53 protein-coding genes and 3 pseudogenes (1 of these 56 cut by a window edge) are annotated in these 56,878 nt (G+C 69.0%); 32 read left to right on the top strand and 24 right to left on the bottom strand.

Going from position 1 to position 56,878, the window contains the following annotated elements; translation table 11 throughout:
* From ACWGH1_RS07860 to ACWGH1_RS07850, 3 genes are all read left to right on the top strand, one after another.
* Positions 1-432, top strand: the final stretch of a protein-coding gene (locus ACWGH1_RS07860; RefSeq protein WP_453354645.1) for a 2-hydroxy-3-oxopropionate reductase. The gene continues 468 nt to the left of window position 1, outside the view; the window shows 432 of its 900 coding nt (coding positions 469-900); its start codon lies beyond the left edge, outside the window; it ends in the stop codon at positions 430-432.
* Positions 433-667: 235 nt separating this feature from the next.
* Positions 668-2,125, top strand: coding sequence for a catalase (locus ACWGH1_RS07855; protein WP_453354646.1), 1,458 nt, complete (start codon positions 668-670; stop codon positions 2,123-2,125).
* Between the two features lie 600 nt (positions 2,126-2,725).
* Complete coding sequence (locus ACWGH1_RS07850) at positions 2,726-3,079, top strand: VOC family protein (protein ID WP_453408521.1); 354 nt, start codon at positions 2,726-2,728, stop codon at positions 3,077-3,079.
* A gap of 257 nt (positions 3,080-3,336) precedes the next feature.
* On the opposite strand, the gene gcl is transcribed toward ACWGH1_RS07850, so the two are convergent.
* Entirely contained in the window at positions 3,337-5,124 is a 1,788-nt protein-coding gene (gcl, locus tag ACWGH1_RS07845; protein ID WP_453357361.1) for a glyoxylate carboligase, read from the bottom strand.
* Between the two features lie 258 nt (positions 5,125-5,382).
* Between gcl and ACWGH1_RS07840 the strand changes: the two genes are divergently transcribed.
* On the top strand, positions 5,383-6,216 hold the full coding sequence (locus ACWGH1_RS07840; protein WP_453408520.1) for a hypothetical protein: 834 nt from the start codon (positions 5,383-5,385) through the stop codon (positions 6,214-6,216).
* A 43-nt stretch (positions 6,217-6,259) separates the two neighbouring features.
* Complete coding sequence (locus ACWGH1_RS07835) at positions 6,260-6,748, top strand: glutathione peroxidase (RefSeq protein ID WP_453354765.1); 489 nt, start codon at positions 6,260-6,262, stop codon at positions 6,746-6,748.
* Between the two features lie 52 nt (positions 6,749-6,800).
* Here ACWGH1_RS07835 and ACWGH1_RS07830 read toward each other — a convergent pair whose 3' ends face one another.
* Positions 6,801-8,480 carry an AMP-binding protein gene (locus ACWGH1_RS07830; protein WP_453354764.1) on the bottom strand — a complete coding sequence of 560 codons (1,680 nt, stop codon included), beginning with the start codon at positions 8,478-8,480 and terminating at the stop codon, positions 6,801-6,803.
* Positions 8,481-8,523: 43 nt separating this feature from the next.
* The gene (locus tag ACWGH1_RS07825; RefSeq protein ID WP_453354763.1) at positions 8,524-9,636 is read right to left on the bottom strand and encodes a winged helix DNA-binding domain-containing protein; all 1,113 of its coding nucleotides are present in this window, start codon (positions 9,634-9,636) and stop codon (positions 8,524-8,526) included.
* A gap of 140 nt (positions 9,637-9,776) precedes the next feature.
* On the opposite strand from ACWGH1_RS07825, the gene ACWGH1_RS07820 reads away from it, so the two are divergent.
* From ACWGH1_RS07820 to ACWGH1_RS07810, 3 genes are all read left to right on the top strand, one after another.
* The gene (locus ACWGH1_RS07820) at positions 9,777-10,874 is read left to right on the top strand and encodes a magnesium and cobalt transport protein CorA (protein ID WP_453354762.1); all 1,098 of its coding nucleotides are present in this window, start codon (positions 9,777-9,779) and stop codon (positions 10,872-10,874) included.
* Positions 10,875-11,203: 329 nt separating this feature from the next.
* Entirely contained in the window at positions 11,204-11,734 is a 531-nt protein-coding gene (locus ACWGH1_RS07815) for an SMI1/KNR4 family protein (protein WP_453354761.1), read from the top strand.
* Between the two features lie 166 nt (positions 11,735-11,900).
* On the top strand, positions 11,901-12,485 hold the full coding sequence (locus ACWGH1_RS07810) for a hypothetical protein (RefSeq protein WP_453354760.1): 585 nt from the start codon (positions 11,901-11,903) through the stop codon (positions 12,483-12,485).
* Here ACWGH1_RS07810 and ACWGH1_RS07805 read toward each other — a convergent pair.
* The 3 genes from ACWGH1_RS07805 to ACWGH1_RS07795 form a co-directional block, all read right to left on the bottom strand.
* Positions 12,470-13,729, bottom strand: coding sequence for a tyrosine-type recombinase/integrase (locus ACWGH1_RS07805; protein WP_453408519.1), 1,260 nt, complete (start codon positions 13,727-13,729; stop codon positions 12,470-12,472). The two genes, ACWGH1_RS07810 and ACWGH1_RS07805, sit on opposite strands and share 16 nt — an antisense overlap.
* A 57-nt stretch (positions 13,730-13,786) precedes the next feature.
* Positions 13,787-14,065, bottom strand: a complete 279-nt coding sequence (locus ACWGH1_RS07800) for a helix-turn-helix transcriptional regulator (RefSeq protein WP_453353025.1) — start codon at positions 14,063-14,065, stop codon at positions 13,787-13,789.
* Between the two features lie 234 nt (positions 14,066-14,299).
* Positions 14,300-14,551, bottom strand: a complete 252-nt coding sequence (locus ACWGH1_RS07795; RefSeq protein WP_453353023.1) for a helix-turn-helix domain-containing protein — start codon at positions 14,549-14,551, stop codon at positions 14,300-14,302.
* A 568-nt stretch (positions 14,552-15,119) separates the two neighbouring features.
* Here ACWGH1_RS07795 and ACWGH1_RS07790 point away from each other — a divergent pair.
* The 5 genes and pseudogenes from ACWGH1_RS07790 to ACWGH1_RS07770 all read left to right on the top strand — a co-directional run bounded on the left by ACWGH1_RS07790 (position 15,120) and on the right by ACWGH1_RS07770 (position 20,165).
* Complete coding sequence (locus ACWGH1_RS07790) at positions 15,120-16,043, top strand: hypothetical protein (RefSeq protein WP_453353022.1); 924 nt, start codon at positions 15,120-15,122, stop codon at positions 16,041-16,043.
* Positions 16,040-16,738 (top strand): ATP-binding protein, encoded by a 699-nt coding sequence (locus ACWGH1_RS07785; RefSeq protein ID WP_453353021.1) that lies wholly within the window; start codon positions 16,040-16,042, stop codon positions 16,736-16,738. The genes ACWGH1_RS07790 and ACWGH1_RS07785 overlap by 4 nt, the downstream gene beginning before the upstream one ends.
* A gap of 839 nt (positions 16,739-17,577) precedes the next feature.
* Entirely contained in the window at positions 17,578-17,973 is a 396-nt protein-coding gene (locus ACWGH1_RS07780; RefSeq protein WP_453353020.1) for a plasmid mobilization protein, read from the top strand.
* Positions 17,970-19,669, top strand: a pseudogene (locus ACWGH1_RS07775) (relaxase/mobilization nuclease domain-containing protein). Before ACWGH1_RS07780 ends, ACWGH1_RS07775 begins: the two are co-directional and overlap by 4 nt.
* 274 nt (positions 19,670-19,943) lie before the next feature.
* Positions 19,944-20,165, top strand: coding sequence for a hypothetical protein (locus ACWGH1_RS07770; RefSeq protein ID WP_453353019.1), 222 nt, complete (start codon positions 19,944-19,946; stop codon positions 20,163-20,165).
* A gap of 109 nt (positions 20,166-20,274) precedes the next feature.
* On the opposite strand, the gene ACWGH1_RS07765 is transcribed toward ACWGH1_RS07770, so the two are convergent.
* Both ACWGH1_RS07765 and ACWGH1_RS07760 read right to left on the bottom strand, forming a co-directional pair.
* Entirely contained in the window at positions 20,275-20,829 is a 555-nt protein-coding gene (locus ACWGH1_RS07765; protein WP_453353018.1) for a flavoprotein, read from the bottom strand.
* Entirely contained in the window at positions 20,826-22,103 is a 1,278-nt protein-coding gene (locus tag ACWGH1_RS07760; protein WP_453408518.1) for a helix-turn-helix domain-containing protein, read from the bottom strand. The genes ACWGH1_RS07765 and ACWGH1_RS07760 overlap by 4 nt, the downstream gene beginning before the upstream one ends.
* Positions 22,104-22,279: 176 nt before the next feature.
* On the opposite strand from ACWGH1_RS07760, the gene ACWGH1_RS07755 reads away from it, so the two are divergent.
* From ACWGH1_RS07755 to ACWGH1_RS07705, 11 genes and pseudogenes are all read left to right on the top strand, one after another.
* Positions 22,280-22,720: an ATP-binding protein gene (locus ACWGH1_RS07755; RefSeq protein WP_453353016.1), complete on the top strand. Its 441-nt coding sequence runs from the start codon at positions 22,280-22,282 to the stop codon at positions 22,718-22,720.
* Positions 22,721-22,724: 4 nt separating this feature from the next.
* Positions 22,725-24,043 (top strand): annotated as a pseudogene (locus tag ACWGH1_RS07750) (UDP-N-acetylglucosamine 1-carboxyvinyltransferase).
* Positions 24,040-25,260 (top strand): bifunctional metallophosphatase/5'-nucleotidase, encoded by a 1,221-nt coding sequence (locus ACWGH1_RS07745; RefSeq protein ID WP_453353015.1) that lies wholly within the window; start codon positions 24,040-24,042, stop codon positions 25,258-25,260. The pseudogene ACWGH1_RS07750 and the gene ACWGH1_RS07745 overlap by 4 nt, the downstream one beginning before the upstream one ends.
* Positions 25,257-25,793 carry a dCTP deaminase gene (gene dcd / locus ACWGH1_RS07740; protein WP_453353014.1) on the top strand — a complete coding sequence of 179 codons (537 nt, stop codon included), beginning with the start codon at positions 25,257-25,259 and terminating at the stop codon, positions 25,791-25,793. The genes ACWGH1_RS07745 and dcd overlap by 4 nt, the downstream gene beginning before the upstream one ends.
* The gene (locus ACWGH1_RS07735) at positions 25,790-26,326 is read left to right on the top strand and encodes a dCTP deaminase (protein WP_453353013.1); all 537 of its coding nucleotides are present in this window, start codon (positions 25,790-25,792) and stop codon (positions 26,324-26,326) included. The genes dcd and ACWGH1_RS07735 overlap by 4 nt, the downstream gene beginning before the upstream one ends.
* Positions 26,323-27,420, top strand: a complete 1,098-nt coding sequence (locus ACWGH1_RS07730) for a glycosyltransferase family 4 protein (protein ID WP_453408517.1) — start codon at positions 26,323-26,325, stop codon at positions 27,418-27,420. Before ACWGH1_RS07735 ends, ACWGH1_RS07730 begins: the two co-directional genes overlap by 4 nt.
* Before the next feature lie 87 nt (positions 27,421-27,507).
* Complete coding sequence (locus ACWGH1_RS07725) at positions 27,508-28,566, top strand: serine hydrolase domain-containing protein (RefSeq protein WP_453351871.1); 1,059 nt, start codon at positions 27,508-27,510, stop codon at positions 28,564-28,566.
* A gap of 157 nt (positions 28,567-28,723) precedes the next feature.
* Positions 28,724-29,386, top strand: coding sequence for a Crp/Fnr family transcriptional regulator (locus ACWGH1_RS07720; protein ID WP_453351872.1), 663 nt, complete (start codon positions 28,724-28,726; stop codon positions 29,384-29,386).
* Between the two features lie 72 nt (positions 29,387-29,458).
* Positions 29,459-29,677: a hypothetical protein gene (locus ACWGH1_RS07715; protein WP_453351873.1), complete on the top strand. Its 219-nt coding sequence runs from the start codon at positions 29,459-29,461 to the stop codon at positions 29,675-29,677.
* Positions 29,678-29,715: 38 nt separating this feature from the next.
* The gene (locus tag ACWGH1_RS07710; protein ID WP_285548649.1) at positions 29,716-30,039 is read left to right on the top strand and encodes a hypothetical protein; all 324 of its coding nucleotides are present in this window, start codon (positions 29,716-29,718) and stop codon (positions 30,037-30,039) included.
* Between the two features lie 46 nt (positions 30,040-30,085).
* Positions 30,086-30,220 carry a hypothetical protein gene (locus ACWGH1_RS07705; protein WP_453351874.1) on the top strand — a complete coding sequence of 45 codons (135 nt, stop codon included), beginning with the start codon at positions 30,086-30,088 and terminating at the stop codon, positions 30,218-30,220.
* A gap of 114 nt (positions 30,221-30,334) precedes the next feature.
* Here the strand turns inward: ACWGH1_RS07705 and ACWGH1_RS07700 are convergent, their stop codons facing one another.
* The 13 genes from ACWGH1_RS07700 to ACWGH1_RS07640 all read right to left on the bottom strand — a co-directional run bounded on the left by ACWGH1_RS07700 (position 30,335) and on the right by ACWGH1_RS07640 (position 44,319).
* The gene (locus ACWGH1_RS07700; protein ID WP_453351875.1) at positions 30,335-31,471 is read right to left on the bottom strand and encodes a hypothetical protein; all 1,137 of its coding nucleotides are present in this window, start codon (positions 31,469-31,471) and stop codon (positions 30,335-30,337) included.
* Positions 31,468-31,776 carry a helix-turn-helix domain-containing protein gene (locus ACWGH1_RS07695; RefSeq protein ID WP_453351876.1) on the bottom strand — a complete coding sequence of 103 codons (309 nt, stop codon included), beginning with the start codon at positions 31,774-31,776 and terminating at the stop codon, positions 31,468-31,470. The genes ACWGH1_RS07700 and ACWGH1_RS07695 overlap by 4 nt, the downstream gene beginning before the upstream one ends.
* Positions 31,773-32,525, bottom strand: a complete 753-nt coding sequence (locus ACWGH1_RS07690) for a hypothetical protein (protein WP_453351877.1) — start codon at positions 32,523-32,525, stop codon at positions 31,773-31,775. Before ACWGH1_RS07690 ends, ACWGH1_RS07695 begins: the two co-directional genes overlap by 4 nt.
* Positions 32,522-32,806, bottom strand: coding sequence for a hypothetical protein (locus ACWGH1_RS07685; RefSeq protein ID WP_453408516.1), 285 nt, complete (start codon positions 32,804-32,806; stop codon positions 32,522-32,524). The genes ACWGH1_RS07690 and ACWGH1_RS07685 overlap by 4 nt, the downstream gene beginning before the upstream one ends.
* Entirely contained in the window at positions 32,803-33,336 is a 534-nt protein-coding gene (locus tag ACWGH1_RS07680) for a hypothetical protein (RefSeq protein WP_453351879.1), read from the bottom strand. The genes ACWGH1_RS07685 and ACWGH1_RS07680 overlap by 4 nt, the downstream gene beginning before the upstream one ends.
* Complete coding sequence (locus ACWGH1_RS07675) at positions 33,312-33,593, bottom strand: hypothetical protein (RefSeq protein ID WP_453351880.1); 282 nt, start codon at positions 33,591-33,593, stop codon at positions 33,312-33,314. The genes ACWGH1_RS07680 and ACWGH1_RS07675 overlap by 25 nt, the downstream gene beginning before the upstream one ends.
* 109 nt (positions 33,594-33,702) lie before the next feature.
* Positions 33,703-34,404, bottom strand: a complete 702-nt coding sequence (locus tag ACWGH1_RS07670; RefSeq protein ID WP_453351881.1) for a Crp/Fnr family transcriptional regulator — start codon at positions 34,402-34,404, stop codon at positions 33,703-33,705.
* 128 nt (positions 34,405-34,532) lie between these two features.
* Positions 34,533-38,975, bottom strand: coding sequence for a hypothetical protein (locus tag ACWGH1_RS07665; RefSeq protein WP_453351882.1), 4,443 nt, complete (start codon positions 38,973-38,975; stop codon positions 34,533-34,535).
* 145 nt (positions 38,976-39,120) lie between these two features.
* Positions 39,121-39,660 (bottom strand): Pycsar system effector family protein, encoded by a 540-nt coding sequence (locus ACWGH1_RS07660; RefSeq protein WP_453351894.1) that lies wholly within the window; start codon positions 39,658-39,660, stop codon positions 39,121-39,123.
* The gene (locus ACWGH1_RS07655; protein ID WP_453351883.1) at positions 39,660-40,583 is read right to left on the bottom strand and encodes a hypothetical protein; all 924 of its coding nucleotides are present in this window, start codon (positions 40,581-40,583) and stop codon (positions 39,660-39,662) included. The genes ACWGH1_RS07660 and ACWGH1_RS07655 overlap by 1 nt, the downstream gene beginning before the upstream one ends.
* The gene (locus ACWGH1_RS07650) at positions 40,580-42,652 is read right to left on the bottom strand and encodes a hypothetical protein (RefSeq protein WP_453408515.1); all 2,073 of its coding nucleotides are present in this window, start codon (positions 42,650-42,652) and stop codon (positions 40,580-40,582) included. Before ACWGH1_RS07650 ends, ACWGH1_RS07655 begins: the two co-directional genes overlap by 4 nt.
* Positions 42,649-43,548 (bottom strand): hypothetical protein, encoded by a 900-nt coding sequence (locus ACWGH1_RS07645; RefSeq protein ID WP_453351885.1) that lies wholly within the window; start codon positions 43,546-43,548, stop codon positions 42,649-42,651. Before ACWGH1_RS07645 ends, ACWGH1_RS07650 begins: the two co-directional genes overlap by 4 nt.
* A 129-nt stretch (positions 43,549-43,677) precedes the next feature.
* A complete protein-coding gene (locus ACWGH1_RS07640) occupies positions 43,678-44,319 on the bottom strand; it encodes a Crp/Fnr family transcriptional regulator (protein WP_453351886.1) in 642 nt (213 codons plus the stop codon).
* Positions 44,320-44,638: 319 nt separating this feature from the next.
* On the opposite strand from ACWGH1_RS07640, the gene ACWGH1_RS07635 reads away from it, so the two are divergent.
* Both ACWGH1_RS07635 and ACWGH1_RS07630 read left to right on the top strand, forming a co-directional pair.
* Positions 44,639-44,800 carry a hypothetical protein gene (locus tag ACWGH1_RS07635; RefSeq protein WP_453351887.1) on the top strand — a complete coding sequence of 54 codons (162 nt, stop codon included), beginning with the start codon at positions 44,639-44,641 and terminating at the stop codon, positions 44,798-44,800.
* 837 nt (positions 44,801-45,637) lie between these two features.
* Positions 45,638-46,144, top strand: a complete 507-nt coding sequence (locus ACWGH1_RS07630; protein ID WP_453351888.1) for a hypothetical protein — start codon at positions 45,638-45,640, stop codon at positions 46,142-46,144.
* A gap of 358 nt (positions 46,145-46,502) precedes the next feature.
* On the opposite strand, the gene ACWGH1_RS07625 is transcribed toward ACWGH1_RS07630, so the two are convergent.
* The gene (locus ACWGH1_RS07625) at positions 46,503-49,766 is read right to left on the bottom strand and encodes a hypothetical protein (RefSeq protein ID WP_453351889.1); all 3,264 of its coding nucleotides are present in this window, start codon (positions 49,764-49,766) and stop codon (positions 46,503-46,505) included.
* The gene (locus tag ACWGH1_RS07620) at positions 49,763-50,155 is read right to left on the bottom strand and encodes a hypothetical protein (RefSeq protein WP_453351890.1); all 393 of its coding nucleotides are present in this window, start codon (positions 50,153-50,155) and stop codon (positions 49,763-49,765) included. Before ACWGH1_RS07620 ends, ACWGH1_RS07625 begins: the two co-directional genes overlap by 4 nt.
* A gap of 321 nt (positions 50,156-50,476) precedes the next feature.
* Between ACWGH1_RS07620 and ACWGH1_RS07615 the strand changes: the two are divergent.
* Together ACWGH1_RS07615 and ACWGH1_RS07610 are read left to right on the top strand one after the other, a co-directional pair.
* Positions 50,477-50,662, top strand: a pseudogene (locus ACWGH1_RS07615) (CorA family divalent cation transporter); the annotation flags it as partial.
* A 478-nt stretch (positions 50,663-51,140) separates the two neighbouring features.
* Positions 51,141-51,557: a hypothetical protein gene (locus ACWGH1_RS07610; RefSeq protein ID WP_453351891.1), complete on the top strand. Its 417-nt coding sequence runs from the start codon at positions 51,141-51,143 to the stop codon at positions 51,555-51,557.
* A gap of 39 nt (positions 51,558-51,596) precedes the next feature.
* Here the strand turns inward: ACWGH1_RS07610 and ACWGH1_RS07605 are convergent, their stop codons facing one another.
* Positions 51,597-52,229, bottom strand: a complete 633-nt coding sequence (locus tag ACWGH1_RS07605) for a TetR/AcrR family transcriptional regulator (protein ID WP_453351892.1) — start codon at positions 52,227-52,229, stop codon at positions 51,597-51,599.
* 157 nt (positions 52,230-52,386) lie between these two features.
* On the opposite strand from ACWGH1_RS07605, the gene ACWGH1_RS07600 reads away from it, so the two are divergent.
* The 4 genes from ACWGH1_RS07600 (at position 52,387) to ACWGH1_RS07585 (ending at position 56,864) form a co-directional block, all read left to right on the top strand.
* The gene (locus tag ACWGH1_RS07600; RefSeq protein ID WP_453351893.1) at positions 52,387-53,901 is read left to right on the top strand and encodes an APC family permease; all 1,515 of its coding nucleotides are present in this window, start codon (positions 52,387-52,389) and stop codon (positions 53,899-53,901) included.
* A gap of 82 nt (positions 53,902-53,983) precedes the next feature.
* On the top strand, positions 53,984-55,105 hold the full coding sequence (locus ACWGH1_RS07595; RefSeq protein ID WP_453408514.1) for an agmatine deiminase family protein: 1,122 nt from the start codon (positions 53,984-53,986) through the stop codon (positions 55,103-55,105).
* Positions 55,106-55,216: 111 nt separating this feature from the next.
* Positions 55,217-55,801 (top strand): TetR/AcrR family transcriptional regulator, encoded by a 585-nt coding sequence (locus ACWGH1_RS07590; protein WP_453357105.1) that lies wholly within the window; start codon positions 55,217-55,219, stop codon positions 55,799-55,801.
* An 82-nt stretch (positions 55,802-55,883) separates the two neighbouring features.
* Positions 55,884-56,864 carry a zinc-binding dehydrogenase gene (locus ACWGH1_RS07585; RefSeq protein WP_453357104.1) on the top strand — a complete coding sequence of 327 codons (981 nt, stop codon included), beginning with the start codon at positions 55,884-55,886 and terminating at the stop codon, positions 56,862-56,864.
* The last annotated feature ends 14 nt before the right edge of the window (positions 56,865-56,878 follow it).

The following is a 56,878-nucleotide window of genomic DNA, read 5'->3' as shown; positions in this document are numbered from 1 at the left end:
CTGGAGACGCTCGGCAAGACCATCGTCCTGTGCGGTCCGCACGGCTCCGGCCAGACGGTGAAGGCCGCCAACCAGCTCATCGTCGCGGTGAACATCCAGGCGTGCGCCGAGGCCGTCGTCTTCCTGGAGAAGTCGGGCGTGAACCTCCAGGCGGCCCTGGACGTCCTCAACGGCGGTCTGGCCGGCTCCACGGTCCTGACCCGCAAGAAGGACAACTTCCTGAACCGCGACTTCAAGCCCGGCTTCCGGATCGACCTGCACCACAAGGACATGGGCATCGTCACCGACGCCGCCCGCAACGTCGGTGCGGCCCTCCCGGTCGGCGCGGTCGTCGCCCAGCTGGTCGCCTCGCTGCGCGCCCAGGGTGACGGCGGCCTGGACCACTCGGCCCTGCTCCGCGCGGTCGAGCGCCTCTCCGGCTCGCAGGTCTGACGAGCCCGCGGCCCGCCCGCCGGGCCGCGCTCTTCCCCGTCCGCGGGGATCCGAGTTTCCGGATGGTGCCGGTGCTGACACCTGTCCTGTCGCGCCCAAGCGCCGGCACCGTCCGGATCACCTCCCCACTCTTTCTTTCAACAAACTGTTGACGTCGTGTTCACGCCGAAATTAGGCTGTTCCGCATGACGGAAGACGCCTTCCGTCTCAGCAGTTACCCGTACGGAAGGTCACCATGTCGAAGCGCACGCTGACGACCGAGTCCGGCGCCCCGGTCGCCGACAACCAGAACTCCGCCACCGCCGGCGTCGGTGGCCCGCTCCTGATCCAGGACCAGCAGCTCCTTGAGAAGCTCGCCCGCTTCAACCGTGAGCGCATCCCGGAGCGCGTGGTGCACGCCCGCGGCTCGGCCGCGTACGGCCACTTCGAGGTGACCGACGACGTCACCGCGTACACCAGCGCCGCCTTCCTGAACACGGTCGGCAAGAAGACCGAGACCTTCCTGCGGTTCTCCACCGTCGCGGACTCCCTCGGCGGCGCGGACGCGGTCCGCGACCCGCGCGGCTTCGCGCTGAAGTTCTACACCGAAGAGGGCAACTACGACCTCGTCGGCAACAACACCCCGGTGTTCTTCATCAAGGACCCGATCAAGTTCCCCGACTTCATCCACTCCCAGAAGCGCGACCCCTTCACGGGCAAGCAGGAGCCGGACAACGTCTGGGACTTCTGGGCGCACGCCCCCGAGGCGACGCACCAGATCACCTGGCTGATGGGTGACCGCGGCATCCCGGCGTCGTACCGCCACATGAACGGCTACGGCTCCCACACCTACCAGTGGACGAACGAGAACGGCCAGGCCTTCTTCGTCAAGTACCACTTCAAGACGAACCAGGGCATCCGCTGCCTGTCGTCCGAGCAGGCCGCCGAGCTCGTCGGCAAGGACGCCAACTCGCACCAGACGGACCTGCTCCAGGCCATCGAGCGCGGTGTGAACCCGAGCTGGACCCTCTACGTCCAGATCATGCCGGCCGCCGAGGCCGCGGACTACCGCTTCAACCCGTTCGACCTCACCAAGGTGTGGCCGCACGCCGACTACCCGCTGCAGCGCGTGGGCCGGCTGGTCCTCGACCGCAACCCGGACAACGTCTTCGCCGAGGTCGAGCAGTCCGCCTTCTCCCCGAACAACTTCGTCCCGGGCATCACCGCCTCGCCGGACAAGATGCTCCAGGGCCGCCTGTTCGCGTACGCCGACGCCCAGCGCTACCGCCTCGGTGTGAACCACACCGTGCTGCCGGTCAACGCCCCGAAGGCGACGAAGGCCGACAACTACGGCCGCGACGGCGTCATGGCGCTGCGCAACGGCTCGCGCCACGACAAGAACTACGAGCCCAACTCGTACCAGGGTCCGGCCGAGACCGGTCTGGCGCTCGGCGCCCCGAAGGCCGTCTCCGGCTACACGGGCACCCACGAGGCCCCGGCCCACACGAAGGACGACAACTTCTTCCAGGCCGGCGAGCTCTACCGACTGATGTCGGAGGCCGAGAAGCAGCGTCTGGTGGCGAACATCGCGGGCGGCCTGTCGCAGGTCACCCTCGAGGACGTCATCGAGAAGAACCTGGCTCACTTCCACGCCGCGGACGCCGACTACGGCAAGCGCGTCGAGGAGGCCGTCCGCGCCCTGCGCGACGCCTGAGCCACCCGGCTGTACCGGGGGCCTGACGGGAGGTCAGGCCCCGGGTGCTGAGCCCGGACCGCGGACCCGGATGAGGGGTGGTACGCGGTACGGGCGGACAGCGCCGGCCTTGCGGCCGGCGCCGCGTGAGGACCGTGGCGAGCGTGCGAGCCAGTGCGGTGGTAATGGGTTCCGAGGCCCGTCTCTTGACCTGAGGGAGACGACGCCGGAGTTCTCGTCGCCCGCCCGCCACGGTCCCAGCCACTTGTGTACAGGGGCCACGCACAGAGTCCCCTGTACACAAGTCCCAGCCCCGCCCGGCGGCGCGAACGTCCTGTCGCGCCAGCCTCGCACCGTCGGGCGGTCAAACCCAAAGCGCCGAGTCACGGACGGTCCCGTGACCCGGCGCTTTGTCGTGCGCGGGCGGCGATCCCCCGCCAGGTCCACCGGTGCGTGCGCGAGCTCCGAAGCAGTGGCCTCGTCCGCGCACCCCGTCGGGCACGCCGTACAAGCCGCCGTGACCTCGGCGGCCTCTTTGGAGCCGGGCCAGCTCGACTCCGGGTGCCGAACGCCGGGCTGCGGGCCTGTTTTTCGGAGTCCCGGCAGCTCTAGGATCGGCAGATGACCTTGGAATGGGAACAGGTAATCGTTCACTCCGCAGATCCGGCGGCCTTGGGGCAGTGGTGGGCCGAGGCTCTTGGCTGGGTGGTGGTCCACTCCTCCGATGACGAGTTCGAGATCCGCCCGGCGCCGGAGCGTCTGCCGGGGCTGGAGTTCGTCCGGCTCGAGGAGGCCAAGAAGGCCAAGAGCCGACTGCACCTCGACTTCAGGCCCGATGACCAGGCCGCCGAGGTGGCCCGTCTGGTGGCTCATGGCGCACAGCGCGTCGACATCGGCCAGGGTGACCAGTCGTGGGTCGTACTGGCAGACCCCGAGGGCAACGAGTTCTGCGTCCTCGGGCAGCGCCGCCAGTAGCGCTCACGCGCCGGACGGACCCATCAGCAGGCTCGGGCCCCCGGTCCCTCGTACGCGCCCGGGAACCGGCCCTGCGGCGTCCGCCTGACGTGATCCGGGCCCGGTCGCGGAGGCCCCGGCGCCATCCCCGTCCGGCGCGCCCTCCGCGGCCGCGTGCACGGCACGGCGGAGCGGCCGGCCCGGGTGCGAACGACGAACGGCCCCCGGAAACCTGGCGGTTTCCGGGGGCCGTTCGTTCGTGCGGTGACGCCGGTGGATCAGGCCGAGATCGGACGGATCGCGGTCGGGGCGTGGCCCGGCTCGGTCGCCAGCTCCTCGAACTCGGTGACGTCGCTCATGTCGACCGTCTTGCTCATCGAGATGTTGGTGACGCGCTCCAGGATCGCCTCGACGACGACCGGGACGCTGTACTCGGCGGCCAGCTTCTTGGCCTCCTCGAAGGCCGCGCCCAGCTCGTTCGGGTCGGTGACGCGGATCGCCTTGCAGCCGAGGCCCTCGACGACCTTGACGTGGTCGACGCCGTAGACGCCGAGCTCGGGCGCGTTGATGTTCTCGAACTCCAGGTTGACCTCGAAGTTGATGCCGAGACCGCCCTGCGCCTGGCGGATCAGGCCCAGGTAGGCGTTGTTCACCAGGACGTGGACGTACGGGATCTTGTGCTGCGCGCCGACTGCCAGCTCTTCCAGCATGAACTGGAAGTCGTAGTCGCCGGAGAGCGCGACGACAGGGTTCTCCGGGTCGGCGGAGGCGACACCCAGCGCGGCCGGGATGGTCCAGCCGAGCGGGCCGGCCTGGCCGCAGTTGATCCAGTGGCGCGGCTTGAAGACGTGCAGCATCTGCGCACCGGCGATCTGGGACAGACCGATGGTGGTGACGTAGCGGGTCTCGGGGCCGAACGCCTTGTTCATCTCCTCGTAGACGCGCTGCGGCTTCATGGGGATGTTGTCGAAGTGCGTACGGCGCTGCAGCGTGCCCTTGCGCTCCAGGTGCGAGGCGACCCAGGCGCTGTAGTCCGGGAGCTTGCCCTCGGCCTTGAGCTCCTTGGCGATCTCGATGAAGAGCTCCAGCGCGGCCTTGGCGTCGGAGGCGATGCCGTAGTCCGGGGCGAAGATCTTGCCGATCTGGGTGGGCTCGATGTCGACGTGGACGAACTTGCGGTCGCCCAGGTAGGCGTCCAGGTTGTAGCCGGTGTGGCGGTTGGCCCAGCGGTTGCCGATCCCGAGGACGAAGTCCGACTCCAGGAAGGTCGCGTTGCCGTAGCGGTGCGAGGTCTGGACGCCGACCATGCCGGCGCTCAGCTCGTGGTCGTCGGGGATGACGCCCCAGCCCATCAGGGTGGAGATGACCGGGATGTTGGTCAGCTCGGCGAACTCGACGAGCAGGTCGGAGGCGTCGGCGTTGATGATGCCGCCACCGGCGACGATCAGCGGTCGCTCGGAGTCCAGCAGGAAGCGGACGGCCTTCTCCGCCTGGGCGCGGGTGGCGCGGGGCTTGTAGACCGGCAGCGGCTCGTAGGTCTCGGGGTCGAACTCGATCTCGGTCAGCTGGACGTCGATCGGGAGGTCGATGAGGACCGGGCCGGGACGGCCGGAGCGCATCAGGTGGAAGGCCTCCTGGAACACGCCCGGGACCTGCGCGGCCTCCAGGACGGTGGTGGCCTTCTTGGTGACCGGCTTGGCGATCGAGGCGATGTCGACGGCCTGGAAGTCTTCCTTGTGGAGCTTGGAGACCGGGGCCTGGCCGGTGATGCACAGGATCGGGATGGAGTCCGCGATCGCCGAGTACAGACCGGTGATCATGTCGGTGCCGGCGGGGCCGGAGGTACCGATGCAGACGCCGATGTTCCCCGGCGCGGTGCGGGTGTAGCCCTCCGCCATGTGCGAGGCGCCCTCGACGTGGCGGGCGAGGGTGTGCTTGATGCCACCGACGTTCTTGAGCTCGCGGTAGAACGGGTTGATCGCAGCGCCGGGGACGCCGAACGCGTGCGCGACACCCTCGCGCTTGAGGATCTCCACTGCAGCGGCGGCGGCTGTCATACGAGGCATCGAGGTCTCCTGCGGTGTGGCGGTCAGGCAGTTTCCGTCATACGGAAGTTTTGTTCTGCTATACGGAACAAGCTAAGCGGCGAGCTCTGCGCACGTCAAGGCGCTTCGGCACCCCGGAAACCACCAAAAGCCGCTTGTCGGTCGGTCGGTCGCACAAATCGGCGCCCACGTGGCGGGAAATCGAGCCCGCTCCCGTCGGGCCGGTCGCACGTGGTGGAGCATGGGGGCACGCACAGCGACGGAGGGGGTCCAGGTCTCATGGCGGAAGCGGTACCGGTGCGCTGCCCGGCGTGCCAGCGCGAGAACGGGTACACCGCGCCGGTCTACCCGTGCGCCTGCGGCAGCCCGATCACCCCGCCGCTGGACCTCGCGGCGCCCCCACTGCCGCTGACCCACCGCACCTGGAGGGACAGCTGGGTGACCGTACGGTGCGGGGCCTGCGGCAGGGAGAGCGAGTGGCCGCACCCGGAGGTGGGGTGCGGCTCGTGCGGAACGGTGGTGCTGGTTGCGGTGCACGCGCCGGATCCGCCGCCGGCGGACGCCGCTGCGCGGGGCGCGGCGGGCGCGGGGTACGACGTACGGCCTGACGGCGGCCGGGCGCACGGTTTCGGCCCGGCCGCCCACCGCCGGCCGGGGCCCGGGCACGACCGGGGGCCGGGCCAGGAGCCGGATCCGGACCACCCGCTGCCGGGGACGCCGGTGTCGCGGCCGCCGTTCCGGCCCGTGACCATCCGCACGGCCCGGGACGCGGTGGCGACGGCCGCGCTCTACCTGCGCTGGCTCGGCTTCCAGGACGTACGGCAGCCCGACGGGCCGCCGATCCCGTCGGCGGCGGTGGACCTGCGGGCTCCCGGCGTGGTCGCCCAGGTGGACCCGAGTACGGCGCCGGCCGGCCTGCGGGCGGTGGAGTGCGTGTGGCTGAACGGGCTGACGGCCTCCGCGACGAGCGTCTACTTCTCCCTCGCCGGGTACACCTCGGACGCCCGCTCGCGCGCCGACGACCTGGGAATACCGCTGTTCGTCATGGACCTCACGGGCATGCCGCAGCCGGTCAACGACCCGGCCGACGCACTCGTCGGTACGGGGCCCTAGTCTCGGGGGGTATTGCTTATCCGCGTCTGCCGAGGAGAACCCGATGGGCCTGTACGACATCCCGCTGACCACGCTGTCCGACGAGCCCACCAGCCTGGCCGCCTACAAGGGCAAGGCGATCCTGCTGGTGAACACCGCCTCCCAGTGCGGCCTCACCCCCCAGTACTCGGGACTGGCCCGGCTGCAGTTCAAGTACGAGGAGAAGGGCTTCACGGTCATCGGCGTGCCGTGCAACCAGTTCGGCGGCCAGGAGCCGGGCTCCGCGGACGACATCCAGACGTTCTGCGCGGCGGGCTTCGGGGTGACCTTCCCGATGCTGGAGAAGTCCGAGGTCAACGGCGAGCACCGGCACCCGCTGTACCAGGAGCTGGTGAAGACCCCGGACGCGGACGGGGAGGCGGGGGACATCCAGTGGAACTTCGAGAAGTTCCTGATCTCCCCCGCCGGTGAGGTCGTGGCGCGCTTCCGCCCGCGCACCGAGCCCGAGGCGCCCGAGGTGATCGCGGCGATCGAGGCACAGCTGTCCGCCTGATCGGAGCCGGGCCGAACTGATCCGGCCCGATCCGATCCGGCCTGATCCGGCCTCAGCGGAGGTCGGCCTCGTCGTACTCCGTGGTCGAGCCCGCCTCGGTGAGCTCCCGGAGCTCCACCCGGCGGATCTTGCCGGACACGGTCTTCGGAAGCTCGCCGAACTCGATGCGGCGGATCCGCTTGTACGGGGACAGCACGGCCCGGGAGTGCTCGAACAGCACCCGGGCCGTCTCCTCTCCGGGCTCCCAGCCGGCGGCGAGGGTCACGTACGCCTTGGGGACGGCGAGCCGCAGCGCGTCCGGGGCCGGGACGACGGCCGCCTCGGCGACGGCCTCGTGCTCCAGCAGGGCGCTCTCCAGCTCGAACGGGCTGATCTTGTAGTCGGAGGCCTTGAAGACGTCGTCGGACCGGCCCACGTAGGTGAGGTAGCCCTCGGCGTCGCGCGAGGCGATGTCCCCGGTGCGGTAGAGGCCGTCCGCCATCGCCTCGGCCGTCCGCTCCGGATCGTCGCGGTAGCCCGTCATCACCCCGGCGGGGCGGGTGCGCAGGTCCACGCAGAGCTCGCCCTCGTCGGGCGACTCCTTGCCGGTGACGGGGTCCAGGAGCACGATCTCGTAGCCGGGCGCCGGGCGGCCCATCGAGCCGGGCTTGACCGGGGCGCCCGGGAAGTTGCCGATCTGCAGGGTGGTCTCGGTCTGCCCGAACCCGTCGCGCACGGTCACGCCCCAGGCTTCGCGGACCTTCTCGATGACCTCGGGGTTGAGCGGCTCACCGGCCGCGACGGCCTCGCGCGGCGGGTTGCGGAGCAGGCCGAGGTCGGACTGGATCAGCATCCGCCAGACGGTCGGCGGGGCGCAGAAGGTGGTGACGCCGCCCCGGTCCATCTCCGCCATCAGCCGCTCGGCGTCGAAGCGGGTGTAGTTGTGCACGAACACGGTCGCGCCCGCGTTCCAGGGCGTGAAGAGGTTGGACCAGGCGTGCTTGGCCCAGCCGGGCGAGGCGATGTTGAGGTGGACGTCGCCGGGGCGCAGCCCCACCCAGTACATGGTGGACAGGTGTCCGATCGGGTACGAGGCGTGCGTGTGCTCGACCAGCTTGGGGCGGGCGGTGGTGCCGGAGGTGAAGTAGAGCATCAGGGGATCGTCGGCCAGGGTCTCGCCGTCAGGGGTGAACCCGCTGTCCGCCTGGTACATGTCCTCCAGGCGGCGCCACCCGGTGGGCACCTGGAGACCGGCGGCGATACGGGTGTAGGCGCCGGGCACCTCGTCGAACTTGCCGGTGTCCTCGGTGCGCGTGATGACGTGGCGCACCTGCCCGCGCTCGACCCGGTCGCGCAGGTCGGCCGCGCCGAGCAGCGGGGTGGCGGGGATGACGACCGCGCGCAGCTTCATCGCCGCGAGCATCACTTCCCACAGCTCGCGCTGGTTGCCGAGCATGACCAGGATCCGGTCGCCGGCGGCGACGCCCTGGGCGCGCAGCCAGTTCGCGGCCGAGTCCGAGCGCACGGCCAGCTCTCCGAAGGAGACCCCCCGGCTCGTACCGTCCTCCTCCACGATCCGCAGGGCGTCGGCACCGTTGCCGGCGGCGATGTGGTCGAACCAGTCCAGGGCCCAGTTGAAGCGTTCGGGGCGGGGCCAGGTGAAGCCGGCCCGGGCGGCTTCGTAGTCCCCGCGGCGTTCGAGCAGGAAGTCGCGGGCGGCCAGGAACTGTGCGGTGGCGCTGTTCTCCGTCATGTGAGGAATCGTGCCGCGTGGGGCTGTGGATCACTAGACGGCGTCAGCCGCGGATTGACCCGAAGCGGACGCGGACGCGGTCCTGGCCGGCGGGGCCGGTCCCCATCTCGGTGAGGAGCAGTTCCCCTTCGGCGACGATCTCGTCCTCGGCCGCCTTCGGCACCGCGGTCAGCAGCTCGACGGTGAGCACCCCCGCCTCCGCCGTCCAGAGCCCGGCGAGGAAGCCGTCCACGAGGAGGGTGCGGAAGGCCTGGTTGCCCGCCCAGCTGCGGCCCTTGAGCTGCGGGGGGACGACGCGGGTGCGGTCGGCGTGCGAGAGCAGGAGGTTGTCGAACTCGGGGAGGAAGCGGGGCGGGGCCGGGGTGTCGGGACCGGGCCGGGGCGCGTCGGGGAGGTCGAACAGCTCGACGCCGTTCTCGTCCCGGAAGGCGAGCAGGCGCGGGCGCAGCCGCTCGAAGGCCTCCCGGAGCCGGGTCAGGCCGGCCCAGGTCTGCATGTCCTTCACCGAGGCGGGTCCGAAGGCGCCGAGGTAGCGCAGCACGACGTCGTCCAGGCGCTGGGGCTCCCCCGCCGGGCGCCCGAGCCAGTGCTCGGCGGTGGTGAGCCGGACCTGGCCGCTTCGGCCCCACACGCCCCGGGGCGTGACCTGCACGAGCGGGAGCCGGCAGCGGGCGGCCACGGACAGCGCCTGCGGGTCGGCTCCCGGCCAGTGGGCGAGGAGCTCTTCCCGGATCTCCCCCATGGTGCGCGGCTCGGCCTCCACGAAGGCGCGCGCGGTCCGCGCCAGCCGGTCCAGGTCGACTCCGGTGAGGCCGGAGCGGAAGTTCCCGATCTCCCGGTCTCGGGCCCCTTGGACGAGCGGCCTGAGGGTGAGCGCGTCGTGTGCGGTGTGGGTGTGCAGGGTGGAGCGCATCGTGACCATGCGCACCACTTCCCGGGACTCCATCAACTGCGCCAGCTCGGCGGGGCGGAAGCCGGCGAGGCGGGCGTGCAGCTGGAAGTAGGGCGGCTGGACGTTCTGCGCCTGGAGCCCGACGAGGTGCGCGACGGCTTCGGCCGCGGACATCGGGGCGCGGTGCAGCAGCAGCTGGCGGGCGAGCGTGGCACGGTTGAGCGCGCGGGTGCCGAGTACCGGATGCGTGGTCGTGGAGGCCATGGCCGCACGCTAACGCGCCTTGCGGACACGTTCGGTCCGCAAGACGAACGGCCCTCCCTTTGCCCATATATCCTGCCCCTTGCCCCTAAACATCCGTTCGACGGGTCCCTGACCCACCGAGCCACCGGGAGCTGACTGCGATGCCGGAGCGCCCAGACCGCCGCCCCTCGCCGCGCACGGGCCGCCCGCGGCCCTCGCCGCCGACTCCGTCGGACCACCGCAGCGTGATCGACTCCGCGGTCTACCGCGACGGCCGCCGCGTGGCCTCCCCCGCCACCCTCGCCGACACCTTCCGGCAGCTGCGCGAACAGCCCGAGGGGATGGCCTGGATCGGCCTGCACCGCCCGACGGAGTCCGAACTCCACTCCCTGGCGTCCGAGTTCAACCTCCACCCGCTGTCCATCGAAGACGCCCTGGAGGCCCACCAGCGCCCCAAGCTGGAGCGCTACGGCGACACGCTGTTCGTCGTCCTGCGCGCGGCGCGCTACCTGGACGCGCCGGAGGAGGTTGACTTCGGCGAACTCCACATCTTCGTCGGCCCGGACTTCCTGATCACGGTCCGCCACGGCGCGGCCCCCGACCTCTCGGCGGTGCGCCGCCGCATGGAGGCGGCCCCGGAACTCCTCTCCCTGGGCCCGGAGGCCGCCCTGTACGCCATCCTCGACGCGGTGGTCGACGGCTACGCCCCGGTAGTGGAGGGCGTCCAGAACGACATGGACGAGATCGAGACCGAGGTCTTCCGCGGCGACCCCGAGGTCTCGCGCCGCATCTACGAACTCTCCCGCGAAATGGTCGAGTTCCAGCGCGCGACCCGCCCCCTGGTCGGCATGCTGCACGGCCTGATGGCCGGCTTCGCCAAGTACGGCACGGACGAGGAACTCCAGCGCTACCTCCGCGACGTCGCCGACCACGTCACCCACACCAGCGAACGCGTGGACGGCTTCCGCCAGGCGCTGACCGAAATCCTGACGGTCAACGCCACCCTGGTCTCCCAACAACAGAACGCCGAAATGCGCGCCTTGGCGGAGGCCGGCTTCGAACAGAACGAGGAGATCAAGAAGATCTCCTCGTGGGCCGCCATCCTGTTTGCACCCACACTGGTGGGAACCATCTACGGCATGAACTTCGAGACCATGCCGGAACTGCACTGGGCCGTCGGCTATCCCTTCGCAATCCTGCTGATGGCAGTGGTCTGCGTCAGCCTCTACGTCATCTTCAAGAAGCGCGACTGGCTGTAGACCGCACAGCAGAACCATTGATCAACTTAGCTCTTGCGAACGCTTAGAAGTGGCCCACAGGACCCCCTGGGGAGAATCTGGGGAGAATCCGCAGCCCGCCCGTGTCGGGTACTCCCCCGCACCTTGGGACTACCCCTCCCGCTCCGCCGACCACCTTCGACTGCACGCAACTACGGAGGGTAACGAAAGTGGGTGGCACAGCAGATGCTGTGCCACCCGTTGTCGCGACCAGGTCTGTCCCTGTCTCCCCCGACGACTACAAACCGGCAGTCGTCCAACAACCCAGCCCGTAGAGCGTCGATGTCCGACCCCCTGTCTAGCCTGTCTCCGTGAAGCCCACCGATGACCGCCAGTTCCCCGCCGCGCTCGCCACTGCGATGGCCGTTCGATTCGACTACGCCGACGGGAAGACCGGTGTCGACTTCGAACCCTTCCCGGCCTTCCTGTCCGCTGCCGAGACCACCGACTGGCTCCAGGCATGGACCGGAAACAGCGAACTGGACGGCAACGACTTCCGCGTGTTCGGACAGGACGGCACGGGCGGGTACGCCGCGATCTGGCTCATCCGCCCGAGCCGGCCACTGGCCGAGCAGCCCGTGGTCTTCCTCGGCTCCGAGGGCGAGACCGGTGTCGTCGCCCTCGACCTGGGCGACTTCCTGTGGCTACTGGCCGACGGCTTCGGCCCCTGGGAAGCCGCCACCTCGTACGAGCCCGGCTGGAAGGCTCGACCCAATCCGGAGTTGGCAGCCATCGCCGAAGGATTCGCACCGAACCAGCGCCGGTCGGCGGCAGCCGTGATCCAGCTAGCGGCCCAGGAGTTCCCCGACTTCGACGACACCATCATGCAGCTCTGCCGCTGAACCCAGCGTCGTCACCTGCACGACCGGCCGGAACCCTCGATCGGACGCGAGTGATCACCGCCGAACTCGCTGATTCGGCACGATCCCCACCACGGGGGAATGGGGGACGCTCACTCAAGTCACCACGCTCCTCTATCGCGTTCGAGCGTCGCTGTAGCCTCTGGCCATGAATCATGGGGAAGGCGAGGACGCGCTGGTTCTGGGGGCTCGCGAGATGCTGGCCACCGGACGCGGCGAGGAGGAGGTCTTCGCCGAACTGGCCGCGCGCACCGGTGAGTGGGACGCCTGCGCGTTGTCCCTATGTCTGGCCCTGGGAGTCCCCCGGACAGACGCCGAAGTCCGGATCCGCGAGGTTCGGCCCCTCTTCGAGGAGTTCGAGGTGGGAGAGGAAGACCTCGTCGCCATGCTTCTCGCCTGTGGGCACGTGTTCGTTGTGGACCGAGTACTGGACGGTCGCGGTGAGCGGATCCGCGACCTGTTGTGGACCGCAGCCTGTGCCCGCGGAGGCTTTCCTGGTGGCTTGATCCCCTGGTTTCGTACTGGGGAGCTCACGAAGATCTTCCTGCTCTTCGCGCAGACCCGGTTCAGGAACGGGCGGGGCTCACCTCCCGAGTTCTGGACGGCCATGGTTACGGCCGGGGAACTCCTGGCGACCGAGGACGGCCCGGACCGGGCGGAGGTGACGGCTGGACTGGAACATTGCCGGGCGCAGGCGACCGCTGTCGGTACGGGCTCTCAGAGGCTGCCGTGAGAGGAAACGAGGTCCTCAGGTACGTACTCGGGCACCGTACCGAGCAGCGCATCGATGGCCGCGCGGCCCTTGCCGCCGGCCTCCGGCATGAAGTGGGCGTAGTGGTCAAGGGTGATGGTCGGGCTTGAGTGACCGAGCCACCGGGCGAGCGTGACGATGGACTCGCCCGCTTCGAGGAGGACCGAGGCGTAAGTGTGCCGGAGCACGTGGAAGCCGTCCTTGCGTGAAGCCTTCCACCGCGCACCCTTCTCCCGTACGGGAATGACTCCGGCCGCGGCGAGGGCCGGCTTCCAAGCCTCGTCGTTGAAGATGTTGGCGCGGATGGCATTGCCGTACGTCGTCGTGAGGACGAGCGGGAAGCTCTGCTTCTCCCGGTCGGGCTCCGGTCCGCCCCAGGGGAGCTCGACGTCGACCGCCGGATGGTCGAGGAAGTACGCGGCCAGTTCCGTGGCCACAGACCGGGGCATGTCGACGATGCGCGTCTTGCCACCCTTGGGCAGGGCGAAGTAGAGCCGCCCGGAGAGAAGTTGCACCTGCCTGCGCACCCGGATGACACCGCGTTCGAAGTCGAAGTCCCTCGGCGACAGCCCGAACACCTCTCCCTGGCGCAGCCCACACCCCAGCGCGACGACGACCGCGATCCGGTAGCGAGGATTGATCACGTCCCGCACCCTCTGTGCCGTTGCCAGCGGCCACGCGTCACGGTCCTCGTCGGGGGCCTTCGGCCAACGCACCGTCTTGGCCCGCATCGGGTTGCGGACGAGGCGCTTGTCGTCGATCGCGGTCTCGAAGATGTTCGACAGCGAGGTGAGGATCTGCCGGGCGTACCGCGGAGAGCACTCGCCTTCGAGCGTGGCTATGTAGCCGCGCAGGACAGTCGCCGACACGTCGCGCAGCGCCACCGCACCGAGGTGCGGAAGGATGTGGAGTCGTACACGCTCGTCAACTCGTTTGACCGTGCCGGGCGCGCCGCGAACGCCGGCGCGCCAGTGGCGCGTGACGAAGTCCGTCAAGGTGATGGAACCGTCGCGCGGGTCGACGAACTCGCCTCGTTCGCTGTCGGTGCCAGACCTCCGCAGCCACCCCTTGGCGTCCTCCAGCACGTCGAACGACATGTCCCGGACGCCCGGGATTCCAGCGACACGATATCGGGACCCCTTGCCGTAGCGGGTCGTACGCTCACGCTTCCCGGTGACGGGATCCTTTTTCTTTTTGATCCAACGGTCTTCGATATAGCCGGCCAAAGAATTCCTCAGGGTAAGGGTTGGACGTAGGGCGAGCGGTAAGGCCGGGCAGATCGGTCAGGCCGTGGCCGGGTACCCGACGCGGCGCTGCGGGGCAGCGTTCACCGGACTTAGGGAAGCATTACTGCGGGAGTCCGCATGCTCCTGTTCCCGGATCCACTCGTCAAGCGTTTCGATCCGGTACATCACACGTCCGCTCGGCCCCATCCGAAAACTCGGCGGACCTTGGCGACGGTGCCGCCACACGTAAAGGGTGCAGGGCGACAACCCCAGGTATTCGGCAGCTTCACGCACGTTCAGAAAACCCCTCCGCAGCGGCGACACACGGGGAGACATAGGGGCATTCGCCAGCAATTCACTGTCACAAGCAACACTTCGCACGTATCGAACCTTCGGGGTCATCCGTCGACAACCTACGGCGACGGACATCGGGCATGACGAGCCCGCCCCCGCTTGCTGTCAGGCAGGTGGAGCGGACTACTTCTATGGTCTGGAGAATCCCCGGTTTGGCTGACCGGGGATCGTCGGGTATAAGCCGGGGCGGCGTCACCGCGCACCCACCCCAGACCCCTACGTCGCGGACTGGAGCAAGGCGAGTGGGGAGACACCGAGAGCGGCCGCAATGGCGACGAGGTCATCCACGTCGCAGCGCCGGCGGGTGCGTTCGATGCGGGACAGCATGGTGTTGGTCATGGGGTGGCCGAGCTCGGTGACACGGGCAGCGAGCTCGCGCTGGGCGAACCCGCGCGAGGTGCGCAGGCGCTCGATAGCACCGGCGGTCCGTTCTCCGGCGGGACCGATTTCCGTAGCTCTTCGGGGCATGCGTCTGTTGTAGCTCGGGTTCCCGGATTCACGTAATCGCGGAAGCCCAGACATGGACTTTGGGGCCTGTTTCGCGGAGAACGAACTGGCGATTCCCGCATAGGCAGCCATTGCGGAACTAGGACCCATCTCGGACCACAGAGATACGCACACCATCAGTGGCTCCGAGCGGGCGGAAACATAGATCGCCTCGCCTGCCTCGGTCAATGGCTTTCGGGGTGCGATCTTCGCCGCTCTCCCTACGCCGTCGACCTTTTGGTCAACCGGGGATTCGCCCTTACTGTGAAGACGTTCGCGATCAGCGATGCGCTCTGACGCTTTTTGAGTGCGGATTCGCTGGACTTGCGCGGGCTGGGTGTGGCTGTCTTGGCCAAGCACCCCTGACAAAGGAATCGGCTCCCGGCGTTGCAGCGCCGAGAGCCGATGGGAGTCCCTTGTCCAAACCGCCCACTCCTGAACGGATCTGAGGAACGTCTATGCCCAACCGTACGGCCGAAGCAGCCGTCCGCACACCCGCGCCCACCCCGGCGTCGCCGTCCCGGCAGCAGGCGAAGGCGGGGCGATAGGAATGGCACGCATCCGCACCATCAAGCCAGAAGCCTTCAGCTCCGAATCGCTGGCCGCCGTCAGCATCACCGCGGAGCGGACGTTCTTCGGTCTGCTCACCCAGGCCGACGACCACGGCCGGTTCCGTGACCAGTCCGCCGTCATCGCGGGCCTCTTGTGGTCCCTGCGCCCCGAACACGGCCCGATCGAGGTCGAGGACGACCTCACCCAGCTCGCCGGCAATGAACTCATCTGCCGTTATGAGGGCGAGGAGGACGGCAAGCGGTACCTGCACATCGTGACCTTCTCCAAGCATCAGAAGGTCAACCGCCCCAGCGGTGTCCGGCACCCGAACTGCCCCTACCACGACGGCGGCCGGGTACCCCTGACTTCACCGCTGGCGCAGGGAGGGCTCCGTGAGCCGTCCGTGCACCATCAGGCACCCGCCCCAGAGCCCGCACTCTCACCTCCTGCCGCTTCACTGATCCCCGTATCCGCAGGTCAGGGCGGGTTCAGTGAGCCCTCCGTGCAGCATCAGGGGGAGATGCGGGAGCCCGCGCCGAGCCCTCACGGTCCGGATCTAGGACCTAGGATCATGGATCTAGGATCTCCGTTGGGAGGCGCGAGCGCCCCCGCCACACCCCAGACCGCAACGGCCCAGCAACTGGTCGCCGAGTACGCCGCCGCGTGCGGGAAGCGCCCTCCGGAGAGGGTCCTGGGCCATGTCGGCCGGGAGATCAGCAAGTTGCTGCACGAAGGCATCGACCCGGACCACATCCGAGCCGGGGTCGACCGCATGCGCCTCAAGAGCCTCTACCCGAGCCTGCTGCCCAGCCTGGTCAACGAGGCCATGAACCCGCCCCAGGCCGCCGCTGGCGCCCGCCGGGTCCCTCAGCCGTACACCAACCCCGTTGACGCCGAAGCCGCTTACGGAGGCCAGCTGTGACCACCGCGACCCGCGAACCCCAGCGTGCTGGCGCCCTGGCAGCCCGTCTCCAGGCCATCCTCGCTGCCAAAGGCATCGACCCCGACGCCGCACCAGCCGGGCCCACAGTGGAGCCGGTGACCGCCCTGGAACTCGCCGACCGCCGCATCCCGCCCCGCTACCGCGAGGCACTCGCCACCCAACCCGAAGTCCTGGGCTGGGTGGAGGCGGTCACCCGCGCCGGGCGGAACGGGCCAGCCGGTACCCGGGGCATTGCCTACGGCCCCTCGCTGCTGATCGCCGGGCCCACCGGCATCGGCAAGACCCACCAGGCGTACGGAGCCGTCCGTTCGCTGCTGGCCGCCGGAGTCCGCCTGCGCTGGCAGGCGGTCACCTCCGCCGACCTCTACGCCCAGCTCCGGCCCCGGCCCAACCACGACCCCGAGCGGGAGATCCAGGAGCTCGGCCGATGCCCGCTCCTGATCCTGGACGACCTCGGCGCGGCCAAGCAGTCCGAGTGGACCGAGGAGCTGACGTACCGGCTGATCAACCGCCGCTACACCGAGATGCTCCCGACCCTGATCACCACCAACCTGCCGATCGCGGAACTCCGCAACGCAGTCGGGGACCGCGTCGCCTCCCGCCTGGCAGAGATGACCACGCGCGTCATCCTCACCGGCCCGGACCGCCGACGCACCCAGCCGTCAGGCTCCTGACCACCACGGTCCCCACCCAGGTCGGTCCCCGTCATCGTGGGGACCGAACCACTGACCCGAGCCGTTCGGGGGCCGTCCCATCCCGGTCCCCGTCCCCGTCCCTGTCACGGTCCCCACCCTGGCCCCGGTCCCCGCCTGACAGCGGCCTCCCCCAGGAGGGGACCGACAGCAGTCGATCGGGGACCGTCCCCTGATTGCGCTGCGCGCGCCGGGCGCCACGGGGACCGGTCCCCGACTCTATTTCCGCAGGTCACCCCGGCCTGACGGCCCCCGGCTCAGGTGGGACCGTCCCTACGGTCCCCACCATCCGGGACCGCCCTGCGGCGGTTCGGGGACCGCCAGGTCACCACATCGGGGACCGTCCCCACCCACCACTACGGGGACCGAGGCGGGACCGGTCCCCCACACCCCTGCCGCTCGGGACCGAGCGCCTCCCCGATACGGGGACCGCCCCCGCCCGGTCCCCGGACAGCACCGGCAGCGTCTCGCGTTACGAGCGAGCGGTCCCCAACCGGTCGACCCCGCCCAACAGCCCCTTCACACGACCAGCCTCTACCGCTTCAAGGACACGCATGCACAACCCACCGCACGACCGTCCCAGCCATGACGAGCACATGCCCTCGCTTCCAGCCTCAGAAGGAGCAAGTTGTACCCAGAGCATTGCTCCCGTCGGGAGCAATGCTCTGGGCTCCCCCGCCCCAGGGGTGGCGGGAGCGGACCGGCACCAGGGGGCGCCGGTCCTTCGGGATGCTGCCGAGGCCGGACAGCACCACGAGACGGAGGGACAGCACACCTGCCACACCCCTCGCTGCACGCACACCGCCCCGACGACATCGCACGTGCGCCAGCGTGAACGCCTGCTCGCCGAGAAGAAGCGCATGCACCAGCCCAGCTGCCGCATGAACGACGACGAATTCCAGCTCCTCACCCACGCTGCGGCTGCCTGCCGCATGAGCACCGCCGGCTTCCTCGCCCACTCTGCTCTGAAGGCCGCACGCGACCTCGAACACACCGAAGCCGAGATCGCCACCCATCGGGAGATGGCCAGAGAGCTGTTCGCGCTGCGCAGGGCCCTCGGCCAGATCGGCAACAACCTCAACCAGGTCGCCACCATCCTGAACTCCGGCGCCGACGCTCCGCACGCCAAGGCGGTCCTCGACGCCGTCCAGCGGACCGCCGAGCGCGTGGAGGACTTCACTCAGCGCTACTTGGAGACGGAGACTCCCGCCGGATGATCCCCCGCGTCCACAAGATGGGCACCCGCACCATCGGCCTGATCCGCTACCTCTACGGCCCCGGCACCCACGAGGAACACACCGACCCGCACCTCGTGGCGGCCTGGGACAGCCTCGTCCCCGACCCCGGACGCAACCCGAAAGCCACTTACGCAGACCTGCAAAGGCTCCTCGACCAGCCCGTCGAAGCCCTGCCCAAGTCGCGGCGCCCCACCGAGCACGTGTGGCACCTGTCCGTACGTGCCGCACCCAAGGACCCGATCCTCAGCGACGAGCAGTGGGGCGACATCGCCCGCCGCATGGTCGCCGCCACCGGCATAGCCCCCGACGGCGACACCGCCGCCTGCCGCTGGGCAGCCGTCCGCCACGCCGACGACCACATCCACATCATCGCCACCACCGTCCGCGAGGACGGCCGCCGGCCCCGCCGCCACAACGAAGCCAAACGCTCCCAGGCCGAAGCCCGTCTCATCGAGGCCGACTACGGCCTGCGTCGCCTCAACACCGGTGACGGAACCGCAGCCCAGCGCCCCACCAGCGCCGAGCGCCACAAAGCCGACCGCCACCAGCGGGAACGCACCCCGAGGGAGGAACTGCGCGAGAGCGTCCGACGCGCGGCGGCCGGTGTCCGGAGCGAGGAGGAGCTCTTCGACCGTCTCACCCATGCCGGTCTCCTCGTAAAGCAGCGCGTGGCACCGTCCGGGGACCTCCTCGGCTACACCGTGGCCCTTCCCGACGACCGCAACAAGCACGGCGAACCCGTCTTCTACTCGGGATCCAAGCTCGCCCCCGACCTCTCCCTGCCCCGCATCCGCGAACGCTGGACCCAACCGGCAGAGCTCTCCTCGGACGAGGGCGTCTCACCGGAGCAGCCCGTTCTCCCGCCGGTCACCGGCCCGGCGTACGCCCGCCGCCGCGCCACCACGGCGACCTGGCAGGCACTGCTGCTCATCGATCACGGCGACGACGGCACGGCAGCAGCCCAGATCGCCGCTGCCGGCGAGGTCCTAGACGCGCTCGCCGAGACCTCCGCCGCCCACACCCAACGAGAACTGCGGGATGCGGCCTTCGCGTTCGAGCGGGCCTCGCGCTCCCACGTCCGCGCCGTACGCGGGCACGACCACACCCTGCGCCAGGCCGCGCACGACCTCGTCCACAGCGGGCCCGCCCTCGGCCGCGGGGAAGACGGCGCCACCACCGCCATGCTCATCGACACCGCGTTCTTCCTCGTCACCGCGGCGGCGAACTGGCACGCCAAGAAGCACCACGCCCAGCAAGCCGAAACCGCCCGCCAGGCCGCCGAACACCTCCGTGCCGCCTACGAGATCGCGGCCGCCCAGCCGATGGCCGTGCTCCACCAGCGAGGCCGCTCCCTGCCACTGCAGCGACGACAGGCAGCCGTCCTACGCCAGGCGCTGCCCGAGATTGCCGAACAAGTTCTGCCGAGCCGGGCTGGCCCGCCCTGGCGGCCACACTCGCCGATACCCAGGCCGCAGGCCACAACCCGGCCCACCTCCTCGCAGAAGCCACGCAGCACCGGGAGCTGGACAGCGCCACCTCCGTCAGCGACGTCCTCGTCTGGCGTCTCCGCCGTCTCGCGCACCTGCCTGCCGATCCCACAGCATCACTCCCCCGGCACGCGGCGACCAGACAACCGGCTCCGAAGCCCGCGAACAACGCCTCCCGCCGGCGCTGACGCCAGGACATGTCCGTCCCTACATAGCCGACGATCCCCGGTCAGCCAAACCGGGGATTTTCCGGAGCATTGAAACATCACCACCGACCCCACCCACGTAAGGAACACCCGCATGCCCGAAACCGAACTGCGCATCGAAGTCATTGCCCTGCTGTTGGACGCGGACTTCAAGCTCCGACCCGACACCAACACCTAGTCCCACAGTGACGGGCGCCCCTTCACCCAGGCCGAACAGGCCACCGCCTTCCAGGCCACGCACGCCGAGCTCGAAGCCGTGGCAGCACTGAGCGCGCGCAACGCCGCGGCCGCCCTCGAACAGGACAAGGCCGTGCAGGCCCTCACCAAGCTCGTGCTCTCTTACTTCGCCCGGCACCCCGAAGCCCTCATGGTCATGGACGTACTCCCGCACATGACCGAGGAAGACCGCGCCGAGTACGAACGCCTGTGCGCCATAGCCGCTCCGGACGGCGGCATACACCTCCCCTACGAGGACTGACAGGCCCCAGCTCAGCACCCTGCGCCCGGTGGCGGGTACCTTCCGGCCACCGAGCAGCGGCATTCCTCATGTGGAAATCCGCCAGGCCCTACCCACTGGCAGTCGCAGATCAGTGGCGTGCGTCACCTGCCGCCAGCAACGGAGCCAGGAGGCCAACGGCTTCCTCCCAGCGGAAGCGATCGGCGCCACCGCCGGACTTCGGACGGTGTGGCTCGTAGCTCCCGACCAGGACGCCCATCTCACGCAGCTCGGCGAGGCTGCGTTGGTACGCGCGGTGGGCTGCGAGGGCGGTGTTCACGTAGGGCAGGACAGCGGTGGGGATGCCCATGCCCGGCGCCTCGCAGAGGATGCCGAGGGCGAGGTTGTCCGCGAAGCCGGCCGCCCACTTGTTGACCGTGTTGAAGGTGGCCGGGGCCACGGCGATCGCATCGGCGGGCGGGAAGGACCGTGCGTCCCCGGGCGCGCGCCAGGCGGAGCGGACGGGGTAACCGGTCCGCTCCTCGATCGCGGCGACATCGAGGAAGGGAAGCCCCTGCGGGGTGGCGACGACGCCGACGTCCCAGCTCCGCTCGTGCGCGGCGTCGATCAGCTTGCCGACGTCGCCCGCGATCCCGGCCGCGCAGACGACGACGTACAGGAAGGGCTTGCGCTGCGGCTCGGTCACGCGGGTACTCCCAGTCGGCGGCTGAAGTGGTGGAGCTGTGGCAGCGTACGCCGACGGTCGCGCGCTGCCATGTCGGCGACCAGGTCCCGGACGGCTGGTCGCCGTACGTCCTGGGCTGCGCAGGTCTCCGCGATCCGCAGGGCCTGGTAGCCGTCGGCGAGGCGGCCCTGCTGCGCGTAGGCCTGGGCGGCTTCCACCCATAGGGCGGCCCGGCGCTCGGGAACCGGGATGTGGCGGCGCATGAGCGGACGGGCGATGTCGATGGCGACGCCCGCGTCGCCGAAGGACACGGCCGCGCTGACCTCGTGGAGGGCCACGTTGGTGGGGCTGAAGTTGGCCCAGGCGTCGGGGTGGTCCAGGGCGACGTACTTCGCCACCTCCTTGGCCGCGGCCAGGAACTCTGCGGTGGCAGCACGGTCCCCGGCCCTGCTGGCAGCCGTGACTCCCCGCAGTAGCAGCAACCCGAGCACGGAGAGGTGGTGCCGGGGCTGCCGGTCGTACGCACCCGTGAGTTGTGAGGCCGTGTGCTTGATCAGTGTGACGGCCTGGCCGGCGTGCTGTTCGCGGACCAGGACGTGCGCGTGGAGGCGGACGCTGGCGGCGAGGACGAGTGGATCACCCGAGCGTTCGGCCTCGGCCATCGCGCGCCCGACGGCGAGCCACGCCGTGCCGGGGTCTCCCTGCTTCAGCAGGAGGCTGGCCGAGGTCTGGTAGGCCGTGGCCAGGAAGCGGGGAAGCTCCTTGGCCTGCGGGGAGTCGGCGATGCAGTGGCGGAGATCGGTGATCAGGCCGGGAAGGGTCCGCTCCAGCTCCGCGTAGTCGCACGTGCTCCAAAGGCGCCGGATGGCCGTTGCCCGGTTTCGTAGTTCCCCGGACTCCGGCGCTTCCGTCGTCGGAGTCGTCGGCATCCCGGGCAGGAGCGCCTGGACGAGCGCGGGGTGCGCAACCGTCGGCGCGACCGAGGCTGTGAGTGCGGTGACGCTGGCGGCAAGGAAGGTACGGCGGCGCAGCATTTCCTCTGTCTCCGGATCGTGGGGATCGGCTTCCGGGGCGGCCTCCGCCAGACCGAGTCGGGCCGGGGGAATGCGCAGGATGCGGGCGACGTCGCGCAGAACCCGGATGTCGTCCGTTCCGCGTCCGCCCTCCAGTCGGCTGATCTTCGACTGGTGGTATCCCAGCTCGCCGGCCACGTCGGCTTGTGAGCGGCCCTGTAAGACCCGAGCCCGGCGGATCACTTCACCGATCCGGTGCACCTCGCCCTGCGTGTCGACCATCTCCGCCACGGCCCCTTCTGCCGAGACCGATCCTGCCTGCTCAACCGAGCCTAACTGCAAGGAACTTGCCCGCCATGCACAACGTGCATGAACGATGCAGGGGCTGCGTGGCACATCGCGCAACCGCCTCCTGACCCGCTTGTCTGGTGGAACCGCACCCCTCCAGGAGGCTGCTCATGGAAGTGCACGAGGTCACGCTGACCGTCACGAGTACGCCCGAGGGCGCCGCTCGTGCCCGGCACCAGGTGATGAACGAGATCAGAGGCTGGCGCTCGGCCATCGGCACCGACGGCATGTGCGTGGCAGAGGTCGTGGCCGGCGAACTGCTGGCGAACGCCGTTCAGCACACGGGAAACGAAGCTGCTTCCGTAACCGCTCGCCTGCGCGAGAGCCGCCTGGGCTTCGAGGTCCGCGACCGGAGTTCCGTCCTCCCCCACGCACGCCCACACCGTACGGACGCCGAGGACGGCCGCGGGCTGCTGATCATCGACACCCTCGCCGACCGGCACGGCGTCGACCACAGCGCCGGCGGCAAGTCCTGCTGGGCCGAGCTCGATCTGTCCGTACCCACCTCGGTCACGCCGTCCATCACGCAACCTCCCCTGCAAAGGAGTTGAACGCATGGCACCCCATCGAGCTCTTGCGACGAGCGCGGAGGTCATCGCCGTACGTCCGGGGAGCCCCCTCTCCGGTTCGGTCACCGTCGACGGCTCCAAGAACGCCGCCCTGCCTCTGCTGGCCGCCGCAGCAGCCGTGCGCCGGACCGTCCAGCTGGAGAACGTCCCCGCCAGCGCCGACGTCCACTGGATGCTCACCTTGATCCAACGGGCGGGCTGGCACGTCGCCCGGGCCGTGGGACGGCCGGACAGCGTGGTGATCATGCCCCCTGACGTCGTACCCGCGGAACTCGGCCTGGCCCCGGCCGCCCGGATCCGCGCGTCGTACTACCTGGTGCCCGCACTCCTTGCCCTCCAGGGGAACGCCCGGCTGCCCTGGCCCGGGGGATGCCGGATCGGGGAGCGCGGCATGGACCTGCACTTCAAGGTGTACGAGGCGTTCGGCGACTGTGTCGCCGTCCATGACGAGGGCTATGCCGTCGAGGCCGATCGACCCGCCACCGGAACGGTCTCCCACACGTTGCCGTTCCGGTCGCGCGGTGTGACGGTCGTCGCCGTCCTGCGTACGGTCGTCGCGGGCCATGCGCTGCGCCTCGGTCGGCCGAACCTGTCGCCGGAAGTCCTCACCGTGCTGGACGCCCTGCGCTCGGCGGGATGGGAGGCCCGAGCCGGTGAACAGGTCCTGGACCTGAGCCCGGCAGCGGCTTCACCGGCCCAGATGCCGGCCTGGCGCTTCCGGGCGACAAGATCGAGGCAGGCACCCTGGCCTGCGCCGTCGCCGCCAGCGGTGGGACCGCGCGCATCGAGGGCGTCCAAGGTCGGGATGTCGTGCCGTTGCAGGCAGCCCTACAGCGGCTGGGCATCCCCACCGCGGTACGGGAGGACGCCCTCCTGGTCGACGGGAGCGCCGCCCGGCCGACGGGCCGTCCCCTTCGCGCCATCGCCACACTCGCCACCGGCGGCCTGGACGCCGACTTCGAACCTCCCCTGCTGGCACTGGCTCTCGGCCAGCCCGGCACACACCTGTTCGCCGACTCAATCAACCCCGGCCGCCACGGGAACCTGCTGCCCCAGCTGGCCCGGCTCGGCGCGGAGATCGAGGAGATCTCCCCCACCGAATGCCGGCTGACCGGGCCGCAACGCCTCACCGGAGCCGGGGTAGAGGCCACCGACATCCGCACCGGCTCCGCGCTCATGGTCGCCGCCCTGACCGCCCGCGGCATCACCACCCTCGGCGGAGTCGACCAGCTCCGCCGCGGCCACGCCGACCTGCCCGGCAAGCTCCTCCACCTCGGCGCCGACATCTGCGAGGTCGCGCCATGACCGCGGCCCGTTCCCTACGGCAGATCATGGCCACCACCGACGTCCACTCCGCCCTCGCTACCGGCGGCCCGCTGCTCGGGCACCTCCACCAGGCGCGCACGCACAGCTTGCTGGTGGACTGCGGCGACTTCTTCGAGGGCACCGGGTACTACCGCCTCGGCCGGGGCGCACTCGAACGGGACATCCTGCTCGCCCTGTACGACGTCGTCGCTCCCGGGAACCACGGCTGGCTGCACTACTTCGAGCCGGGCCTCCACCAGCGGACCGTATGCGCCAACGTCATCGAGGACTCCAGCGGAAACGCGCTCTTCCGCCGTCTGCGCATCGTGGACATCGCAGGCCGACGGACGGCCGTCACGGCCGTGATCGGCCAGCAGGCATTCAAGTCGATCCCGGTCGGGCAGCGGTCCGGCCACCGCGTCACCGATCCCGTCCACGCTCTGCGCGAGCTGATGCTCGCGCACCACCACGAGGTCGACTCCTGGGTCCTCCTCAGCCACTCCGGCTTCGAGCAGGACCTCCAGCTCGCCGAGGCGTGCCCCTTCCTCGACATGGTCTTCGCCGACCACTGCCACAGCGAACACACCGGACCCGAACGGGTTGGCAGCACCATCGTGCTCAAGGGCCAGGAACTCGCCGTCGGCTACGCAGTCGCCGAGCGCTCCTCCGAAGGCTGGGTCGGACGGACCGCCCGATTCCCCGACACCTTGGAGTCCGTCCTGCCGGCCGAGCTCGACTCCGTCCGTGAACAGATCGCCTCCATCGACGCACAGCTGGCCGAGCCGCTGGGAGGTCTCGTCGCGCCCTATCGGAACAGGCCGCTCGACCGCCACGCTCTGCTCCGCGAACTGGCTGACCGGCTGCGCAGCGGACTGGGCAGAGAGGCGGTCGTACTCAACGAAACCGCCGTACGCACGACGCTGCTGGGCGAAATCCTCACCACCGGAGATCTGCTGGCCATCGAGCCGTTCGACAACAGCCTGGTTGAGGCTCAGGTCGCGCCGACCTTCCGTCACGACCCCACTGTCCTGCTCACTCACCTCACCGAGCGGGCAGGACCCCTGATCACCTCCCCCAATCCGCTCCCTGCCGGGCTGACGAGCGTGCTGACCACCGACTACCTCGCCGACACCTGTCTCGGCAGCCGAGCCCACCCCGTCGGCCTCAGCCTCGGCTCGGCGATCAGGAGCATCCTGACCAACGGAGACGACCAGTGATCCTCACCGGACCCGAGATCACCTCCGCCGCGCTGGACGGACGGCTGCGCATCTCCCCCTTCATTCCGACCCAGGTCAACCCGAACAGCTACAACGTCCGCCTGGGCGGGACCCTGCTCACCTACACCGACCAGGTACTCGACACCCACCGCCCGAACCCCACCCGCCGCACAGAGATCGGCGACGACGGCCACGTCCTGCAGCCCGGCGAGCTGTACCTCGGCCACACCCTGGAGGAGGTGGGATCCGACCTCTTCGTCCCCCTGCTCTTCGGCCGGTCCTCCGTCGGCCGACTGGGGCTCTTCGTCGAGATCACCGCACCGATCGGTGACATCGGCTTCCACGGCCAGTGGACGCTGATGCTCACCCCGACCCGCCCTGTGCGCGTCTACGCAGGGATGAAGATCGGGCAGATCATGTTCTTCGTCTCCGAGGGCGCCATCGACCTGTACGAGGGCAAGTACCAGGCGGCCTCCGGGCCCCAGCCCTCCTCGTACTGGCGCGACCTCGACGCCACGGCGGTGACCTCGTGATCCTCACCAGACCGGCCATCGCCGCCGCCCGCGAGGCGGGCCGCATCACCATCGACCCGTACGACCCGGACCGCCTGTCCCCCAACGCGTACGACTGGCACCTGGGCAGCACGCTCCGCGTCTGCGAGGGCGACCTCGACGCCGCCAGTCCCACCGCCTTCTCCGAACTCACCCTCCCCGACGATGGCTACGTCCTGGAGCCGGGCCACCTCTACCTCGGACACACCCTGGAGCGGACCGGCTCCGAGACGTACGCCCAGCTCCTCAACGGAGACCGCACCACCGGCTCGCTCGGCATCTGGGTCCACGTCTCCGCCCCGCTCGGACACCAGGGCCACGCGATCCGCTGGACCCTGGAGATCCGCGCCACCCGGCCCGTACGCGTCCGGCCCGGCATGACCTTCGGCAAGCTCGTCTTCCTCCGCACGCACGGCTCCCCGGCCAGCTACCAACAGCACGGCCTCAAGTACCGCACCAGCGAGGGCATCGAGACGTCCCGCCTCTACGAGGAGAACCCCGGAGGCCGCCGGTGAACCGTGTCGTCGCCACCGCTCTCGACCTGCCGTTCCCCAGCCCCGGCGGCAGCGTCGAACTCTTCCTCGACCTCTACGCCGGCACCCAGCCCGCGATCCCCGCCCGCGCCTTCATGCTCGCCCCCGACGGCGCCCGGCCCCGCACCCCGGCTGGCATCGACCTACTGCACGCGTCCGGCAAATGCCTCGACGGCCACGCCTTCAGCCGGTACGTCACGAACCTGCGCCTCGCCATGACGGCCGCCATCGACCCGCGCCAGATCAGCGTGCTGCACCTGCACCACATGGCCTTCGGCGCCACCCCCGCCCTCCTGCGGGCCCTACCCACCCACCCCCGGATCGCCTTCGTCCACGGCACCGACCTCCTGCACGCCGAGAACCACAGCACGCAGCTACGAGTTCTCCGCGAGACCGCCTCCGCTGCCGACGCGATCGTCGTCCCCACCGGCGCCATGGCCGACCGCCTGCTCAAGCTCGCCCCCAAGACGGACAGGCGCAAGATCGAGAAGATCCCCTGGGGCATCCCCGACCGCCTCCTCACGGACCCACCGCCCCGGCCCGCCCGACGTCCCGCCAGCCACCTGCGGATCCTCTTCGCAGGCCGCCTCAGCTCCGAGAAGGGCCTCGAACCCCTCCTCCAAGCCGTCGCGGCCACCCGCTCGGTCGAGCTGAGCATCGCCGCCCCGCGCACCCAGTTTCTCGACCTCGCCCCGATCGTCCGCCAGCTCGGCGTCCACGTCCGCTACCTCGGCTGGTTCCGCCGCGCCCAACTGTGGAAGGCCTTCGCCGACCACGACGTACTCGCCGTGCCCTCCACCACCTTGGAGGCCATGGGCCTCGTCGCCCTCGAAGCCCAGGCCTGCGGACTCCCCGTCCTTTACCAACCCGTCCCCGGCCTCAGCGAAGCCCTCTCCGGCACCGGCCTGGCCACCGACTTCACCAACCCCACCACCGCAGCCCACGACCTCCACCGTCTGCGCACCACCCCCGGCCTCCTGGAGATGCTCCGGGCATCCGGCCGCACCAATGCCGCCCGTTTCCCCCTCAGCACCACCGCCACGGCCATCGCCGACCTCGGCCGGCGACTCGCCTGACACCACCCGTGGCGCAGCCGGCACCGCCCCGGCCGCGTCACTAACCTGGCCAGCGGACCACCCGCGGCCCACGACGATCGGGAGACCATGACCCACACCACCGACCGGATCGAAGACCTCCTCCAGACCGGCGTACGCGACGAGGTCTACCCCGGCGCGGTGTGGGCCGTCGGGAACGCCGACGGCATCCAGGCCAGCGGAGCCGTCGGCCTCCTCGACCCCGACCACCCGGACGAGCCGATGCGGCTGGACACCGTCTTCGACGTGGCCAGCCTCACCAAGATCCTCGCCGTCTGGTCCACGATCGGCACCCTCGTCGAAGAGGGAAAACTCCAGCTCTACACCCCGCTGGGCACCTTCTGGGACGAGGTCGCAGGCCACCCCCTCGCCCGGGCCACGGCCCACCACCTCCTCACCCACACCGCCGGCCTGCCCCTGCGCGCCAACCTGAAGAACCTCTACGGCACCGACCCCCAGGACATCCGCGACGGCGTCCTCCACGAGGCCCTCCACCGCCCGCCCGGCGAAGCCGTCGAATACACCGACCGAGCCGCCCTCGTTCTCGGCTACCTCGCCGAACACCTCTCGGGCCAGCCCCTGGACCAACTCGCCACCGACCGCATCTGGCACCCCCTGGGCATGACGCAGACCCGCTTCGGCCCCCTCCTCGACGCCGAGGCAGCGCGCTGCGCCCCCACCGAGTACGACGAGATCACCGGAACCCACCTCAAGGGCACCACCCACGACTTCTCCGCCCGCCTCCTCGACGGCGTCTGCGGCATCGCCGGCACCTTCTCCGTCCTCGACGACCTCGCCCTCTTCCTCCGCCACATGCTCAAGCCCACCCCGGCCACCTTCAGCCCCAGCTGGATCAAGGAGTCCCTCCGCATCCAAACAGGCGCCCTCACCCCCGCCCGCGGCCTCTTCTGGCACCCCGCCCCCGGCACCGAACCCAACCAGGACATCTGGGTCCACTACGGCTTCACGGGCACTGGCATGTGGATCAGCCCGCAGCAGGGCAGATGGGCCGTCCTCCTCACCAACAAGCTCCGTTTCAACCGCGACCGCGAGCCACTCACAAGCGTCCGCAACGCCTTCCGGGCATGCGCCTTCGCGTCAGATCAGCCCAACACAGCCAACGATTAGGACACAGACAGCGCTTGGCCAGCTACCAACGCCTGGCCCTTCCTCGGCGCCCAACACGAGCCGAAGAGAGGCCTTCCTCGCCTGAGAGAGCGCACGAACACGATGGCGTCTCCATGGAGGATTTCACTTAGGACTGCCGAATAGTACGGTTACCGTCATGGCGAACGAAGCACATTCCATCATTGAGGCGCTACAGGAAGAGCAGCGCAACGCCTTGCGGGCTCATGGCAGTAAGGTGCAGTTCCCCGCGGAGCAGACCATCTTCAGGGAGGGGCAGCCCTCCCGCTCCGTCCTTGTCATCGAGCAGGGGCACGTCAAGGTGACCCAGCGCGCGACCGACGGCACGGAGGTGATCCTCGCCATCCGCGGGCCGGGTGAAGTCATGGGCGACGAAGGTGTCCTCATGGGGGAAGATCGATCCGCCACAGTCACCACCATCACCGATGTGACCGGAATAGATATCGCCGCCAACACACTGCTGTCCTTCATCGAGGAAGAACACCTCTGGCCAGTGATGTACAAGGCGGCTGTCTGGCGGCGGCGCCAGTCAGACCAGCAGGCCATTCTGGCCCGACTGGGCGTCAAAAGCCGCCTCGCGCGATGGCTGCTCGAACTTGCCGCCGAGTTCGGTGAGCCGGAGGGCAACGACTGCATCCTGTCGGTGCCGATCAGCCAGCACGACCTAGCCAACCGGATCGGAGCATCGCGCGATGCCGTGGCAATCGCTCTGCGACAGCTGCGCGAAGAAGGCCTAGTCAGCACGGGGCGGCGCCGGCTCACGCTCCACAGCCTGGACGGTCTACGGAGATTGACACTGTGAACCACGTAGACATCCATCCAGGAACATGCAAAATTACACAGAGAAGCATCGGTGCTTGAGGGGGAGGACTCTGTGACTCTGCACATCGTGGGTGCGCTCTGTGTCGCCATCGCGATCGTGGGTGGTGGCCTAAAGATCAACGAAGTGGAGGTCCCACGCCTGTCGCGCCGCCGGATGATCGCGCTCGTCTTCGCCGGACTGTTCTTCATCGGAGTGGGAGTCATGGTCGACCAGACAACCTCCCCGACCGCAGCGACGGCGGCGCCCGGATCTCCCACCCACACCCCGTAAAGGACCCAACCCGTAACGGCAACTAGGAGAGTGCGCCGGTGGAGAACGAACTCGGCCCGTTCCAAAAAATGTGGGACGCCTGGGAGGAAGCGGGTGACGAGCTCGCACGCAAGCCGCTGTCACACTTCCGCCGTGCCACGGATATCCAGTTCGACGAGCTTGAAGGTCACCTCGCGCGCGGCGATCGGGAAGCCGCCGCACGTGAGGTCGCCGACATCATCAGTATCGCCCTCAACACAATGCGTTGGCTTGGGCGCACACCCGCCGAGATCAGCGAAATCGCCCGATCCCGCGCCGGAGATCGAATGAACGGACAAGCGCACGCGATCCTTGCCAAATACCAGGATCAATACGGCATCTAGGTCGGGGGCCCAGCACGTGCTAAGCCCCCCGTTCACTCACGCCAAGGTGAAGGCTCTCCGGGAAGCACTCGGGGACCACGCCGAGCAACGCGTCGAGTGCCGCGCGCCCCTCGCGATCCTGCTGATGGCAGTCGTCTGCGTCAGCCTGTACGTCATCTTCAAGAAACGCGAATGGTTGTAGAGAGAATGCGAGGCGGCAAGCCGTCTCGGCAGCGCCACATCGTCGACCACTGCTCTGGAAGCCAGAGCGCAACGAGACCCGGGCCCAAGAGGCCCGGGTCCCTGCGAGGCAGGTTTATTCGGGGGTGCCCTGCAACAGATCTCGGGCCTTGCCCGCCCACTCTCCCATGCACGTGATGGCAGACGTCATCTGCTTCACCGCGGTGGAGATGTCCTTCACCGGCTTGCGGAGGTGTCGGCTCACACGGATCAGGCCGCCAGCAGAGGTGCCCAGGAAGCCGATCTGCGCCAGTCCCTCCTGAGCCGACTCGTCCAACGCAATGAGCTGTTCCAGGAACTCGTCCGTTCCCTCGCCACGCTCGTCGAGCGGCGTCGTCTCGATGAGGCTCAACGCGGCCCTGACACCGCTGTCCAGAGTTGTCATCTGCTCCGCGAAGGCCGCAGAGGCGGCGTTCATTTCCCCGGCCGGCGCACTGAGCGACCCCGCATACCGGGCCACAGCCGCGAGCCGTGCGCTCGCCGGGGCGTTGGCCTGGGTGAGGTCGAGGATCTCGATGTTGCCCTGTTCGGTCAGAGTTCCAATCGTCTCGATCGCCTTTGTGATCGCCTCCAAGTGAGCGGTCATCTCGTCCAGCCCGTCTTCGATCGCGGCGAAGTCGTCGAGCAGGCCGGGCGGGTCCTCTTCGGTCGTGTCCCCCGCGTTTCCGCTCGGTTCAGGGGGCGACTGCCCGTCGACGGTCTGGAGCGCCCGCACCACCCGTGCAGGAGTGAGGAGCTCGAAGCCGTCCCTGATCCCGACCTCCAGTGCGCTCTCGATCTCGCGCCGCGCACCGGCCAGATGACTGCGCGCCCGTTGGTACCGGATCGTCCTGATCGAGGCGATGTCGAAGGGCAACTGCCCAGCCTCCCCGATGTGAATCGTCGGTTTGCCGGTGATGTGGCGCAGCCCCAGCTCGTACATCACGTTGGGGTTGCCACCGCTGACGTCCGCGATGACGAGGTCGGACTCGATGACATGCCGGCAGATCTGCTCGTTGATGTCACCGGCGTGCGCGATGCCGTCCGCGCGCACAGCGGCGATCTCGTACTTCTCGCAGGCAGGCGCAATCACCTGTTCGAAGATCCCCAGGTGGTACTCGTAGGCCTCCCGCTCGGGGCTGCCGTGCGCGGCGTATTGGTCGCCGATGGGGCCGACGACGAAACACATCCGAGGCTGGTCAGGTTCCGACCGAAGTGCCTGCAACGCATTCATACGAGGTCCTCCTTCTCGCGAGGGTGGGTTTCGTCGAGCCGGGCCGCGTGCGCGGCGCCGGCTTCCAGGTCGACGGCATACACCGGCCGTTCCTCGATACCGAGGGCGCGCAACAGGTACGCGGTCGGGATGCGGTACTGCCCGCCGACGCGCAGAACCGGGCAAGGGAACGTCCCGCGGCGGATCAGTTTGTACGCCGTGCCGGGACAGACTCCGAAGGCTCGGGCAGCGGTCCGGAGGTCGACGCTCAGGGGGAGGTCGAAGGCCTCCGCGAAGCCCAGGGGCGGGCCGGACCGGGCGCTCACCGCCGAGCCCCCAGAGGGCTCAGCGCCAAGGTGCCGATGAGTTCCGAGTCCTCGTGGCGACGGGCCCGGAATACCAGGTCGGGCAAGCCTGCACAGTGTGCCAGTGCCCCGATCCGCTCCCCTTCTCGTCGGGTGCGCGAATCCGTGAAACGGAGTGTCGCGGCCAGCCCGTCAGGGCGTGGCGGGGGCGTGAGGTGCAGTTCCCACTCATCGGTCAGCTGCTTTGGCTCCCCTCGCAGTGTCGTGGCGCAGCGGGCCTCGGCGAAGCGGGCTACGTCGACAACGGGAACCTCCCTCCTGACGCGGTCGGCATAGGACCACATCCGGTTCACCGCCTCCTTGATCATGTGACCGCCCAGGTCCGGGCTGTCTGGATGCGCGGTGTCGAGGGCGCCGAGTACGGCCAGCACGGCCTCCGCCTCGAGATCGGCGCGCTCGACCCGCAACTGGCGCAGGATCCGACGCAGGTTGCGGTACAGGCCGGGAATCGCCAGCCAGACGACAAGTAAGCGCCCCGTGCCGGCCCCACCCGCTGGTTCTTGCCTGGCCTCCGCGACCGCCTGTCGCCAAATCGTCGCCCGCAGTCCCTCGTCGCGTCGCGGTCCGTACAGAGCATTCCTGCATTCCTCCGGGGACAGCCGTACCGAGCGGTGGCCGACACTCACCAGGAGCCACGGTGCACCTGCGGGTTCCTTTCGGAGGGCTACCTCGATCAGGGAGAACGCTCCGGCCGGGTCAGTCCTGATCATGGCTTCTCCTTCTCCGACCCCATCAGGCCGGCATACGACAGCGCCGCGGCAGCCAGCTCGCAGGCACTCCCCAGGGCAGTCAGCGCCGACCGCGCAGCGGCATGGCGCTTCTCCGAGATCGGGCTCGCTCCTTGGGTCCGGCACCAGGGCGTTCGCACGGCGGTGGACGGCAGGTAGACATTGATGACGCCATGCACGTCGTGGCCGACGTTCACCCCGTAGTCCGCCCACTGGGTGCTGTCCCCAGCAAGGTGGAGCGCGGCCTTGCCCGAATCGGTCACCACACGCGCCAGGGGCCGGCCGACGGGGGCATCATGGGCACGCCGACGTTCACACCGCCGCTCACGTCCCCGCCGACGGCAACACCTTGGTGAACGTGCTGGGAGAGGTTCGGCCGACTCTGGACGGTGGCTTGCGGGAACGGCAGCGGCTCGATCACTTCTTCCACGACCGGCCTGATGCCGTCGGGCCCGTGCCCCGGCACACGGATCCAGCCGTAGCCTCCGAACTCCTTGACCTGCACGTGGGCACGGACGTACTGCGCCGGGTCGAGGCCGGGGTGCCCGAACCGTACAACGTCCTGGTACAGCCGATCCGACACAATGACGGCGAGATCGGCCGAGGTGAGGGCGGCCAGCACGGCCTTCAACTGGGGGGCGTTCACGTAGCGTGCCACGGCGACCGGCGCAGGTCCGGCGTGACCGAGAGTGGCGTCCGTGGCGACACCAGCGTCGATGGCCAGCCGCAGCCTGATCCGCGGGGTCTCCGGACGGGCGTTGAGCGTGCTCAGGCAGGCCGACAGGTGGTGCACGAAGGGCCCCAGCGCGGTGGCTTCCGGGTGTCCGCGGGGAGTACGGCGAACTCCATGTCGCCTTGCGGTTGGCGAGCCCAAGCCGCGCGGTCCAGTCCGGTCAACGTCGCCGCCTCGTCCAGCAACCGGACCAGGTCGGCCTGAGTGGCCGACTGGGTCCGGGTGTCGAGACGGCTGTACTTCTCCACGTCCGCCGCCAGGCACAGCCGACGGTGCGGGATGACGTCCGGGAGCGGAGGGGAGGAGGGTTCGTTCATGACAACTCGCCACCTTCCAATGCTTGTTGGGTGCGGTGCAGCCAACTGTGCGAGGAAGGAGGCGGAGCAGTCCACAAACCCGCATTAATACGGGTTTGTGGCTGTGGCGCTACGTGACTGGCATGCTGAGCAGCGCTACTTCCTGCAGTCGGGCCAGGTCCCGCACCTGAGTCCGCCGCTCGCCGGTGGTGATGAGCCCGTCCTCACGAAGCTGGCGAAGCGTCTTCTGCACGGTATTCGTTTTGGCGCCGGCGAGCGCGGCGAATTCGGACTGGGACAAATTCACCTCGATCCGCACCGAATTTCGGCCCGGCTTCCCCTGTATGAAGGCCAGTTCGACCAGTACCCGGGCCAGCCGGACCAGAACCGGGTGCCTACCGAAATCCAGGCGCCAGCGGTCGGAGCGGCGCAATCGGCTGCCGATCACCCGCTTGAGGGCCAATTCCGCCTCGGGGTTGGCCCGGAGGAAAGGCAGCAGTTCGCACCTGGGGACCACGGTGGCGACCACGTCGCCACAGGCGGTGACCGTCGCCGACCTCGGCCCGAAATCCATGGCTGCTACCTCACCCACCACCTCCCCTTCGATCCTGATGTCCATGAGGGCCGCCCCGTCACCGTCCAGACGGCCAGTCACCTTGACCACCCCCTGGTGGAGCAGCATCAACTCCTGCGCGTGGTCGCCCTCACTGATCAGCACGTCCCCCACGGCGAAGGTGCTCCGGGTCCCAAGCAGTGCGAAGGCCGTGCGCGCCCCATCCGTCAGGGTGTCGAGAAACGGCGCGCGACCATACATGTTCGAGCCGTGCATCATGTGCACAGCAGAGCACGCCGTCGGCGCGGCGGTCCGCATTTCCGCTCGGGCCAGCGGTACACCGAACGCACTCCGGGGCGCACGGCGGCGCACGGCCGGAGCACGCACCGTTCTCCTCGTGAAGGAGCTCAGCCCCGGTCGGCGCTGCCGATCGCCTGGGCCACGCCATAGGATCCCCGGAGCAGCAACTGGTCCAGCAGGTCCAGGATCTCGGACCGCCGCGCAGCTGAGCCCGCCTGGGTGTGGGCGCGCACCAGTAGCTCCCCGATGTGGTGGGCGTCAGCCGCGGCACCGGTCCTCATGTCGGCCGATGCCGCACCGAACACGTCGAGGAATCGCCGCACACATGCCAGTACCAGCTCATCGACCCTGTCAGGGGCCTGCTCAAGTGTGATCAGCAACTGGGGCAGGGCCGGCTCGAAGGTTCCAGAATCAATGAGCGCGGTCACCGTCCGGCGGACGGGCCCCAGGCGGCGGCCCCGCAATGCGATTGCCACAGCCGCGGCGGCTCCCCGCACGTCCTCGTCCGGATCGTGGAAGAACCGGACGAGTGCGTGATGCGCCAGGGCCGCGTCCCCGGTGTTCACGAGGCGCTGAGCACACACGTCCGCGGCACCCTGTCGCTGCGCGCCGTCGTTTCCGGCCAGCACCCTGGCCAGCAGATCCGGCGTCTCCCACTCCATCGCTGCCAGCGCGGCGACCTGTCCACCGATCCGACGCACCGCTGCCACCGAGGAGTCCAACATCCGTTCCATCACAGGCCTGGCCGCTGCTGGGTCCCCATGGCACAACGCCACGAAGAGACGAAACACGTGTGGTGAAGCCAGAATCTGATCCGGGGCTCGGATGAGCTCGGTGAAGGCCTCGGCCACCGCGGTGCGGTCGTACCTCATTGCCGCGTGCAGCACGTGAGCCACGCATGCTCGGACAGCAAGCGAAGGGTCTGCGGCCAGCCTGCCCAGACGGGGTACCGCCAAGGCTGCCCGGGAGCCGTCCGCATCGTGGACCAGCAGGTCGCCCAGGCTTTCGGCAGCGCTGCCGCGCACGGTGTTGATCCCAGCGGTCAGCAGGTCCCGCTCCGCCTCGTCTTCGTCCTCGCCGACCGTGTCACCGGCGTCCACGGAACCGAGCGCGCGATCCAGCAGTGCCTCGAAGAGATCGGGGGGCAGACCGGCTAGGTACTGCCGTACGGCCCATCCGAGCCAACGGTCGTGTGCCGGCCGGCCTTGGCGTGCGAGATGACGGATCGCCGCGAAGACGGTGTCCGTATCGGCATGGGGCTCCGCGTCACCGAGACCAAGCAGTAACGCGGCTCCGTACGCAGGGTGCAGCCCGGCATCCATCCGCAAAGCGAGGCGCGCGAAACGGCCGGGGTCCGCCGCCGTCATACTCTGCAGCAGGTGTGACAGCTCCCGGGCCCCGCCTGTGAAGGTCGTCCAGTCCGTGCGGTCCTGACTGTGCTTCCTCATGGCGCCCAGCCACTGGTCGTCGGTCATGCGCTGGGCCGCCTCCGACGGGATCGGCGGCCCGATGAACCCTGCCGTCGCCCCACGCGGTGCATCAGGCTCCCACTTATCATCGTGGAGCCTTCGGAGTTCTCCGAGCCGACGGGCCGCCCGATCGGAAAGCCGGCCCTCGGGAAGCGCCGTCAGCAGAGTGAACTCATGCCAGGGCGCGAGCTCCTCGTCTGGAGGAAGACGCAGATGGAGGAGCGCACGCTCCAGCTGCGCGAGAGTGGCGTCGGACAGGGCGTCGCCAATGGCGCACAGGACTTCTCGGGCACCCCACGCAACATTGGACAGATGGCCGGACAGGAATCGATGTCTGCCCTGCAGCAGGATCTCCGCAGCCCACTCAGCCAGGGCGGGGCCTGCCCCGATCAGGGCATGATAGAGGAGCCACTGTGCCGCATCGAACGGCAGGCCCGCGAGCCCCGCTACAAGCTCCCGAACGCGAGCAGGGTCTTGGTCCCCCAGGATTCTCAGAGCCCTTTCCGTGCTCTGGAACAGGGCCTCGCCCAACTCACTGGGGTCGCCATCCGGGTTACGGAAGCCGAAGTGCTTGTCATAGACCGGACAACCCGCGCGCGGCGGAAGGGCCGTTGCAGCCATGACGTCCAGGAGCAACGGAAGGAAACGGACACAGAAATCCTCAGGAGCCCCCAGTGCGGCGGCCTTGACCACACGGGTCGCCGAGTGGTCCCGGTCGCGTAGGACGGCGACTCTGCCGTCGTGATCGAGTTGGAGGGCGTCCGGGCGATCCGACACCAGCGCACCGATCAGCTCGACTGCCCAGGCAGGTTGCTCTTCGACCAGATCACTCGCTGAGATCCAGATGAGGTGCTCATGTCCGGAGAGAAGCCCGGTTCGTACGCCGACCAGGAGGAGATCGAAAAGCCTCCTGCTGTCAGCGAAGCGACCGAATCGCACGATCCACGCCAGCCGGTCTGGGAACTGAGGATGCGACGTGTGCGGTTCCAGCAGGCGGGCCACTCGGTCGGGAGAAGCCTCAGCGCCCGCGGCCATCATCCGCACGGCCCAGTCGCGCTCCCTTGCATCGGCACTGATCAACCAGTCATCGAACACGGACTCGTTATCCGCGCGGCGGAACCATGCTGCCTTGCTGACCGCGTTCACAAGCTGCAAATGGAAAGGAGGGCGAGAGTCCAGGACACGTGAGACAGCCCCCCACTCACTGGCGGTGGGGTCCTCCAGACCGTGAAGCACTGCCAAAGTCAGGTCTTTGAGGTGATAACGGATCTCCGGACTGGTCAGCAACGCCTCCACCTCCTCGGCGAACCGCTCCGGGTCCAGGTCCCGCAGATGGTCGAGAACCTGCCTCACCTGTCCCCGGCGGAAGAGCTCCTGCTCCCCATCGACGAGAAATGCGACCAGGCTCTCATCGCGCCGGAGCCAGTCGCGGGCAAAGACGTAATCGAAGAAGCTCTCATGGAAGAAAGCCAGTTGTCTGCCGTCTCGCACACACACGTGCTCCGACACCAACACGTCCCCGCTCACGGCAAGGTCGTCCGCATCAAGCACACTGTCCGGTACGAAGAGCCGCTGCCTCGTGCTCATGGCCGTCATTACGGCCGACACTGCCTCGTGGAACCGCACGGACGGCTGACGACGCGTGCACTCCTTCCGTTTGCTGTTCCAGAAGGCGTCGAACAGCTGCCGGGTAGTGCGGAAGGAAAGGGCTTCCTCCTGGCCGGCGATCTGAGCCAGAAGGACCAGATGCAGCGGAGACCGCAGCAAGCCGCGCTGAGAAGGCGTCAAAGGAGAAGCACCGAGGCCCATGCTCGCGATCGCGGCATCGACCTGTGCATCGGAGAGCCGATCGACTGAAATGCATGTGGAACGGTCCGATGCCGTGAGTTGACGGATCCTATGATCGGCGTGGGCATCGAATGTCCGGCACACGAGGACGACGCGCATGGCAGGGTGCGCCATCGCCTCACCGATCAGGTCGGCCACCACGTCGAACGTGTCCGGAATGCGCCCCGAGGCCAGGCTGACCGCGTCGAGCTGGTCCACGATCAGCACACACGGGCGCCCGTTCGCCGCGGCTCCGAGCGCCTTGACCGGTGATGTGACCAGCCCGATGCCTCGGCCCAGCTCATGGGTCGTAGTAAAGGGAGCCAGGCGGTCGAGACGAAACCCGAGCACGGGGGTACCCAGCTTGGTCAGGGCAGTGAAAGCCTGGTGCAGCACTGCACTCTTTCCGCTGCCTGCGGCACCCGTGAGAACTACGGTCTGCCGTACGTCACTCGCAAGGACCTCCACGAGCTGATCAGCCGCTTCGCGGGGGATCTCGGGGCGGAGCAGCTCACGTTCGACGCTCGCTGCCCACCGACGCGTTGCCTCGCCAGCCTCGTCCCCCGCCTTGTCCCCGCCCGTCCCTCTGACCTGCCTCAGCCCGTACTCCCCCAGTCGGGCGATGATGCCCGGGGCATCGAGAGTGGTCCCCAGATTGTTCAGCAAGAGGTCGCCGAGTCCGACGGCGGCAAGGCGCCCTGGAGCCCCAGCAAGGACCTGTTCGGCCAGGACCGCATTGATGTTCACGATGTCCCGCTCGTTGTGCCATTCCACCCAGAGGCTTCTCAGCATGCGCCAGGCCGTCTCGGCCGAGCCATAGACATCGGGCGCGGCCAATGCCTGAAAGGGCCCTCTGAGCCCATCCGTCAGCCACTCGACTTCGAAGGACGGAAAGCCGTCGGAGCGTCGGGCGCGGTCGGCCAGCTCGTCGAGCTCACGGGCAGGAAGCAGAGAAACGAAGTGAAATGCGCGGCCCGCGTCGGCGTGGGATCGCAGACTGTTCCAGACCTGTTTGCCTCGGAGGGAAGCAACATTCCAACTGTTGGCGTTCCGGTTCTGGCGCTTGACCTGGTGGACCTGCGTCCCCCCGTCATACCGGTACGCGAACTCGATTCCGTCGCCCGAGGGGGAACCCGGTTCCAGAGTGATCGATGTGCCTCTGCCCAGCAGCACGTACAGGGCATGTCTGACGGTCCAGGCACCCTCGTAGCGGTTGCCGAACTTGTCCGTCTCGCCCCCCGGCCGCGGTGCCACCGTTACTCCCCTCCACACCCCAGAAGGCTGCGTCAGACGCGCGCCTGCGCCGGACGGTACCGCAGATACCGAGCATTGCAGGGGGTATTGGGCGCACTCGACCTCCCCCTCTCGTGCCAGCCCCGAACCTCTCGCTCGATCCTGGTCAGCGTCCGAGCGCAACGGCCAGGAAGGCCGCGGTGATCGCCGGTAGCAACATGACAATGGCGTACCGCACGCAGCGGTTCTTGGCTCGGGCGATCCTGCTCGTCTCCCTCAGCGCACGGAGTAGCCGGGGCTGGGGATCTGAGCCGTCCCGCCTGAGCCCAGCCGACAAGTCGGCGCGCGTCTCTGCACGCACCACGTCTTCGTAGTACGCGAGGAGGCCGCGCCTCTCGCTGGCTCGTGCCCCACGGCGCGGGACGAGAGCCAGGAGCAGGAAGACCAACGCCCCGGTCGTGGTGGCCGCTGCCATCCACCACAACGGGACGGCCCACAAGACATCAAGGGGACGCCGTACGAGAAGGAGCCCAAAGAGTGTTCCCCCAGTAGCCAGAAGGATGGCTGCCTTGCCGTCAGCCCGACCGATCTCCAAATAGTTCTGTGCGATGAGTTCTCGCGACAGAACCACCACGTGGTCCGCGTCCGAGACATGGTGTTCGGGCCGGGTTCTCAAATGGGCGAGGCGAGAAGGTAGAGCCCACATCACGGAGCCCCTCCGTGGAAGCCGTTCATGCTGCTGTGCGGCACACCTGCGTCACCTATCCTGCGCAAGACCTCATCGCCCTGAGGTACGCCGACTTCGCTGAGGAGGCGCGCCAGGTTCACCCCGACGAAGCCCCGGTCCTCCTTCGTCAGTCCCTGAAGCGTTGCCGCCAGCGTCCGCTCCCATCCGTCCCGCTCGGTGAGCAGGTCACCGTGTGCGACCGTCCAGTCGAGCACCTCCCTGGCCTGGTCGGGATGGTGGAGCAGCCAGAGCGCCGCCAGACCGACCGGCCCGCCGGCCACCACCTCGCGGTAGAACCGGTACGCCTCACGGTGGGCCTCGCCGAAGCCCGGCGGAAGGAGGAGCTCGGCAGGATGGCTTGAAGCCGGGAGGAGGCCGGCTGGAGGGTCCAGGAACCAGTAGGTCAGGCCCGCCCTGTCGATGTTCCGCGGCTGACCGGGGGGCTCGACCTGAGCGGTCCCGTACAGGGTCGGCGGCTGTCGAAGGGGATCAGAAGCACCCGGCAGTCCGGCACTTCCACGGATGGCCTGGTCGATCAGCCGGCGCGCGGCGTCCTCTGTCAGGCCGCTGCGTGCCGCGACCACCGGATTGCTGACGTTCCAGGCGACTTCGTAGCGTGCTCGCGAAGGCGTTGATGTCGCAGGACCCCGGCGTGGCATCTCCACCACAATCCGGCGTTCTGCCAGCGAGACCCACCCGATCGAGTCGAACTCCCGTCGGAAGGCCGCCCCGATCGACGGTCGGGGGTATCCCCAGATGTCTCCGCCCCGGGGCGGCTCGAGGCGGTCCGCTTCCTGATCCGAGAGGAAGACGAGCGCGCGATCCGAAGACGATCCGAACCGTTGCCGCAGCAGCTGCCGAACCGGTGAAGAACTGACCGACGTAAACAGTGGCCTGCTCATGACGCACTCCTCCTTCGCGATGTGTTCGTGTGATCTCGGTGGCGCCCCAGTAGGAAGCGGATGACTCCCCGACGATGGCGAGCGGTACGGGAGAGCTCGCTCACCACGAGGTCGAAGGCCGTCCTCTGGAACATGTCGGGGTCGGCTTCGACCCGCCCAAGCCCTTGGGCCATCGCTTCGTACGTGGCCGGGTCGTCAAGACCCAGCACGACGAGGGCGAAACCCTGCGCGGGGTGGCGCTCCAGCGTCCGGGCCAGGCTCATCCGGACCGCACCCGGTGCGCCCGGCTGGGGGAACGTCGAGAGGGACATGGAGTGGATCACGTGCACCGCCAGCGTGTGACGGGGCGTTCCCCGGCCGGCTTCCAGCCACCTCGTCACCGTCTCCAGGACCTCGATGTGGTTCGCCTCCTCGGTGAGGAGGGCGCCCAGCGCGAAGGAGACGGTGGAACGCAGTTTCGCGTCCAAGTCCGGAGAGGAGCCGTCGAGGACGGTGTCCAGAAGTTTGAGGGCCGCGGCCGGCCGGGCGAGACCGTAGCTACCCGCACAGGTCTCGGCGACCGTGCAGCGGAGAACGGCAGATGACCGGCTCCACCGGCGCATCTGCTCCTTGACCGCACCTGACACCAGGGGGTGCTGGACGATCTCTCCCAGCGCGACTGCCACCAGCCGTCGGCGCCAGCGGTCGCCCGAAGAGGCGAAGCGGTGCAGCTGAGTCAGCGCACCGGGGCCGGTGGCATGTGCGAGCACCCGGCCGATCGCCTCTCCGGCGGCCACATCCAAGCCCGGCTGATAGCGCAACTGCTCCAGCGCTCCCCACAGCGCGTCTGGCATGCCCTCGAAGTCCAGCCACAGGTGCCGCAGGAGTGTCGCGGAGCGGTGCCTGCCGGAGAAGACGATCGGCTGCACCGGATAGCGGTACCGGTCGGCGGAAGAACTACGAGGTGCCAGCGGGCGCGCGCCGATGGCTTCGAGCCGGTCCTCGAACGAGGGGCCGAGGACATCCGACGGCTGTTCCTCCGGCGTCTCGTTCTGTCGTGTCTTGGCAGCACGCGCACCGAGCAAAGGCCGCATTGCTGTGGCGAACTGCTCGATCACCGTGCGGTCCTGTCCCCGGAGCAGAGCGACGGCCGCCATCAAAGAGACCTCGTCGGCACTGTGCCGGGCCTTGGCGAGCGCGGACCGGGCGGCGGCCTCGGTACCGGTCAGGAGGTCCTCGATCACGGACCCTGTCGGTGCCGACGTCTCCGCACACTGCCGCAACCCGTCCGATAGGTCGACTGCGTCGCCCGGCAGCGGATGCGTCGAGAGGTAGTCGGTGAACTCAGGGGAGGCCAGGTGCCCCAGTGCGGCGTCCAGTTGTGAGCTGTCGAGCCTCCCTTCAGCGGCCACGAGCCGCAGTCGCCTCTCTACGACCTCGTGCGGTCCGGGCGCGGCATGCGCCTCTTCCCACCGGCTGGTGTCTGACGGCAACCGGGCATCCTGTGCCATGGTGACGACCAGGTGCGCCCCGGCGCCGTGCAAGGCCTCCACCAGGCCCGCCAGCCGCACGCTGTCGAGAGACCGGGCGGATGCCGCCGGCAAACCCTGTAGGAGGTACCCGCGGCCAGCCTTCGGTCGCCACACCGACAGATCCGCCATCGCGTCCAGGCCCGTGACACCGCCCTCGCCGTGCCTATCGGCGAGAAGGGCGAACGCCGCCGTACGGGCGCCCGTTCCGGCCCTCGCCCTGAGCAGCACGATCCGGCTGTCCAGCGCCTTCCGGCAGCGTGCGTACGACGGCGGTTCAACGAATCCGTACAAACGGCCGCGCACCTCTTCCGCCGGATAAGGTCCCTCGCGCAGGCGCGGCTTGAGGATTCGCTCGGTGGCTTCATCGGTCCACGCACTGATGTTCAAGTACGTGAAGTCGCCGCCGACGTTCCCCATCAACGCGACCCCACTGTCCACCCGTTGGTTGCCCTCACGGAGAGAACTGTGCTGACTGGCCCCCGGGCCAACCGACGGAGCAGGCTGGTCGGCGTTCGGCTGGACGTCCGGCTCGGCGGCCGGGCCGGGTCCGGCGTTCACCGGTGGTCCCCGTCGCCGGTCCGCTTGTCACCCGCAACGTTGTCTCCGCTGCCCCAGTGCTGGTTGGTACCGCGGTACGTGGTTGCGGGCGCGGCATAGGTGAAGTCACGACCGACGTTGCCCATCACCGCGGCTCCTTCCCCGACGTGCTGGGAATTTCCGCTGTACTCCGTACCGGAACCCTTGTCCGGTGCCACGGCGGGCGCCGTCGGCACCGCAGCTACGGGTTCCTCACGCGGCCGGATGCCCGCCCGCACGAGGTTCCCGGAGGGCGAAGGAACGTACAGCCAGGCCCGCTGCGAGAAGTTCTTGCCTTCGACGGTGGCCGGCACTTCGACACACCGGTCGGGGTGGAGCCCCGTGTAGGCGCCCAACACGACGTCTTCGTAGACCCGCTCCGAGACGATTGCGGCGAGGTGGGTCACCTCCTCGCTCGCCGCGGCGAGGATGGCCTTGACCGGACGCGAATCCAGGAGCCGGTGCATGTCGTTGCGGGCCGTGCCGTTGCCGTCCCCGGGGTCGCCCCCGTCGGGCAGCGGGCCGACGTGGACGCTGGCCCGGAGCCTGATCCGCGGACCGACGGCCTGCCGGTTGTACGAACCGAGCACGTCGTCCAGGACGCCCAGGAACGGCCAGAGCACGAATGGCAGGTGCACCGGATCGAACCCGAAGACGACGCCGTCCCCCATATTGGCGGGAAAACGCTGGGCATCGCGCAACTGGTGCAGACCGGCCCGCTCCAGGGCCTGGTCCACCAGCTGGGGGATGAGCTGGCTGACCGGGCCGTGTTGAGCGGCCGGCAGGCCGGTGAAGTCCTTCGCGTCAACGGCGAACAGGGCGCGGTAGGGCGGGAGCGGTCGGCTTTCGGCGTACGGAACAGGCATGGGTACAGACATGCGGGATCTCCTCACGGATGGTCCGGTAAGCAGCCGTAGTCGGGCTGCTTCGAGGTTCCATCCGCGCCGCACCGCCGAGTGCACAGCGCTGGGCGCACAGGATGTGTCCCGGGTCACAGACCGCCGTCCTCAGTCGGCCGCCGCCCAGCGCTGCAGGGCCACCACGTCCCTGATGACGATCACCCGCCGCGCCGTTTCGACCAGCCCGACGGCCCGTAGCTGCCCCAACCCGCTGATGACCGCATTGCGTGTGACGCCGATCGCCTGCGCGACCTCTTCCTGGTTCAGCCCCGTCAGCCGGACGGCGTTGCTCTCCGCCATCTGATCGGTGAGCACGGCCAACCTCAGCAGTGTGCGCGCCAGCCGCACGACCAATGGCAAGGTCTGCAGTTCGGCTCGGTGGATGTCGGACTCGCGCATCCTGGCGAGTGCCTGGCGCATCAGATGCATGACCAGTCCACGCTCCTCGACGAACTGGACGAAGCGCTGTGCGTCCAGAACGACTGCAGCGCAGGGCGTCAGGGCAACGACGTCCGCCGTCCGCGAGGTCCCGTTGAAGACCGAGACTTCTCCGAGGAGGTCCCCCGGCCCTCGAAACGCGAGCCACGTCCTGGCGCCATTCGGTTCTCGGCAAACCACCTTGGCCAACCCGGAGGTGAGGGCGAGGAGGTGCGTCCCCGGGGATCCCTGCCGCAGCATCACGCTGCGCTCGGAGTACATCCTGGTCACGCCTTGGCTGCGCAGGTCACGCCAGACTTCATCGGACAGCACGCGTCACCTTCCCATCACGCCCACACCGGTGCACATCGAACCCCCGAGTTGTACGCCGATGTTGTGGGCGGTATCGACGATCAGGTGACGTCGGCCGAAAGTCATCGCGGCGGCCCGGCTCAGCTCGCTGCTCGGCCGCGAGCGCCGGCGCCTGCTCTTGACAAAGCCGGAAGTGGCTCGTCGGCGACCGTCATGTTTCTCGAAGGGGCTTCGAGGGTGCGGCAAATCTGCCCGAGAGCAAGCCACACAACACACGGCCGTAGAGAGCGGCCAGAACAGTCTGTCCATGACGGACCACCGTGGTGCCCCACTACGGCTGGTGACCGAATCGATCACTCAACAGTCCTCTGGAGGTGGGGATTCAAGAGAGTCCCACTGGCTTGCCGACACCTACAAATTAACGGCGGCCCTTGCCGCCCGTGACCATCCTCTGGCCCTGCGGCTGCAGATCCAGAAAAACACGAAGTACCCACCCTTCTGAACTACCCCGCACCAGGAAGGGTGGCAATCGCCCAGCGGATGTCTCCGGCACCTCTCCTATTGGACTGGTCATCGCGTCCGCATCTGGGAACCTGGGAGTGTTGAGGATGCCACCGGCACGGTGACGACGGTACTGACTGGCTGGCCGCGGCCCATCCCTGCGCAATCCGTATCGGCACGAGACAGAAATGATCGGGCCGGGCGGCGGCCAAAGGCTCACGCATCGCCATCTCCAGGCGCTCCGAGGAACCAGGGGCCCCTGGGCGGATCGATCGAACGGCCCGGATTCACTTGCGGGCAGTGAGGTCGGCGAGGAGGGCCACAACCGTGGCGGCTCCCACTCACCACAAGAGCGGAGTGCCGGCGATGTGATCGGCGACTCCGTCATCGACCGGCCCATCGCCCCCGGCCGGGGCTGGCTGCATCTCGGCGACAGCAAGCTAGTGGCTGTGGCCGTGCCGGGGTGATGCCGCGACTCCGCCTGCTCGGATCCGCCTCGGTTCGACCACAGCTACTGGAGGTCCGGCCCCGTCCGGACGGGGCCCCGAGGTCAGCCACGCTGTTCCTCAGCACGTCCGCGGAGGACACGCAGGAGGCGCACCTTGCGAATTCAGGGTTGCTCCTATCGGCGATGATTCCGCTGGTCACCACGGCCGAGCCCTCCAGCCGGAGTGCACCTCCGGCAGTTCGCGTTCTGACGGTTTCCGTCGCAGGTCAGGACAGCCACGACGATTGACCAGTTCACCCTGCCCCACAGGTAATCGACGTACCCCAGCACCGGAAGAACGGCCAGATCAACAGCACCGCCCATCGACCCTCACGTGGCAGGATCATTGCCATGAGTGACTGGGGGATCGCGCTGATCGCTGCTGGAGCGGCTATCGCAGGCAGCATCACGACCGGCTTCTTCGCGTGGATTGCCGCGCACCGTCAGGCACGCGCCGCCGAGTACGCCGGCCATGCACAGGCAAACGCCCTGATGGCCACCGTCACCGCCAGCCTGAACGAACAACGCCGCACTCGACTTCTAGACAACCGACGTCAGACGTACGCCCAATACCTACATGCTCTGCATGAGATGACCTTGATAGCGGAGGGTTCTACGCCGGAGGGCACACTGGAGACGGTTCGTACCCAGTTCCTCCAGGCTAAGGCGCTACTTGAACTCACCGGTCCAGCGCCGGTGGTTGAGGCGGCTCACGTCTACGGAGCCAGCGTCGTGGCGTCGCTCCACGCAGATCCGAGCGAGATTGAGGCGCTTAAGGAGAGAAGGGATCGACTGCGGGGCGAACTCATCCAAGCAGCCGTTGACGCGCTCGCGACTGAGTTGCGGCCCCTGAGCTAGTCATGGCCAGGAGCAGGCGGCCCTCGATGTCCACCCTTGTTGTGGACCTGCCCCCGCTCCAGTGTCCCGAGAACGCCCGAATATTTCGGGACGGGCGAGTGTGGCCGGGCGCGTTCGCACACGTCAGAAGCGCCGCGCCCCTGCATCCCCCAAGCGCCTTCTAAGCACTTGGCAAGTGGGGCAGTGAGGTCGATGCTGCGCTGCGCATGGAGTGAGCGAGTGGTCGGGCATACGGCCGCACGGCTCGGCCCGCTCCCTATCGGCGCTCTTTTAGCCTCGCTTCCTCGGTGCCCCCACGAACAATTTGTCGGAGATCGTTCTCGTAGTGGAGTGCCGTGAAGTTCCAGGCGTCCGAGGCCTACTGGGCAGTTGCTCGCCCCACATCGTGGGCATAGCTGCCGAGTGCTTGGCCGAGTTCGGCCCGGCCTTCACTTCCGGGCTCGGAGGCGTCCACCGCATCCTGAGCGTGCCGAATCACGGCCTGGACGCGGTAGTCGTCTTGGCTGCCGCTTCGTCCGGCGAGGGCGACCAGTTTGGTCAGGATCCGGAGGGCCTCGGGTGCCTGCGGGGTACGGGCAGCCCGGGAGGCGGTCCGGTCGGCGTACTCAATACTGGCCGTTGCCATAACAGTGCGCAGGGCACGGGGGAGCCACTGTGCAGGGTCGATGCCCTCGGCGAATGCGAAGTGGCCGGCGCCTTCGAGGGCCGGCGCCCAGACGGGGTCTTCGTCGACAAGGTGCAGCACTTGGTCCCAGAGGTGAAGTCCTCGTTCATTCAGGCAGATTGTCTCCGGCTTTTGGGGGAGCGCGCGGGCTACGTCGCTCAGGATCGCCGATGCCGCCCGTGGGCCGCCGTCGTTGGCTATCACCGAGCGCAGGAAGTCTGGGCCCAGGGTGTCGGGAGAGTGCAGCAGGGTGAAGGCAAATCGGCTGAAGGCCCAGTCGGGTGCGTCGGTGCGGAGGTATTGCTCGACCTTGTCGGGCTCGATGTCGCCGAGCACTGCGTAGTCCTCGGGGCCGGGAAGGCGCCACCCTCGCAGCCAGGTGTGGACTGGTGCCGTGGCTGTGGTGATGTCGAGGAGAGTTTCTCGGTAGGTGGTGTACCAGGGGAAGGCGTGACGGCGCAGGGGGGTGAGAGCGGACCCGATGGCGGCCAGGGCTCGGTCGTCGCGTCCGTCGACGACGAGCTCCGTCAGCAGGGTGGCAGCCCCGATGGGCACGGCACCGTCGTCGGCGGCCCGGCGAACGGCCCACTGAAGGAGGGCCACCAGAGCGCAGCCACCGGAGGTGGCGGTGGCAGCGTGGTGAGGGTTGTCGGGTGCGGAGGTGGGTTCGGTCCAGTTGCGGACCATGGCCTCCAGCCAGGGGATGACGGCGGTCTCGTTGATGTCGGTGGCGGTGCCGAGCGCCCAGGCTTTGTGCAGGAGTTGGCCCATGGCACGGCGGGCACATTCGTCGAGGTCCGAATCGGTACTTCCCCGGCACTCACGGAGGCTGGTCATCAGGTCCCAGGCCGCAGTGATGGCGGCGGACAGGCGCGGGCCGCCGGGGTCGGTGAGCCCTGCCGCCTGGTCATTCTTAAGGAGTTCCCCGAGATAGACGGTGCGCAGGTCGAACGTGGCGAGGGCGGAGGAGACACCCCTGATGTCAGCCGCCCAGGCGTCGGGGGCGGCGCGCACTGCGTCCTCCAGCATCTTGAACTCGGTGCGCTCGAAGTAGCTGCCCTGAGTGGGGATGGCTGCGGAGAGATGAGTGGCGCCAGGGAGGACTCCGCGCTCGGCGCACAGGGCGACAAAGTCCGACGCAGCGGTCGCACCGCGGTCGGGCCATGGGACCACCTTGAACCGCGGCTCCGTGAGGGCCGACGGTTCCCCGCCGTACTCGGTCATCAAGTCGACCACGGGGCGCCAGGTTTCCAGGACAGCTGCGGGCAGCACCTTGGAGAGGCACCAGACGGTCCGCCACACGTTGGGGATCGCCGACTGCCACTTTGTCTCCTCGCCGAGAACCGCTGCCAGCGTGCGTGCGAGACGAGCGTCCTCGTCGGCGAACTCGGCCTGGGCGGCTTGCAAAGCATCCGGACCAGGGGCCGGGCCGAAACCGGCCAGCAGCGCCTGCACCAGATCGGCCTCCTCATCTGGTCCGCGCGTTCCGATGACCACCTGGAAAAACTCGCCGACGTCCGCTGTGAACATCGGCATGGCGTTCAGGCGCGCCAACACATCGAAGGCGGCCGTCCACCATGACGGGTCCTGCACCCCGGCAACTGCGGCTTCGCCCAAATGAACAGATAGAAGGCGCTCACGCTCCCAACCGCCGAGCGCCTTCACTGTCCAAGCCCCAGTACGCCTGTGCAGGTCGACGCCGCCTGCTTCGAGCTCGGCGCGCGCGAACTCCAGACACGCCTGCGCGGCTAGCCAGGCCCCTGTCATCTCCCGGCTGCCGGCCAGACTCGGTGAGCGCAGGTCATCACCGATCTGAAGACGCTCGCGAACCCCATCCCCAGCGAGGTAAGCGGCCAGCACGGCAACCAGCCCCGAACGGACCCGTGAGGTCACCTGCGACCCACCCGTACGGCGGCCAGCGTCTATCAGTTGCACCAGAGTGGAACGGATCACCCAGGAATCGAACGGGCATTCCGGCCTGGCGGACAGAGCCTTCACCACGACGTCCACCCACCGGGTCTCACGCTGAGCCGGGCCGACATCCTGCGCCCAGTAAAGCGACTGGAGCCGCACTGTCTCAGTGGGATACTCCTTGAGGGTGCGGGTGATGATGGCGATAGCGTGCTCCGCGAGGTAGCGGCAGAGCCACATCAGCCGCCCGGCGGCTTCCGCGCCGTTCTTGTAGATCGCGTCCAGGCGTTTGTTCTCTTCCAACCACCCCGCCAGACGGGCGGGGTCCTCGGAGGCCAGCTTCTGCAAGTAGGGCGCGGCCGGCCAGCGGTCGGCCTCGGGCAGGAGACGAACGAGCTCCAGCTTCTCCAGCCAATCCCATCCGGAGAACTCGCTGAACAGGAAGGGGGCGGCCGAGGGATGGTGGAGCATGTTGACCTGCCGAACCTGCTCGGCGGTCGGGGAGGTGACTGAGGCAAGAGCGACCCACTCCGACGCCTGGTCGGTGAGGGTGAAGACCAGCTCACGGATAACCGTGAGGACATCGTGCAGCAGCCCAACGGCCATCTCCGCGGTGGCCTCGACGCCGGGGTGGATGATCTTCGAACCCGCCTCGTAGTAGTCCGTCCACGCCTTGAAGGCTGCCTGCTCGGCCGCACCGGGCAGACGGCCAGTTTCGTTGTGGACCACCTTGGTGAGCTGCATGATGCGCTTCGAGCCAGGCTGGTTCAGCATCTCCTGCTGGCGGGCGTACGCGGCGCCGACGGCTTCCAGCTTGCGATCGAGAACGGCGTCGCGCCGGCAGTCCGGATCGACGCGGATGGCACGGAGCTCCCGCAGAGCGACGGTCAGCGGGTGAGAGGCGGGCACCACCCCGGGGACCGCCTCCAGCTTGTCCACTTCGTCGAGCACCTTCTGAACGGCTTCGAAGGCAAGCACAGGCCGGTGCTTGGAGCGCGACGCGCGAAGCTTGGCGACGGCCCGCCCGAGGTCGTCCTGGTCGGTCACCTCTCGGGGAAAGACTGGAAGGGAGTCCAGGGCCTGGAGAACGCTGTCCAGCGCGGTCGCGGCCTTGCGCGAACCTGCCGGCGTGAAGAGCGCCTTGAGGGAGCCGGTAACCGCCTTGTTTGCTGCAAGTAGTGCCTGCTGGTCGTTCCCCCGATCTCCATCAACCGCTCGATCGCGACCCGGCACATGGCCTGCGCGATCACGAACGGCTGTTGACGGCCTTCTGGTGCGCAGAGCATGTCGCAGACGTCACGCAGTAGTCCCAGCACGACAGTGCCCTCGCCCTTCGGCCCGAAGACCTCCAAGCGCCGCGCAAAGAGAGACTCGTCGGCCAGCATCGCCACGTCGTTCGACGACGGCCTGGCCTGGTCACGATCGAAGGAGGTCACGTGCGGCACGGTAGCGCGCCGAGATGCCGGCGGCGATCGGTTTCGTGAGCGGAGCAAGCTAGGCCCCAACGCGGCGGCGATCCGACACAGTGCGTAACCGCTCTGGCATGCCCCTCCTGAGCTCCCTCCCAGCAGAAGTCGCGACGGGAACGGGCTACAGCTGGGGAGAATCTGGGGAGAACGGAGTCGCTCCGGGGAGCGGTTGGGGAGAATCGACCGCATAAAGAGGCGTCACCCTGAAAGCCCACGAAATGAGCAAACCAGCAGTTCAGCACCGCTCTTATGGTAATCCGCGCAGGTCAGCGGTGTGAGGGTGACGACTTCAAGAAGATCTCCTCGTGGGCCGCCATCCTGTTTGCACCCACACTGGTGGGAACCATCTACGGCATGAACTTCGAGACCATGCCGGAGCTCAAGTGGGCCGCCGGCTATCCCTTCGCGATCCTGCTGATGGCAGTGGTCTGCGTCAGCCTGTACGTCATCTTCAAGAAGCGCGACTGGCTGTAGCGCGCACTGGCCAGTGCGGCGTTGGCTGGTCGGCCGGGCCGGACTCATGCGTCAGAGGTGCGCGGGCCCCCGGAGGGAGGGGCACGGTTTCGGGAGTTCCGAGCCCCGCCGCCCGAGGTCCGGCGGGCTCGGCGAGGCTCCGCCGGTACGCACGATGGGCAGCGGGGAGGGCGGCGGGGCCTGGGCTGCGCTGCAGTTCTTCTCCGCAAGCCGGCCCTGCTGCGCGCCGCACGCGCGGCTTCCGCCCGTAAGGCGGCTCGGTTCTGCGGTCGGGAACGTCGCGGCACGAGCGTCGGCGGGCGTGGAACGCCTTGCTGTTGCCGCATGGGTGTCCGGCACTGCGCAACCGGCGTTCATACGGGGGTCTTGACCGGCCACATGGTTTGTCCTCGCATCGCACGACCCCGTCGGCCGTACAGCCATTGCCCGCAGTGGGCGATCGTCTCCAGTGCACACGTTCACCGCACAGGGGAGAGCCGTGAACCACCGCACCACTACAGCCGTACTCGTTGCCGTCGTCGCCGCCGGGCTGACCGCCTGTGGCAGCGGAAACGACGGCGACAAGCCCTCGGCAAAGACACCGCCCGCGGCACCCACGGCGGCGAGCAACTCGTCTGCCGCCACAGAGACGCCCAAGGGCAAGGGGATCCCGTCCGAGCCGGACCCGGCGACGCAGGCCAAGTACCTCGCCGCTCTCAGCGCCATCGACCCGGACATCGTCAACACCAAGCCCGACAAGGCGGTCGACAGGGGCCGCAATCAGTGCGAGACGATCGCCGACTTCCCCAAGGACGAGCAGAAGCAGGTCGACCTCGCCAACCAGAGGTTCACCTCGCCCAGCCACCCGGACGGATTCGGACCGGCCAAGGCCGTGCACCTCTGCCCCACGTACTAAGCAGGCCTCCGCGGTGCCCGGGCCCCCGAGGTGGGCGGGCTACTCGGCCTCGGACAGGGGCAGGCCGCGGAGGATGAGGCGGATGCCCAGGGTGAAGCCGCGGGTGTCCAGGGCGGGGAGGCCGTCGGGGTGGGCGGCCGAGGCCCCGAGGGCGGCGGCCAGGGCGGGGTAGCGGGGGTCGTACTGCGCCGGGGGGAGGACGAAGCCGGCGGTGAAGGTCTCCAGGGCGGAGCCGAGTACGAGGTTGTCGATGGCGGCGGCGGCCTCGGCGGCCTCGGCCGGTGCGCAGCCGGCCCGGGTCAGCGCGCCGAGCAGGGCGTCGTAGCCGCGCAGGGCCTTGTCGGAGGCGACCCGGCGGCGGGCGACCAGCGGGATCATGTGCGGGTAGCGGAGGTAGACGCCGCGGTAGCCGTGGGCGTATTCGGCGATGCCCTCCGCGCCGCCCGGGTCGGTCAGCGGGGCGAGGTCGATCTCGTCGTTGATCAGCTCCGCGACCGCGTCCAGCAGGTCTTCCTTTGACGCCACGTGGTGGTACAGGGAGGCGCCGCGCACCCCGAGCCGGTCGGCGATCGTACGCATCTTCAGGGCTTCGACGCCCTGTTCGTCCAGCAGGTCCAGGGCCGCGCGGGCGATGAGCGCGCGGCTGAGGAGGTTCTGGCTCGGCCGTGCCATCGCGGGCTCCCTCGTCTCGGGTTGCAGGTTACCTGCCGGGAACGCTTCACAAGCCGTCGGGAGCACCGCTACATTCACGCCACCTCGTTTTCCTAACGCGGTTAGATTTAGCGCGCCGGCGCCGCCCCCGGCTGCCCGCGCGCCCGGTGAGGTGATCATGAACGACACGTCGAACCCCGATACCGACGCCGCGCGGCTGCAGGCGCTCGGCTACCGCCAGGAGCTGCGGCGCAACCTGGGCATCCTCGGGAACATCTCGATGGGGTTCGCGGTGGTGTCCCCCGTCGTGGCCCTGTACGCCGTCTCCATGGTGGGGACCACGGTGGCCGGCCCGATGTGGGTGTGGGCGCTGCCACTGGTGCTCGTCGGCCAGTGCCTGGTCGTCAACGTCTACGCGGAACTGACCTCGCAGTGGCCGTTGGCCGGCGGCCCGTACCAGTGGGGCAGGAGGCTGCTCGGCCCGGCCTTCGGCTGGCTGGGCGGCTGGGTCTGGCAGTTCGCCGTCATGTTCGGCAACACCACGGTGGCGTACCTCGCGGCGCCCTGGGTGTACGCGCTCTTCGGGGCCGTGCCGACGCCCGGCGGACTGGTCGCGGTGGCCGTGGCCATCCTGCTCGCCTGCATGCTGGTCAACGCCTACGGGATCACCATCCTGCGCTGGTTCGTCTCCCTCGGGATCGCCGCGGAAGCGGTCGCCTCCGTACTCGTCGGTCTCGTCCTGCTGCTGTTCTTCCGCGAGCACGGCTTCCCGCTGTTCACCGAGACGCTCGGCGCCGAGGCGCTGTCCGGCGGTTCCACCGTCGCCGGCTTCCTGGCGGCCGTCGCCGTCGCCGGATGGGCGTTCATCGGCTTCGACGCCTGTGTGTCGACCGCGGAGGAGACCAGGGACGCCGGCCGCCAGGTCCCGCGCGCCATGTGGTGGGCGCTGCTGAGCGTGGGCGCCGTCGTCATCCTGAACGCGATGGCCGTCGCGCTCGCCCACCCGCACCCGGAGGCGGTGGTGGCCGGCCAGGACGTCGACCCCGTCACGACGGCCGTGGTGCACGCCTTCGGCGGCTGGTCGGACAAGCCGTTCGTGGTGGTCGTCCTGGTCGGGTTCCTGGCCTGCGCCATGGCCTCCCAGGGCGGGGCCGCCCGCGGCCTGTTCTCGCTCGCCCGCGACGGGGTCTTCCCGTTCTCCCGGCACGTGCGCAAGGTCAACGGGCGCAAGGCTCCCATCGGCGGCCTGGTCGCCTCGACCCTGATCAGCGGCAGTGCCCTCGCCCTCGGGCTCAACGCCACCGCCATCGGCAGCCTGATCTCCTTCGGCACCGCCGCCACGTACCTGCCCTTCTTCCTCGTCTCGCTCGCCGCGCTCATCGCCCGGGTGCGCGGGACCTGGGTGCCCTCCGGCCACATCCGGCTGGGCGCCAAGGGCACCTTCCTCAACGTGCTGGCCGTGGCCTGGACGGCCTTCGAGGTGGTGAACGTCTGCTGGCCGCGCACGGTCCTCGCACCGCCGGACGCCCCCTGGTACCAGGTGTGGGCCGCCCTGCTCGGCACCGGTGCCGTACTGGGCACGGGCCTGGTCTACCTGGCCGTGCGGCGCCCGCACGACCGGCTGCGCGGCGACGGTACGGAGGCCGACGCGCCGCTCCCCGAGGGTCCGGCGGTCGCCGCCGAACTCCCCTGAGGCGCCCCTGATACGGGGGCGGCGCCGAGCCGTCGGCGCCGCCCCGCACACCCGCACACCGATCTCCCGGAGGGACACCGTCATGGACCTGCCCCGCACCACCCGCCGCACGTTCTGTACGACCGCGCTGACCGCCGCCGCGACCGCCGCGCTCGCCCCCCTCGGCGCCGGACCGGCCGCGGCGTTGCCCGCCGACGGCACGCTCACCGTCCCCGCCGAGTGGGAGAGCCACTCCGGCTGCGTCATGGCCTGGCCCTGGGACCGCACGGACGGGTGGGGCGGGCTGCTCCCCCAGGTGCAGACCGAGGTGGCCGCCGTCGCCAGGAGCATCGCGCGCTTCGAGACCGTCCTGATGTTCGCCGAACCCGGTACGGCAGCCGACGCCCGGCGCCAGTGCGGGGCCTCGGTGACCGTCGTGGAGTACCCGGTCAACGACTGCTGGACCCGGGACACCGGACCGGTCTTCGCGCTGAACGCGGCCCGCACCCAGCGCACCGGGCTGGACTTCCGCTTCAACGGCTGGGGCAACAAGTACCCGTACGACAAGGACGACCTGCTGCCGGCCGGCGTCTGCTCCTACCTCTCCGTACCGCGCAAGCCGGTGGACCTCGTACTGGAGGGCGGCTCCGTCATCACCGACGGCCAGGGCACCCTCATCACCACCGAGGAATGCCTGCTCAACCCGAACCGCAACCCCGGGATGACCCGCGCGCAGATCGAGGCCGCGCTGCTCGCCGCGTACGGGGCGAGCAAGGTGGTCTGGCTGCCGTACGGTCTGGACAACGACCTCATCACCAACGGGCACGTCGACCTCGTCGCCTCCTACCTCGGCCCGGCGAAGGTCCTGCTGCACACCCAGCCGGACACCTCCAGCCCCAACCACGCGCGGATGGAGGCCAACCGGGCCGTGCTCCTGGCCGCCACCGACGCCCGCGGACGGCGTTTCCTGATCGAGGAACTCCACCAGCAGCCCCACTTCCAGGTGAACGGCGCGCTCGTGGACACCTTCAGCTATACGAACTACTACCTGACCAGCGGCAGCGTCGTCGTCCCCACGGCGCAGGAGCCGGACGACGCCGCCGCGCTGTGCCGGTACGCCGAGCTCTTCCCGGGCCGGGAGGTCGTCGGCATCCCGGCCCGCACCCTGGCCTGGGGCGGGGGCGGTGTCCACTGCATCACCCAGCACGTCCCCGCGGTGTCGTGAGGACGATGCCGTAAGGGCGACGCCGTAAGGACGAAGTCGTCAGGACGGACGGACCACCCCCGCAGCCCGCGGGGGTGGTTCTTGAATGGTCACTCATGTATTGTTCGACCCATGCCCCGCCCCCGCGAGTTCGAACCCGAAGCCGTACTGGACCAGGCCATGCTGCGGTTCTGGGAGCGCGGATACCGGGCGACCTCCATCGAGGACCTGGTCAAGGCCACCGGCGTGAAGCCGGGCAGCCTCTACGGCGCCTTCCCGGGCGGCAAGCACACGCTGTTCCTGAAGTCGCTGGAGCGCTACTCCAAGCTGATCGTCCCCCGGAAGCTCGGCGAACTGGAAGCGCCGGACGCCTCGGTGGCCGAGATCCGGGGCTACTTCGACGGGCTCGTGCAGGACCTGCTCAGCCCCGAGGGCCGCCAGGGCTGCCTGCTCGTCAACACCGCGATCGAGCGGGCCGCCGAGGACGACGAGGCGGCGGCCGTCGTACGGGGCCACCTGGCCCGGCTCGAACGGTGCATGACCCACGCCCTGGGCAACGCGGCGCGCCGGGGCCAGGTACGCGCCTCACTGGATCCGGCCGGCAGCGCCAAACTGCTCGTCGCGACCTGCCAGGGACTGATGGTGGTCGGCAAGGCGAACCCCGACGAAACGCTCCTGCGGGCGATCGTGGACAACGCCTTCGCCGCTCTCGCCTGACGGCGAACCCCTCGGGCCACCCTCACGGTGGCCCTTTTCCGGCACTCATACTTGAATGACTACTCAAGAACGGAACCCGCGCATGCAGGCCATCGCCATCGCCGCCCACGGCGGCCCCGAGGTCCTCACCCCCACCGAACTCCCCGACCCGGTCCCGGCCGACGGCGAAGTACTGATCCGCGTCAAGGCGTTCGGCCTCAACCACGCCGAGGCGTACATGCGCGCCGGAGCCTGGGGCGAGGTGGCGGCCGTCCCCGGGATCGAATGCGCCGGTGTGGTCGAGCACGACCCCTCCGGCCGGCTGGCCACCGGTACCCGCGCGGTGGCGATTTTGGGCGGCATGGGCCGGACCCGCAACGGCAGCTACGCGGAGCTGGTGACCGTACCGGCGACCAACGTGGTGGCCGTGCAGTCGCCGCTGGGCTGGGCCGAACTGGCCGCGGTTCCCGAGGTCTACGCGACCGCCTGGAGCGGCCTGTTCGGCAGTCTCGACCTGCGGCCGGGCGAGACGGTGCTGGTGCGGGGGGCGACCTCCTCGCTCGGCCAGGCCGCCGTCGGCCTCGCCGTCGACCACGGGGCGACCGTGCTGGCCACGACCCGCAACCCGGCGCACGCCGGACTGCTGAAGGAGCTCGGCGCGCACGACGTACTCATCGACGACGGCGCGCTCGCCGCGCCGGTCCGCGAACGGGGGCTCGGCGTCGACGCGGTGTTCGACGTCGTCGGCAACAGCGTCCTGCGCGACTCCCTCGCCCTGGTCCGGCCCCGCGGCCGGGTGTGCCAGCTCGGCTTCCTCGGCGGGTTCGAGCCGGTACGCGACTTCGACCCGATCGCCGACCTCCCCAGCGGGGTGCGGCTCAGCTTCTTCGGCAGCGCCTTCGTCCTGGGCACCGCCGCGTTCCCGCTCTCCGACGTGCCGCTGGAGGAGATCTACGCCAAGGCCGCCGCCGGAGTCCTGCGGGCCCGGCCCAAGCGGGTCTTCGGCTTCGAGGAGATCGTCGAGGCGCACCGGGTCATGGAGGCCGGTGAGGCGCTCGGCAAGATGGTCGTCACCGTCGGCTGAACCGGACACGGCGC

This window comes from Streptomyces sp. NPDC054883, from assembly GCF_053610645.1.
The sequence above is the reverse complement of the archived record's forward strand: the minus strand, read 5'-3'. Positions and strand labels throughout refer to the sequence as shown.

Excerpts from the sequence above, each read along its gene's own strand:
- ACWGH1_RS07855 (WP_453354646.1), top strand. The coding sequence starts at position 668 with ATGTCGAAGCGCACGCTGACGACCGAGTCCGGCGCCCCGGTCGCCGAC.
- ACWGH1_RS07850 (WP_453408521.1), top strand. The coding sequence starts at position 2,726 with ATGACCTTGGAATGGGAACAGGTAATCGTTCACTCCGCAGATCCGGCG.
- gcl (WP_453357361.1), bottom strand. The coding sequence starts at position 5,124 with ATGCCTCGTATGACAGCCGCCGCCGCTGCAGTGGAGATCCTCAAGCGC.
- ACWGH1_RS07840 (WP_453408520.1), top strand. The coding sequence starts at position 5,383 with ATGGCGGAAGCGGTACCGGTGCGCTGCCCGGCGTGCCAGCGCGAGAAC.
- ACWGH1_RS07835 (WP_453354765.1), top strand. The coding sequence starts at position 6,260 with ATGGGCCTGTACGACATCCCGCTGACCACGCTGTCCGACGAGCCCACC.
- ACWGH1_RS07830 (WP_453354764.1), bottom strand. The coding sequence starts at position 8,480 with ATGACGGAGAACAGCGCCACCGCACAGTTCCTGGCCGCCCGCGACTTC.
- ACWGH1_RS07825 (WP_453354763.1), bottom strand. The coding sequence starts at position 9,636 with ATGGCCTCCACGACCACGCATCCGGTACTCGGCACCCGCGCGCTCAAC.
- ACWGH1_RS07820 (WP_453354762.1), top strand. The coding sequence starts at position 9,777 with ATGCCGGAGCGCCCAGACCGCCGCCCCTCGCCGCGCACGGGCCGCCCG.
- ACWGH1_RS07810 (WP_453354760.1), top strand. The coding sequence starts at position 11,901 with ATGAATCATGGGGAAGGCGAGGACGCGCTGGTTCTGGGGGCTCGCGAG.
- ACWGH1_RS07800 (WP_453353025.1), bottom strand. The coding sequence starts at position 14,065 with ATGTCTCCCCGTGTGTCGCCGCTGCGGAGGGGTTTTCTGAACGTGCGT.
- ACWGH1_RS07795 (WP_453353023.1), bottom strand. The coding sequence starts at position 14,551 with ATGCCCCGAAGAGCTACGGAAATCGGTCCCGCCGGAGAACGGACCGCC.
- ACWGH1_RS07790 (WP_453353022.1), top strand. The coding sequence starts at position 15,120 with ATGGCACGCATCCGCACCATCAAGCCAGAAGCCTTCAGCTCCGAATCG.
- ACWGH1_RS07760 (WP_453408518.1), bottom strand. The coding sequence starts at position 22,103 with ATGGTCGACACGCAGGGCGAGGTGCACCGGATCGGTGAAGTGATCCGC.
- ACWGH1_RS07755 (WP_453353016.1), top strand. The coding sequence starts at position 22,280 with ATGGAAGTGCACGAGGTCACGCTGACCGTCACGAGTACGCCCGAGGGC.
- ACWGH1_RS07745 (WP_453353015.1), top strand. The coding sequence starts at position 24,040 with ATGACCGCGGCCCGTTCCCTACGGCAGATCATGGCCACCACCGACGTC.
- ACWGH1_RS07725 (WP_453351871.1), top strand. The coding sequence starts at position 27,508 with ATGACCCACACCACCGACCGGATCGAAGACCTCCTCCAGACCGGCGTA.
- ACWGH1_RS07720 (WP_453351872.1), top strand. The coding sequence starts at position 28,724 with ATGGCGAACGAAGCACATTCCATCATTGAGGCGCTACAGGAAGAGCAG.
- ACWGH1_RS07700 (WP_453351875.1), bottom strand. The coding sequence starts at position 31,471 with ATGAATGCGTTGCAGGCACTTCGGTCGGAACCTGACCAGCCTCGGATG.
- ACWGH1_RS07690 (WP_453351877.1), bottom strand. The coding sequence starts at position 32,525 with ATGATCAGGACTGACCCGGCCGGAGCGTTCTCCCTGATCGAGGTAGCC.
- ACWGH1_RS07675 (WP_453351880.1), bottom strand. The coding sequence starts at position 33,593 with ATGAACGAACCCTCCTCCCCTCCGCTCCCGGACGTCATCCCGCACCGT.
- ACWGH1_RS07670 (WP_453351881.1), bottom strand. The coding sequence starts at position 34,404 with ATGATGCACGGCTCGAACATGTATGGTCGCGCGCCGTTTCTCGACACC.
- ACWGH1_RS07660 (WP_453351894.1), bottom strand. The coding sequence starts at position 39,660 with ATGTGGGCTCTACCTTCTCGCCTCGCCCATTTGAGAACCCGGCCCGAA.
- ACWGH1_RS07655 (WP_453351883.1), bottom strand. The coding sequence starts at position 40,583 with ATGAGCAGGCCACTGTTTACGTCGGTCAGTTCTTCACCGGTTCGGCAG.
- ACWGH1_RS07645 (WP_453351885.1), bottom strand. The coding sequence starts at position 43,548 with ATGTCTGTACCCATGCCTGTTCCGTACGCCGAAAGCCGACCGCTCCCG.
- ACWGH1_RS07630 (WP_453351888.1), top strand. The coding sequence starts at position 45,638 with ATGAGTGACTGGGGGATCGCGCTGATCGCTGCTGGAGCGGCTATCGCA.
- ACWGH1_RS07605 (WP_453351892.1), bottom strand. The coding sequence starts at position 52,229 with ATGGCACGGCCGAGCCAGAACCTCCTCAGCCGCGCGCTCATCGCCCGC.
- ACWGH1_RS07600 (WP_453351893.1), top strand. The coding sequence starts at position 52,387 with ATGAACGACACGTCGAACCCCGATACCGACGCCGCGCGGCTGCAGGCG.
- ACWGH1_RS07595 (WP_453408514.1), top strand. The coding sequence starts at position 53,984 with ATGGACCTGCCCCGCACCACCCGCCGCACGTTCTGTACGACCGCGCTG.
- ACWGH1_RS07590 (WP_453357105.1), top strand. The coding sequence starts at position 55,217 with ATGCCCCGCCCCCGCGAGTTCGAACCCGAAGCCGTACTGGACCAGGCC.
- ACWGH1_RS07585 (WP_453357104.1), top strand. The coding sequence starts at position 55,884 with ATGCAGGCCATCGCCATCGCCGCCCACGGCGGCCCCGAGGTCCTCACC.